The organism is Frankia nepalensis, assembly GCF_016786325.1.
In the GTDB taxonomy this organism is placed as follows: domain Bacteria; phylum Actinomycetota; class Actinomycetes; order Frankiales; family Frankiaceae; genus Pseudofrankia; species Pseudofrankia nepalensis.
Window position 1 is genome coordinate 90,684 of the sequence record NZ_JADWYU010000097.1, and the last position, 57,671, is coordinate 148,354.

At 73.1% G+C, this 57,671-nt stretch carries 38 protein-coding genes (1 of these 38 only partly in view); 19 read left to right on the top strand and 19 right to left on the bottom strand.

Features of this window, described 5'->3' with window-relative positions; translation table 11 throughout:
- Positions 1 to 49 precede the first annotated feature (49 nt).
- The 4 genes from I6A81_RS09295 to I6A81_RS09310 form a co-directional block, all read right to left on the bottom strand.
- Positions 50 to 976, bottom strand: coding sequence for a FadR/GntR family transcriptional regulator (locus I6A81_RS09295; protein WP_203002419.1), 927 nt, complete (start codon positions 974 to 976; stop codon positions 50 to 52).
- A gap of 247 nt (positions 977 to 1,223) precedes the next feature.
- A complete protein-coding gene (locus tag I6A81_RS09300; RefSeq protein WP_203010151.1) occupies positions 1,224 to 2,612 on the bottom strand; it encodes a PaaI family thioesterase in 1,389 nt (462 codons plus the stop codon).
- Between the two features lie 381 nt (positions 2,613 to 2,993).
- Positions 2,994 to 3,533, bottom strand: coding sequence for a carboxymuconolactone decarboxylase family protein (locus I6A81_RS09305; RefSeq protein WP_203002417.1), 540 nt, complete (start codon positions 3,531 to 3,533; stop codon positions 2,994 to 2,996).
- Positions 3,533 to 4,108 (bottom strand): peroxiredoxin, encoded by a 576-nt coding sequence (locus I6A81_RS09310; RefSeq protein ID WP_203002416.1) that lies wholly within the window; start codon positions 4,106 to 4,108, stop codon positions 3,533 to 3,535. Before I6A81_RS09310 ends, I6A81_RS09305 begins: the two co-directional genes overlap by 1 nt.
- A gap of 346 nt (positions 4,109 to 4,454) precedes the next feature.
- On the opposite strand from I6A81_RS09310, the gene I6A81_RS09315 reads away from it, so the two are divergent.
- The 3 genes from I6A81_RS09315 to I6A81_RS09325 all read left to right on the top strand — a co-directional run bounded on the left by I6A81_RS09315 (position 4,455) and on the right by I6A81_RS09325 (position 16,508).
- Positions 4,455 to 5,390 (top strand): hydrogen peroxide-inducible genes activator, encoded by a 936-nt coding sequence (locus I6A81_RS09315; RefSeq protein ID WP_203002415.1) that lies wholly within the window; start codon positions 4,455 to 4,457, stop codon positions 5,388 to 5,390.
- A 796-nt stretch (positions 5,391 to 6,186) separates the two neighbouring features.
- Positions 6,187 to 16,044 carry a DNRLRE domain-containing protein gene (locus tag I6A81_RS09320; protein ID WP_203002414.1) on the top strand — a complete coding sequence of 3,286 codons (9,858 nt, stop codon included), beginning with the start codon at positions 6,187 to 6,189 and terminating at the stop codon, positions 16,042 to 16,044.
- An 11-nt stretch (positions 16,045 to 16,055) separates the two neighbouring features.
- Positions 16,056 to 16,508 (top strand): DUF4240 domain-containing protein, encoded by a 453-nt coding sequence (locus I6A81_RS09325; protein WP_203002413.1) that lies wholly within the window; start codon positions 16,056 to 16,058, stop codon positions 16,506 to 16,508.
- A 594-nt stretch (positions 16,509 to 17,102) separates the two neighbouring features.
- Here I6A81_RS09325 and I6A81_RS09330 read toward each other — a convergent pair.
- Together I6A81_RS09330 and I6A81_RS09335 are read right to left on the bottom strand one after the other, a co-directional pair.
- A complete protein-coding gene (locus I6A81_RS09330; RefSeq protein WP_203002412.1) occupies positions 17,103 to 17,984 on the bottom strand; it encodes a hypothetical protein in 882 nt (293 codons plus the stop codon).
- A gap of 87 nt (positions 17,985 to 18,071) precedes the next feature.
- On the bottom strand, positions 18,072 to 19,235 hold the full coding sequence (locus tag I6A81_RS09335) for a cation diffusion facilitator family transporter (RefSeq protein ID WP_238428854.1): 1,164 nt from the start codon (positions 19,233 to 19,235) through the stop codon (positions 18,072 to 18,074).
- 547 nt (positions 19,236 to 19,782) lie between these two features.
- On the opposite strand from I6A81_RS09335, the gene I6A81_RS09340 reads away from it, so the two are divergent.
- The 9 genes from I6A81_RS09340 (at position 19,783) to I6A81_RS09380 (ending at position 33,752) form a co-directional block, all read left to right on the top strand.
- Positions 19,783 to 22,521 carry a carboxylate--amine ligase/circularly permuted type 2 ATP-grasp protein gene (locus tag I6A81_RS09340; protein WP_203002411.1) on the top strand — a complete coding sequence of 913 codons (2,739 nt, stop codon included), beginning with the start codon at positions 19,783 to 19,785 and terminating at the stop codon, positions 22,519 to 22,521.
- A gap of 153 nt (positions 22,522 to 22,674) precedes the next feature.
- Positions 22,675 to 24,456 (top strand): N-acetylglutaminylglutamine amidotransferase, encoded by a 1,782-nt coding sequence (locus tag I6A81_RS09345; protein ID WP_203002410.1) that lies wholly within the window; start codon positions 22,675 to 22,677, stop codon positions 24,454 to 24,456.
- 3 nt (positions 24,457 to 24,459) lie between these two features.
- Positions 24,460 to 26,748, top strand: coding sequence for a S9 family peptidase (locus I6A81_RS09350; protein ID WP_203002409.1), 2,289 nt, complete (start codon positions 24,460 to 24,462; stop codon positions 26,746 to 26,748).
- Between the two features lie 30 nt (positions 26,749 to 26,778).
- Entirely contained in the window at positions 26,779 to 27,204 is a 426-nt protein-coding gene (locus tag I6A81_RS09355; RefSeq protein WP_203002408.1) for a GNAT family N-acetyltransferase, read from the top strand.
- Between the two features lie 409 nt (positions 27,205 to 27,613).
- Positions 27,614 to 29,023 carry an ABC transporter substrate-binding protein gene (locus I6A81_RS09360; protein WP_203002407.1) on the top strand — a complete coding sequence of 470 codons (1,410 nt, stop codon included), beginning with the start codon at positions 27,614 to 27,616 and terminating at the stop codon, positions 29,021 to 29,023.
- Between the two features lie 295 nt (positions 29,024 to 29,318).
- A complete protein-coding gene (locus tag I6A81_RS09365; RefSeq protein ID WP_203002406.1) occupies positions 29,319 to 31,679 on the top strand; it encodes a branched-chain amino acid ABC transporter permease in 2,361 nt (786 codons plus the stop codon).
- A gap of 21 nt (positions 31,680 to 31,700) precedes the next feature.
- Positions 31,701 to 32,483 (top strand): ABC transporter ATP-binding protein, encoded by a 783-nt coding sequence (locus I6A81_RS09370; protein WP_203002405.1) that lies wholly within the window; start codon positions 31,701 to 31,703, stop codon positions 32,481 to 32,483.
- 8 nt (positions 32,484 to 32,491) lie between these two features.
- Positions 32,492 to 33,301: an ABC transporter ATP-binding protein gene (locus I6A81_RS09375; RefSeq protein WP_203002422.1), complete on the top strand. Its 810-nt coding sequence runs from the start codon at positions 32,492 to 32,494 to the stop codon at positions 33,299 to 33,301.
- Positions 33,302 to 33,308: 7 nt separating this feature from the next.
- Positions 33,309 to 33,752, top strand: a complete 444-nt coding sequence (locus I6A81_RS09380) for a hypothetical protein (RefSeq protein WP_238428853.1) — start codon at positions 33,309 to 33,311, stop codon at positions 33,750 to 33,752.
- A 193-nt stretch (positions 33,753 to 33,945) separates the two neighbouring features.
- On the opposite strand, the gene I6A81_RS09385 is transcribed toward I6A81_RS09380, so the two are convergent.
- The 4 genes from I6A81_RS09385 to I6A81_RS09400 form a co-directional block, all read right to left on the bottom strand.
- Positions 33,946 to 35,130, bottom strand: coding sequence for an amidohydrolase family protein (locus tag I6A81_RS09385; RefSeq protein ID WP_203002404.1), 1,185 nt, complete (start codon positions 35,128 to 35,130; stop codon positions 33,946 to 33,948).
- A gap of 160 nt (positions 35,131 to 35,290) precedes the next feature.
- A complete protein-coding gene (locus I6A81_RS09390) occupies positions 35,291 to 35,803 on the bottom strand; it encodes a hypothetical protein (protein WP_203002403.1) in 513 nt (170 codons plus the stop codon).
- A gap of 158 nt (positions 35,804 to 35,961) precedes the next feature.
- Positions 35,962 to 36,777, bottom strand: coding sequence for a crotonase/enoyl-CoA hydratase family protein (locus I6A81_RS09395; RefSeq protein WP_307874554.1), 816 nt, complete (start codon positions 36,775 to 36,777; stop codon positions 35,962 to 35,964).
- Positions 36,778 to 36,926: 149 nt separating this feature from the next.
- A complete protein-coding gene (locus tag I6A81_RS09400; RefSeq protein ID WP_203002401.1) occupies positions 36,927 to 37,250 on the bottom strand; it encodes a protein-tyrosine phosphatase family protein in 324 nt (107 codons plus the stop codon).
- A 641-nt stretch (positions 37,251 to 37,891) separates the two neighbouring features.
- Between I6A81_RS09400 and I6A81_RS09405 the strand changes: the two genes are divergently transcribed.
- Entirely contained in the window at positions 37,892 to 38,899 is a 1,008-nt protein-coding gene (locus I6A81_RS09405; protein ID WP_203002400.1) for an aldo/keto reductase, read from the top strand.
- 42 nt (positions 38,900 to 38,941) lie between these two features.
- Here I6A81_RS09405 and I6A81_RS09410 read toward each other — a convergent pair whose 3' ends face one another.
- Positions 38,942 to 39,496 (bottom strand): Ntn hydrolase family protein, encoded by a 555-nt coding sequence (locus I6A81_RS09410; RefSeq protein ID WP_203002399.1) that lies wholly within the window; start codon positions 39,494 to 39,496, stop codon positions 38,942 to 38,944.
- Between the two features lie 19 nt (positions 39,497 to 39,515).
- Positions 39,516 to 40,505, bottom strand: coding sequence for a formate dehydrogenase accessory sulfurtransferase FdhD (gene fdhD, locus I6A81_RS09415; RefSeq protein WP_238428851.1), 990 nt, complete (start codon positions 40,503 to 40,505; stop codon positions 39,516 to 39,518).
- 226 nt (positions 40,506 to 40,731) lie between these two features.
- On the opposite strand from fdhD, the gene I6A81_RS09420 reads away from it, so the two are divergent.
- Both I6A81_RS09420 and I6A81_RS09425 read left to right on the top strand, forming a co-directional pair.
- Positions 40,732 to 42,216 (top strand): hypothetical protein, encoded by a 1,485-nt coding sequence (locus I6A81_RS09420; RefSeq protein ID WP_203010152.1) that lies wholly within the window; start codon positions 40,732 to 40,734, stop codon positions 42,214 to 42,216.
- 210 nt (positions 42,217 to 42,426) lie between these two features.
- Positions 42,427 to 43,206 (top strand): sporulation protein, encoded by a 780-nt coding sequence (locus I6A81_RS09425; protein WP_203006952.1) that lies wholly within the window; start codon positions 42,427 to 42,429, stop codon positions 43,204 to 43,206.
- A 9-nt stretch (positions 43,207 to 43,215) separates the two neighbouring features.
- Here I6A81_RS09425 and I6A81_RS09430 read toward each other — a convergent pair whose 3' ends face one another.
- From I6A81_RS09430 to I6A81_RS09440, 3 genes are all read right to left on the bottom strand, one after another.
- A complete protein-coding gene (locus tag I6A81_RS09430) occupies positions 43,216 to 43,914 on the bottom strand; it encodes a hypothetical protein (RefSeq protein ID WP_203006951.1) in 699 nt (232 codons plus the stop codon).
- Between the two features lie 272 nt (positions 43,915 to 44,186).
- Positions 44,187 to 45,179 carry a DUF4097 family beta strand repeat-containing protein gene (locus I6A81_RS09435; protein ID WP_238438131.1) on the bottom strand — a complete coding sequence of 331 codons (993 nt, stop codon included), beginning with the start codon at positions 45,177 to 45,179 and terminating at the stop codon, positions 44,187 to 44,189.
- Positions 45,167 to 46,495 carry a sensor histidine kinase gene (locus I6A81_RS09440; RefSeq protein ID WP_203006950.1) on the bottom strand — a complete coding sequence of 443 codons (1,329 nt, stop codon included), beginning with the start codon at positions 46,493 to 46,495 and terminating at the stop codon, positions 45,167 to 45,169. The genes I6A81_RS09435 and I6A81_RS09440 overlap by 13 nt, the downstream gene beginning before the upstream one ends.
- A gap of 454 nt (positions 46,496 to 46,949) precedes the next feature.
- Here I6A81_RS09440 and I6A81_RS09445 point away from each other — a divergent pair, with 454 nt between their 5' ends.
- Positions 46,950 to 49,376: a CoA transferase gene (locus tag I6A81_RS09445; protein WP_203006949.1), complete on the top strand. Its 2,427-nt coding sequence runs from the start codon at positions 46,950 to 46,952 to the stop codon at positions 49,374 to 49,376.
- Positions 49,377 to 49,444: 68 nt separating this feature from the next.
- Here I6A81_RS09445 and I6A81_RS09450 read toward each other — a convergent pair whose 3' ends face one another.
- Positions 49,445 to 49,801, bottom strand: a complete 357-nt coding sequence (locus I6A81_RS09450) for a VOC family protein (RefSeq protein ID WP_238430775.1) — start codon at positions 49,799 to 49,801, stop codon at positions 49,445 to 49,447.
- 289 nt (positions 49,802 to 50,090) lie between these two features.
- Complete coding sequence (locus I6A81_RS09455; protein WP_203006947.1) at positions 50,091 to 50,807, bottom strand: helix-turn-helix domain-containing protein; 717 nt, start codon at positions 50,805 to 50,807, stop codon at positions 50,091 to 50,093.
- A 318-nt stretch (positions 50,808 to 51,125) separates the two neighbouring features.
- Here I6A81_RS09455 and I6A81_RS09460 point away from each other — a divergent pair, with 318 nt between their 5' ends.
- The 3 genes from I6A81_RS09460 (at position 51,126) to I6A81_RS45470 (ending at position 55,311) form a co-directional block, all read left to right on the top strand.
- The gene (locus I6A81_RS09460; protein ID WP_203006946.1) at positions 51,126 to 52,187 is read left to right on the top strand and encodes an isopenicillin N synthase family dioxygenase; all 1,062 of its coding nucleotides are present in this window, start codon (positions 51,126 to 51,128) and stop codon (positions 52,185 to 52,187) included.
- A 282-nt stretch (positions 52,188 to 52,469) separates the two neighbouring features.
- Entirely contained in the window at positions 52,470 to 53,453 is a 984-nt protein-coding gene (locus I6A81_RS09465) for an alpha/beta hydrolase (RefSeq protein WP_203006945.1), read from the top strand.
- Positions 53,454 to 53,565: 112 nt separating this feature from the next.
- Positions 53,566 to 55,311, top strand: a complete 1,746-nt coding sequence (locus I6A81_RS45470) for a LuxR C-terminal-related transcriptional regulator (RefSeq protein ID WP_307874555.1) — start codon at positions 53,566 to 53,568, stop codon at positions 55,309 to 55,311.
- Positions 55,312 to 55,366: 55 nt separating this feature from the next.
- Here I6A81_RS45470 and I6A81_RS09475 read toward each other — a convergent pair whose 3' ends face one another.
- Both I6A81_RS09475 and I6A81_RS09480 read right to left on the bottom strand, forming a co-directional pair.
- Positions 55,367 to 56,089, bottom strand: coding sequence for an oxygen-binding di-iron domain-containing protein (locus I6A81_RS09475; protein ID WP_203002984.1), 723 nt, complete (start codon positions 56,087 to 56,089; stop codon positions 55,367 to 55,369).
- Between the two features lie 268 nt (positions 56,090 to 56,357).
- On the bottom strand, positions 56,358 to 57,671 hold the 3' portion of the coding sequence (locus I6A81_RS09480) for a methyltransferase domain-containing protein (protein WP_203002985.1). The gene runs 330 nt beyond the window's last position; 1,314 of the gene's 1,644 nt are visible here — the last part of the coding sequence; its start codon lies beyond the right edge, outside the window; the stop codon is at positions 56,358 to 56,360.

Consider the following 57,671-nt stretch of genomic DNA (forward strand, 5'->3'; position numbering starts at 1 on the left):
GCCGGACTCAGGTCCGGCGGCCGGCCGACCCGTGGGCCGAGCCTGGCGGTCAGCCGCCGAGCAGGTCGAGGACGACGTTGGACGACGACCTGTCCGTGGACTCGGCCAGGTGCCGGCGCCAGAGGGCCTCGGCGGCGTCCGGGTCGCCCCCTTCGATCAGTTCGACCAGGTGCCGGTGGACGTCCTGGTGCTCGGCCAGCGATCCATGCCCGTCCGCGCTGACGGGCGACCAAGGGGTGTCGGGGCGCCCCTCGGCGGTCGGCTGGTGGTTGGCCGCGGTGTGCAGGATGTGGCGGAGCATGTTGTCGATCACCGTGAGCGTCTGGTTTCCGGCCAGCTCGACGAGCAGGTGGTGGAAACCGCTCAGCGACGCGCGCGGGTCCGTCGCCGCGCCCTCCTGGATCGCGCCGCGGCCGTCGATCGCCGTCGCGGACTCGGCCAGCGCCGCACGCAGCCGGCCCAGGACCGGCTGCGCCGGCGACTCGGCCAGCATGCGCACCGCCGGCGTCTCCAGCGCCGCCCGCGCGTGCTGGACATCGCCGACCGTGGTGTGCCGGTGCTCGAGGACGAGGCCGGCGTAGCGGGCGGCGACGTGGCCGTCCGGACGGTGCACCCGGGCGCCGCCGTGGGCGCCGCGGCGCACCGAGATGAGCGCCTCGGACTCCAGCACCCGGAACGCCTCGCGCAGCGTCGGCCGGGACACGCCGAACTGCTCCATGAGCACGGCCTCCGGCGGCAGCGCGTCGCCTTCGACCAGCTCGCCCCGCACGATCTGTCGGCGCAGGTGGGCCGCGACGAGCTCGGCGGTCTTGGGCACCCGGACATGCCGCCCGACGCGCCCGTCGTCGAGGAGGGCCGACGGCGCGGGGCGGACCGGGCTGCCGGCGCCCATCGGGCCGCCCACCCGGGTCATGCGGACCGAATGGGCGGTCCGCCGGGCCGTATCGAGGTTCGTGGCCGACTGCAGTAACGCCATGACGTCGTCTCCCTGTGGGTGGCGGCGGCCTGCCGCCAGGCCGCTGGAGGTCGCTGTCGCGACCGCGCCGAGTCTTACAGGGTGTTCTGTAGCCGCTTGATTACGGGTGGAGGAATACCACGGTGTGATACGAAGAATGTAACACACTGTGAAGATGCCTGATTACTATCCGCATGGATAGCTGGCGTACGGATGATCGTTGCGCACGGGCTCGGCGGTCGGCGCGCGGCGCTGGTGACCTGCGGTTTTAGGGCAGCGGCCGGCGCTGGGTGGTTCGGGCGACGGTCCCCCGCGCGAGCACGCTCGGTGGCGCGTCGACCTGGCCGAGCTCCACGTCGACCACGGCCAGTCGTCGCCCGACATGTCGGACCGAGGCGACGACCGTCATGTCCTCGTCGAGCGGCAGTGAGCGCACGACCGACAGGTCCAGCGTCTGCAGGTGCGCGGTGTTGCCGGTCGGCAGCCGGCGGGTGAGCGCGACGCTGATCGCCGCGTCGACGAGCGCGCAGCTGGCCGCGGCGTGTACCCGCCCGAGCCGGTTCGCCAGCCACGCCGGCGGCGGCATCCGCAGCACCAGTCGGTCATCGTCGTGCTCGGCGGCGGCCGCCAGCGCGCCCAGCAGGGGGTGCGGCGGCGGCGCGTGGTTGACCAGCCCGTCCGGCATCTCGTCGACCGGTTCGCCCGCCGTGTCCCGTGGCGGCTCACCGACGGCGCCGACGGTGTAGTCGAGGCCGACGGCGTCGCTGGGCATGGCCGCCGGGGAGAAGACCGCGCAGACGGCCGAGGCGACCGCCAGCCTGCGCCCGTCGTCGGTGCTGATCGTCGCGGTCGCGCGCCGCAGGCCCGTGTCGGGCTCCTCCGCGTCGGCGTCGTAGGCCTGGGCCTCGGCCCGCAGCCGGACGGGCGGCCGCCGCCCCCGGGCGGCGGCCCGGTCGGGGCTGAACATCGACAGCGGCCCGAGTGGGCCTCGCTTGACGTCCGGGTCGGCCCAGCCGCCGGTGGGGCCGTGGGTGCGCAGCTGCAGGGCGGCCGTCACGGTCAGGTCGCCGGAACGCGGGCTGGTACTGGTGGCGGCGCCGAGCGCGATCTCGGCGAGCGCGACGACCGCCGCCGTGCCCAGCCGTGGGCCGGGGGCGGGGCCGGTGAGCCAGGCCGGGACGGTCATCGTGACGGTGGCGAGCCCTTCGGCCGCCGTCCGCACCCGGGCGCCCACCGCGTCCGCGAACGGGCTGCCCACCGGCGTGCCGCCCTCGTCTTCGGGGGAAGGGCCGGGCTCGGAGTCGAAATCGGGCTGGCCGGCCGCGGCATCGGGCTGGCTGGCCGCGGCCACCGCGGCGCGCCTGGGCCTGGTGGCCGCGGCTGGGGCGCCCGTGTCGTTCGCGGGCGCGGCGTCGTTCGCGGGCGCGGCGCTCCCGCCCGGCGGGCTGGCCGGCGGCTTGGGGAAGCTGCGCGGCCAGGCGCTCAGCCGCCGCAGGCCCTCCAGCCGCGCGGCGCCACCGGCGAGGGTGAGGTCGGGCGGGGTGTCGTCGGCGGGTTTCGTGGCATCCTCGGGCCCGGCCGGGCGCTCCGCCTCAGCGGTGGCCGGCGGCTTGGGCGCCTCGTCCTCGGGCAGGATGTCCACCTCGTCCCCGATCATGCGCTTCTGTCTAGCAGGATCCGGGGAATTGCTGTGCATCTGCCCAGATCCGTGACGTGGATCACGCTGGACATTCCGGAGTTCGTGCTCCGGATGACCGTCTCGGGCCTTATAGAGCGAAATGCCACAAATGCGGGTTCGGGCTGCCGAACGCGCGGAGCCGGCGCCCTGAGGCAGGGCGCCGGCTCCGTTCCGTAACGCTCCTGTCACGTTTCGGCCGTGGCCGCGGGAAGCGGCCGGCTCGCGCCGACCGGGATGCCGAGCGTCCCGCCGTGACCGGGCGACCGTCGGCCGGTCCGGACGGCCGTCCCGGACGGGCACGCCGGCCAGGCCGGCTGGTGCCGGCCAGGCTGGCTGATCCAGGACGACCGCTCACGGGCCTCAGACCGTGGCCGGGATGAGCTCCTCGGACTCGAGGGTGACGGCGACGGCGTGCACGACCGAGGCGATCCGGATCGCGTCCTGGATGACCTCGCGGGACACCTCCCGGCCGCGCAGCTCGTGCTCGTGCGCCTGCAGGCAGCGGCCGCAGCCGTTGACGGCGGACGCCGCGAGCGACCACAGCTCGAAGTCGACCTTCTCGACGCCCGGGTTGGCGATCGCGTTCATCCGCAGCCCGGCGCGCATCCGGTCGTACTCCGCGTCCTCCAGCAGGTGCAGGGAGCGGTAGTAGATGTTGTTCATCGCCATCAGCGCCGCGGCGGTCTTGGCCGCGCGGTAGGCCTGCGCCGACAGGTGCGCGCGGGCCTCGGGCTCCAGCTCGGCGATCGCCGCGCGGCCGCGGCTGGCCAGCGCCGCGGTGAGGACGGTGCCCCACAGCTGCTGCTCGGTCAGGTGGGACTGGCTCGTCACCGAACCCAGGTTCAGCCGCAGGTCCTTGGCGTACTCGGGCAGCGCGGCCCGCAACGCCTCGACGGACATCAGACGCCCACCTCCACCTTCTCCTGCGAGACGATCTTGCCGCCGACGCTGAGGGTGCCCTGGCCCTTCTGCCAGTTGCAGGGGCACAGCTCGTCGGTCTGCAGCGCGTCGAGCACCCGCAGGACCTCGTTCGGGTTCCGGCCGACGCTGCCGGCGGTGACCATCGTGAACTGGATCACGCCGTCCGGGTCGATGATGAAGGTGGCCCGCTGCGCGACGCCGTCGTCGCCGAGGACGCCGGCGGCGGCGGTGAGCTCCTTCTTGATGTCGGCGATCATCGGGAACGGCAGGTCCCGCAGGTCCTCGTGGTTCTGGCGCCACGCGAGGTGCACGAACTCGCTGTCGGTGGAGACGCCGAGTACCTGGGCGTCGCGGTCGGCGAACTCGTCGTTGAGCCGGCCGAAGGCGGCGATCTCGGTGGGGCAGACGAAGGTGAAGTCCTTCGGCCAGAAGAAGACGACGCGCCACTGGCCCGGGCGGCTGGCGGAGGTCTCCTGGACGAACGCCGTGTCGGGGTTGTTGCCCACGACGGCGGTCAGGTCGTAGGTGGGGAAGGCGTCACCAACGGTAAGCACGGTGGCTGTTGTCCTCTCGTCCTGTCACGGTGATCTCGGGGCGCCGCGTGCTCGCCCGGCGCGTCGCGGAGCCGGTCCGGGACGCCGGCTCCGCGACGCGGGGCTGCCTGCTCGACGCGCTGTGGTGCTCGACGCGCTGCGGTGCTGGGTGCGCTGGGGTGCTCGAAACGCTGGTGTGCTCGAAACGCCGTGGTGCTCGGACGGCTGGGCGCGGCCCCGGTCGGCCGGTTGGGGTCCGCGCCCGGGTGGGCTGTCGATCCAGCCGACCGGGGCCGTGCGCCCACTGTGCCGTGCACGGACTCAAAAGAGAAATCGAAAGATTCCGCAGGATTGATAGAGTCTTGCTATGGCTATGCCGCAGCCCACGCTGGCCCAGCTGCGCGCCCTCGTGGGTGTCGCCGAGCACGGCCACTTCGGCCGCGCCGCCGCGGCGCTGCACGTCAGCCAGCCGACGCTGTCGAGCGCGGTCGCCGCCCTGGAGAAGACGATGGGCGTCCAGCTCGTCGAGCGGACCACGCGGCGGGTCCTGCTCACCCCGCTTGGCGACGAGATCGCCCGGCGGGCCCGCGGCGTGCTCACCGCCGTCGACGACCTCGTGACGGTCGCGCTACGCGCCCAGGTCCCGCTCACCGGCGACATCACGCTGGGCGTCATCCCGACCATCGCGCCCTACCTGTTGCCCCGGCTGATGCCGAAGCTACGCGTCCGGCGGCCGGACCTGCGGGTGGCGCTGCGGGAGGACCAGACGGCCGACCTGCTCGCCGACCTGCGCGCCGGCGCGGTCGACGTGGCGCTGCTGGCGCTGCCGACCGACGAGCCGGGGCTCGCCGAGATCCCGGTCTACGACGAGGACTTCGTGCTGGTCATCCCGGACAGCCACCCGCTGTCCGGGGGCGCCTCCGTCCCGGTCGCCGCGCTCGGCGGCCAGGAGGTGCTGCTGCTCGAGGACGGCCACTGCTTCCGGACGCAGGCGCTGGACGTCTGCCGGGAGGCGGGCGCCCGGGAACGCTCCGCGCTGCGGGCCGCGAGCCTGTCCACGCTGGTACAGATGGTCGCCAACGAGCTCGGCGTCACGCTGCTGCCCGCCTCCGCGGTGGCCGTCGAGGTGGGGGAGGGGCGCGGGCTCGGCGTGGCCACCTTCCGCGCTCCGCCACCCCGCCGCCGCGTCGGCCTCGTCTACCGCGAGACCTCGGCCCGCGCCCGTGACTGGGCCCTGCTGGCCGCCGACATCCGCGGTTCGCTGCCCGAGACGGGACTGCGCCTCACCCCGGCCGCCGGCTGACGACGCCCGCGGCGCCCGGAACGGCGTGGCGACGGACCACAGTCACCGCGCTGGGACAGCTGGTCGCCCGTCGCCCGTCGTCGGACCGGCAGGTGGCGGCCTGCGGGTTGGCCGGCCTGGCGCCGGTACCGGTGCCGGTCGGGGCATGCTCCACGAGCCGCGACGCGGGCGGTCTATCCGGGCGGACCGTCCCGCCAGGCCGGGTGACCCGCGCTGGCCACCACCGGGCCGGGCGGCGGAGTGGAGTTCTGCCAGGTCACCGGCCCGGCCGTCCGCGCCACGCCAGTTTCGTTGCTGCGAAGAAATACGCGCCACAATGACGGTCCGGGCGGCGGTCGTGTGGCTGGTTGTGCTCCCCGAGGCCCGTCTCGTGACTGACGGTTGTGGTGGCGCTTGCTACCGCCGATTCGCTGCGTGAGTGGACTGACCGTCAGCTGACCGTCGGCGGCCTTTGCCCCTCTGCCGCGCGCGAACCGCTTGACGGGCGGTTGTCCGTACGCCATATTTGGCTCCGCTGTAGATACTCTCGCCATCCGTTGGGCATGCCTAGGTCGTGTTGACCAGGCCCTGGGTGGCTTCACCGGGCACGCCGACGTGTCCGGGGCGCAGTCTCCTCTCCTTTGGGAAGTCCTCTTTCCTCCACCGCCCTCTCGACGCGTGAGGCTTTAGCCTCGCGCGCTCTGAGGGCGGTTCTGGCTGGTTTGGGACCTCCTTTTTTCACCGACGTCGCGGCGTGCCGCTATTGGCGCGCCGGTTCTGGTCCTGTGTTTTCCTTTGACCTGCGCGGAGCCACAACATGACTCGCCGGTTCCTGCCCGTGCGCCGTTCCCTGTCCTTTGGCCGGAAGATGTGGCGGCGCCATGCCCGGGTGCGTCGGGTGGCGTTGCTGCTGGTGCCGGCGTTGCTGGTGTCAGGCGTCGTGGTGCTGGTGGTGGACCGGGTGACCGATCCGGATCTGGTGCCGATCTCGGAGCAGAACCCGTTTCGGGACGTGAAGCTGCCGGAGTCCTCGAACGGGACGGCTGAGGGCTTGGAGCAGCTGGTGCCGGCGGAGGTGACGTCACGGGACGCGGCGCCGGATGTGGCGGAGGTGATGGCACGGGTTCCCGCGATGGAGGGGGCGGTGCCGGCGTCGCCGGAGGAGAAGCCGCGGGAGGTGGTGTATCCGACGGGTGCGGACGCTCCGGTGGGGGAGGTGATCCTGCCGGAGGTGCCGGCGGGTGCGGAGTTGCCGTTGGAGGAGGACCTGGCGGCGGGGGTGCGGGAGCCGGATGGGGTGCAGCCGGGCCGGGTGGAGGTTCAGGCGGCACGGACGGACAACGCGTCGGTGTTCCGGAACCCGGACGGCACGTATTCGACGGAGGTGTCGACGGAGCCGGTGCGGTTTCAGGACGAGCAGGGCCGGTGGGTGGAGGTGGACACCGGGCTCGAGGAACAGAGCGGCGGCGGGTTCGAGGCGAAGTCGGTGGCGGCGCCGGTGGAGATCGCCGCGGCGGCGGACGACGCGGAGTTGGCCCGGATCGAGCTGGGCGATGGGCTGTCGGCCGGGTTCGCGTTGGAGGGTGCGGCGGCGTCGGACGGTGTGGCCGACGGGGAGTCGGTGACGTTCGCCGAGGTACGGGAGCAGGCGGATCTGGAGCTGTCGGCGTCGGCGTCGGGACTCAAGGAGGTCATCGTTCTGCAGTCGGCGGATGCGCCGACGAGCTGGACGTTCCCGCTGGCCCTTGAGGGGTTGACGGCGGGTCTGGACCGGCAGGGGCGGGTGGTGCTGTCGGATGGTTCGGGTGCGGTGGTCGCGGTGGTTCCGCGGGGGTGGATGGAGGATTCGTCGCCGGGCCGGGCGACGTCGGAGGGTGTGACGTACAGCCTGGTGGAGGCTGAGGGCACGGGTCAGCCGGCGTTGCGGGTGGATCTCGACGCGGAGTGGTTGGGGGCGCCGGAGCGGGTGTTTCCGGTGCGGGTGGACCCGACGGTGACGCCGGTGGCGGCGGGTGCTGATGACACGTGGGTGTCGTCGGCGACGCCGGGTACTGCGCAGGGGTCGGATGGGTCGTTGCGGGTGGGGCTGCAGGGCACGGGGGATGAGAACCGGGCCTATGTCCACTTCCCGAACAACTCGGCGTTGCAGAACGCGAACATTCTGTCGGCGCAGGTGTCGTTGTACAACACGGCGTCGCATGACGCGTGCACGGCGCATCCGGTGTCGCTGTATCAGGTGACGCAGCAGTGGAACGGCACCACGCTGACCTGGCCTGGCGCGTCGATCAGTGGTGAGGTCGCGCAGAGCACGTTCTCCCATCAGAGCGGCAACGGGGGCTGCCCGGCCGGGTGGGAGACGTTCAGTGACTCGCGATTGACGGAGCTGGTGGAGGACTGGAACGACGGTACGGCGGCCAATCATGGTCTGTCGGTGCGGGCGTCGTCGTGGGACGCGACGCATTACAAGGAGTTCGCGTCGCAGAACTGTGCCTGCACGGCGCCGGGGACGGCGGGGGACTACCGGCCGAAGATGAACATCACCTGGTCGCCGTATGACGCCGTCTACTCGTGGCCGACGGGCTCGCCGGTGTGGGAACAGGCGTTGACCGCGACGCAGCCAGGAAAGATCAAGGTTCGGATCACGAACCGCGGCAAGTTCACGTGGCCGGCGAACGGTAGTTACAAGTTGTCGTATCACGTGTATGACGCCACCGGGACCACTGAACTCGTCGCGCAGGGGTTTCAGACGAACCTGCCCGTGGCGGTGGGCCGTGGGCAGTCGGTGGATGTTCTCGCGACGGTGACGCCGCCGCCGGCGGGTAGTTACATCGTGAAGTTCGACATGCAGGACACCGCGGCGGGCGGGGCGTTCTTCTCGACGCACGGCATCTCGATGCTGCCGGTGGCGCTGGTCGCGCCGCCGGCGGGCGGGGTGCAGGTGACGACGTCGACGCCGGCGGACGCGGAGCGGGTCGAGACCCTGCGCCCGGTGCTGTCGCTGACCGGGAACCAGTCCGGTCTGACGTACGAGTTCCAGATCTGCTCGAACCCGGACGCGGCGAGTGGCTTCTGCAAGTCGTCGGGCGGCTTCATCTCCAGCTCGTCGTGGCAGGTGCCGGCGGATGAGATGAGCTGGGGGTATCCGTACTACTGGCGTGGCCGGGTGAAGTCCGGCGGCACGACGAGCGCTTGGACCCCACCGTCGAAGATCTATGCGCAGGTCCCCTCACCGCCGACGAGCGCGCATTTCGGCGGCGACCCGTATGTACCGGCGGAGGACTCGGTGTCGCCGCTGATCAGGAACTATGCGTCGTCGACGACGGATATCTCGGTGGCCGGGGTGGGGCCGGCGCTGGGGCTGACCCGGACCTACAACAGCCTCAACTCGTCGGTGGGGATGTTTGGTACTGGGTGGTCGTCGCAGTGGGACATGGGCGTCCGGGTCGACGATGCCGGTGAGGGCAACCTGGTGGTGCGGTATCCGGACGGGCGGGACAGCCGGTTCGGGCGGAACTGGGACGGCACGTTCACGCCGCAGGACGGCTACTACTCGCTGATGCAGGCGCCGAGCCCGCAGGTCGCGTCGTTCACCGGGGCGAACCACACGTCGTCGCTCGGCACCGCGGATACGGGTGAGTCGTGGCAGGTGCTGGCCGGGACGTGGGGAATCAACGGGAACAACGCCTACCTGGTCTCGGGCTCATCGGCGTCGGCGGTGATGCCGGCGCCGTCGGACGGGCTGATCCGGTTCACGGCGCCGGTGGCGCAGGACTATCTCGGGGTCGCGTTCCGGGTGCAGGACGCGAACAACATGTGGATCCTGCATGTCCAGCCCTCAAGCAACTCGCTGATCCTGGCCAAGCGGGTCGGCGGCGTCGGGACCCAGATCGCGACGTTCAGCGGCGCGTGCTGCGCGGCGACCGACACCTACGCGGTGCGGATGGCCGGTTCCGACCTGACGGTCTATCGCAATGACCGGGTGGTCGGGTCGGTGACGGACGCGCAGTTCTCGACCGCGACGAAGGCGGGCCTGTTCGCGCTGAGCACGGGTTCGGGGCGGATCGGGTCGGTCACGATTCTCGACGACCAGCACCGCGACAGCTTCACCCGCGCCGACTCGTCCACCCTTCTCGGGGCGACGGACACCGGCGAGAAGTGGCAGACGCAGCCGCTGCCGGGGCTGGGCAACGGGACCTGGGGCATCTCCGGTAACGCGGCCTACCTGGCGACCGCGTCCGGGAACCGCAACATGGCCACGGTGTCGGCCGCCGCCGACGGCCAGTTCTCGTTCAAGATGCCGGTGGCACAGGCCGGTCTGGGGCTGGTGTTCCGGTATGCGGACCCGAACAACTACTGGCGGGTGGTGGCCCAGCCGTCGGCGGGGACGTGGCAGCTGGTCAAGCGGGTCGGCGGGGTCGAGACCGTGGTGGCCACGTCGAGCGGCGGGCTGTGCTGCACGGCGTCGGACACGATGACGGTCGTCACCAACGGGCCGAACATCTACGTCCAGCGCAATGGTTCCCAGATCCTGTCGACGAACGACCCGGCGGTGTTCTACGGGAGCCGGGCGGGCCCGTTCGCGGAGGCGACCGGCTCGGGGAGGATCGACGACTTCACCGCCACCGCCGCGGTGACGCTGACGGAGAAGTCCGGGGACGCGTACACCTTCCGGTCCGACGGCCGGCTCGCGAAGATCACCGACCCTGCCGGCCTGCAGTTGGAGCTGAACCACAACAGCAACGCGCAGCTGACGTCGGTGGTGAACCTGACGACGCTGCGGACGCTGTCGTTCACCTGGACCGGCACCCACGTCACGAGCGTGTCCACGCAGAGCGTCGCCGCCCATTCCGGCCCGCTGACGTGGACCTACGCCTACGACGGCGACAAGATCACCTCGGTTGCCGGCCCGCACACGACCAGCCCGACGGAATATGACTACGCGTTCAACGGCAAGCTCGGGGCAATCACGCTGCCCGAGGGCAACGTCGACACGATCATCGGCTACAACCTCGATGGCACCGTGCAGTGGCGCGAGGACGGGCTTGGCAACCGCACCGAGTACGAGGTGCTGGCGACCAGCCCGAACACGATCGTCCGGGTGACCGACCCGCGCGACCACGAGACCGAGCACGAGTACCGCGACGGCCAGCTGGTCGCGCAGCGGGACAACATCGGAAGCCGGCAGTTCGTCTACAACGACCGCGGCTTCCCGTACCAGGTCATCGACGAGAACGGCAACATCGTCCAGACCGAGACCGACACCCGCGGCAACGTGATCGCCCGTTCGCAGGCCCGCGCCTATTACGGCGGCACGCTGTTCGTCAACACCGAGTACTACAACTACTACCTCGGCGCACCCGGCGACCCGCGCAACGACCTGGTCACGGTCCACCGGGACGCCCGCTCCGCGTCGCCGTCGGACAACACCTACGCGACCTTCTACGGCTACAACAGCTTCGGGCACATGACGGCGCGGACGAGCCCGGCCGTCGCCGGCTTCCCCGGTGGCCGGACCGAGACATGGATCTACTCCACCGGCGCCGAGGCGGCGGTGGCCGGCGGCGGCACGATCCCGCGTGGCCTGGAGATCTCGCACACCGACACCCGCGGCAAGACGGACACCTCCGGCTACGACGCCAAGGGCGACCTGCGCCGGGACCAGGACCCGGCCGGCCTGGTGCACGAGTACACCTATGACGAGATCGGCCGCGAGGTCACGTCGAAGGAGATCTCCGACACCTTCCCCGCCGGGCTGACCACCACTACCGCGTACACCAAGCTCGGCCTGGCCGCGCAGGTCACCGAGCCGGGCGTCACCAACCTGGTCACGTCGGTGGTGCACACCCCGGTCACCACCAACACCTACGACGCCAACGGCAACCTGACCCAGGTCACCGTGTCGGACGCCACCGGCGGGGACACCGCCCGCACGACGTCCTACACCTATGACGACGCCGACCGGGAGACCTACAAGACCGTCGGCGCTGGCAGCTTCCCCTGGGCGACCTACGCGACGACCTACGACCCGAACGGCAACGTAGCGACGACGACCGACCCGAACGGCACGGTCACCTCGTACACATATACGGCGCACAACCAGCTGGCGACCACGACGCTCGAGGACTTCGTCGACGACCCGGTCGCCGGCAGCAGCCCTCGGGACGTGGTGCTGGAGTCACGGGCCTACGACCCGGCCGACCGGCTCGCGTCGGTCACCGATGCCGAGGGACGCGCCGTCCGCTACCAGTACTGGCTGGACGGCCTGGTGTTCCGGGAGATCCATGAGGGCTACCGGCCCCCGGACCTCGTCAACGGGGTCCTGTCCGGCCCCGCCGCCCGCGACATCATCCTCGCCGAGCACGTCTACGACGGCGCCGGCAACGAGATCACCGAGATCACCGACGGCGGGCTGCTCAAGACCTCGACCGAGTACGACGCCGCCGGCCGGCCGACCGCCACCATCGTCGACCCGCAGGGCGTCGCCCGCCGGACCGACCTCACCTACGACGGCGGCGACAACGTCACCGCCACCGAGCTGTCCGCCGCCGGCACGACGACGACCGAACGCGTCGAGTACACCTTCGACGACGTCTCCCGGCCGACGTCGACCACCGTGTTCGGCAACGGGGTCGAACGGTTCACCGAGGCGATGACCTACGACCAGCGCGGCGAGATGACCAGCAGGGTCGACCCCCGCGGCTATGTGTCGGGCGGGCCGCCCAACTCGGCCTACGTGACCGACCACGTCAGCGACGCGGCCGGCAACCCGGCCCAGGCGATCCGCCCGTCGGTGCTGGTCGAGGAGAACGGCGCCGCGGCGACGTCGGACCGGCCGTCGGAGGAGGTCGGTTACAACACGTTCGGCGAGGTCACCCATGTGCGGGACGCCCGCAACCAGGTGACGGTCACCGCCTACGACCACCTGGGCCGGGTCACGCAGAAGACCTACCCGTCGTACACGCCGCCCGGCGGCGGCAGCGCGATCGTGCCCACCGAGTCGTGGAACTACGACGACAACGGCAACCCGACCACTCACGTCGACACGCGCGGCAAGACGACCACCACCGTCTACGACAAGCGTGACCGGGTCGTCGCCGTCACCGACCCCCAGCTGGCCGGCGCGCCGGCGGCGGGTGTCACCCGGAAGGTCTACGACGACGTGGACAACCTGGTCTCGGAGGTCGACCAGGAGGACGGCTGGACGTTCTACGCCTACGACGACCTCGACCGGGTCTGGGCGACGACCGTCACCGAGCAGTGGCTGACCCAGACCTTCACGACCTACACCGTCTACAACGACGCCGACGACATCGTCCGGGTCCTCCTGCCCGCCAACGTCGCCACCGGCGCGTCGACGACGTCGACCTACAACGGCGCCGGTGACCGGATCGCCGTCCAGGACGAGCTCGGCAAGACCACCACCTACACCTACGACCTCGCAGGCCGGGTCACGTCGGTCACCGACCCGCTGGGCCGGGAGACCCGCACCACCTACGACCGCGCCGGGCGCAAGACCACCGTCGCCGAGTACTCACCCACCGACGTCCTGCTGCGCAGTACGTCGACCGGCTACGACGCGGCCGGCAACGTCGTCTCCGAGACCGACGCGAACGGCCACGCCGCGAGCGCGACCTTCGACGCCCTCAACCAGCGGCGCACGATCGTCATCCCGATCGCGTCGGGCACGAGCGTCACCACGTCGGTCGGCTACGACCTGGCGGGCAACGCGACCCGGGTCACCGACGGCCGGGGCAACGCGACCATCACGACCTACAACTCGCTGAGCCTGGTCGAGAAGATCATCGAGCCGTCCACGACCGCCCACCCGAACCTGGCGGACCGGACCTGGACCACCACATACGACGCTGGCAGCCTGCCCGTCTCCGTCGTCGCCCCTGGCGGCGTCACCCGCACCTCCACCTATGACGCCCTCGGCCGGCTGACCGCCGAGTCTGGCAGCGGGGTGAGCACCCCCTCGGCGTCGCGGACGCTGGCCTACGACCTGGTCGGCCAGCTCGTCGCAGCTGACTTCCCGGGCGGGACGCAGTCGTTCACCTACAACGACCGCGGCCTGATCACCGGCGCCTCCGGCCCCGGCGGGACGAGCAGCTTCACCTACGACTCCACCGGCCGGATGAGCGGGCGCACCGACCCGGGCAGCTCGTCGACGTTCACCTACACGCCGCGCGGCGAACTGGCGACGGTGACCGGCACGGTCACCGGCGGTACTCGCACCCTCGGCTACGACGACGCCGGCCAGATCACCTCCGTCACCTACTCCGGCGCGACCCGGACGTTCGGCTACGACGACCTCGGCCGCACCATCTCCGACACCCTCACCGGCCCCGGCGGCACCGTGCTGCGCGGCCAGTCCTACACCTACGACAACAACGACAACCGCCTGTCCACCACCCTCGGCCCCCTCGGGGTCGCCGGAGCCGGCACCCAGACCTACACCTACGACTGGGCCGACCGCCTCACCTCCTGGACCGACCAGGCCAACGTCACCACCACCTACGGCTGGGACGCGGCCGGCAACCGCACCTCCGAGAACGCGGCCGTCTCGACCTTCGACCAGCGCAACCGGCTGCTCTCGGACGGCACGTCGACCTACACCTACACGGCGCGCGGCACGCTGGCCACCACGACCGAGGGCTCCACGGTCACCACCACCAGCTTCGACGCCTTCGGCCGGCTGCTCGGCGACAACGAGGGTGGCACCCTCCAGACCTACACCTATGACGGGCTCGACCGGCTCGCCACCCGCGACAGCGCCCCCTTCACCTACGCCGGCCTCGAGAAGGAACCCGCCACCGACTGGAATTCGGCGTTCTCCCGCGACCCCGACGGCGACCTGGTCGCCATCGGCACGTCGTCCGGGAACTGGGCCACCGTCACCGATACCCACGGCGACCTCGTCGCGGCCTTCACCACCGCGGGTGTCCTCACCGACAGCCGCAGCTACACCCCCTTCGGCGAGCCCGTCGTCGCCGGGAACCCGAACCTGCACATCGGCTACCAGGGCAGCTGGACCGACCCCGACACCGACAAGGTCAACGCCCAGGCCCGCTGGTACACCCCCGACACCGGCACCTTCATCAGCCGCGACCCCGCGAACCTGCCCATCACCGGCACCGCCGCGTCCAACCGCTACACCTACGCCGCCGCCAACCCCCTCGCCTACAACGACCCCACCGGCTTCTGGTCCATCATCTCGGCCGTAAAAAAGGCCACCAAGGCGGTGACGCAGCGGTCCGCGGAGGTGGCCAGGGCCAGAAACGCCGGGCTGAGCCTGGAGGCGCAGCGGCAGATCGCCCAGATGGGCGAGGCCAGGTTCTGGGCCGGGGTCAGGGCGTCCCTCGCCGGGGTCAAGCCGGCCCCCCCGCCCCGCCCGGACCTGAGCGGCGCGGCGAACCGGCAGATCGCCCAGATGGGGCAGAAGAACTTCTGGGACGGCGTGCGCGCGGCCCTCGCCTTCCAGGCAGCGGCCAAGAAGGCCGCGGCGGACAAGGCCGCCCGCGACAAGGCTGCGCGCGACAAGGCTGCCCGGGAGAAGGCTGCCCGTGAGAAGGCCGCCGCGGAGAAGGCAGCGGCCGAGAAGGCGAAGAAGAAATGCGGGCGGTTCGACTTCGGGTGCAAGGCGAAACAAGCCGTCAGCTCGGTGAAGGACAAGGCAAAGCAAGCCGTCACTTCCGTCAAGAAGAATGTTCAGACCGCGGGTAACTGGGTCGCGAAGAACAAGCTCGTGTCACTGTGCGCGAACTTCGCGCCCGGTTCGGTCGGCGCGGCCTGCGGCGGTGCCCAGGCTCTTGGCCACCTGGTCAACGGCCGTTACAAGGAAGCCGCCCTGTCCGCGGGCGGAGCCGTACTCGCCGGCGTCGGGGGAGGCGCCGCCAGAGGCGCTGTCGGCGGCGGCCTCTCCAAACTCGTCGCCAAGGGCTGTAAGAACAGCTTCACACCGGACACACCGGTCCTCCTCGCCGACGGCACATCCAAACCCATCGCCGACATCGACGTCGGCGATCGGGTCCTGGCCACCGACCCGGTGACCGGTCGCACCGAGCCCCACACCGTCACCAACCTCATCATCGGCCGCGGCGCCAAGATCCTCATCGACCTTGAGATCCAGACCGACCGAGGCCCCGCGACCCTCACCGCGACTCACAATCATCCCTTCTGGGAAGCCGACGACCAGACCTGGACCGATGCCGAAGACCTAGATGCCGGCGACACCCTCCGCCAGCCCGACGGCACCACGGTCACGATCACTGGTACCGTCACCAGACACCAGACACAGGCCGTCTATAACCTCACCGTCGCCGACCTCCACACCTACTACGTCCTCGTTGGCAAAAACCCTGTACTCGTCCACAACTGTAAAAAGAATCAAGGGGTTTACGAGTTCGCCGATCAGTGGAATCCGGGAAGCACTTATGTCGGAAAAACGAGCGATTTTGACAAGCGACTCCAGCATCATATCGACACTGGAAGACTCCGGAGCCGGGCGGATGCCAAGTGTACTCACGTGTGCGGAAACGATGATGATCTGTTTGTCGCCGAGCACCTTCGGATCCAAGAACTGCGCGGCCAGGGCGTTCAACTTTCAAACCAGAGGGCTTCGCCCGGAAAGAAGATTTTGGAGCAAAGAGGCTTCCAGCAGTTGCGGCTCTGGTAGGGAGAATTTTTGTGGTCAATTTCTGGCGGATAGTTGGATCGAGTGAGCTTCGAGACGCGAGTGATGTCGATAGTGCGTTGGAGAAGCTCTCGGGGCGGCTCGCTGTGCTTGGCCCAGAAGAGCTAGTTCGGTTTTCGGAGAAGTTGCGTGAGGCGCTGTATCGCCTGGATAGAAGGGGGTTGGCGGAGATACCCGTCAATGTCCGAGGGATGACATTCCCTCAGACGGACGACCAGTTTTTGTATGCGCGGTGTGCCTGCATTCTTGCGGGTGAGGATGTTTACGATGCGACGCTGCGATTCAATGATGAATTTGCGCGGTTCGCGACCCCGTTCGTCCAGAGGGCTGAGAGGCTTCTTTATCTACCGTCAGAGGCCTACGAGAAGATAGTTGGGAGAAAAATGGAGTCCGGGAGCGGGTTTCCGATCGACTCCGGGTCGAACGTGCAAGGTTGGCTCGACTAAGATCCGCGAGAGCCATTTCGATCGGCTTTGTGGCAGCCGTGTCTTCTGTCTGCCAGCAGGCTGGACCTACCAAAATTGACCAGTTGACTGTGGGTGGGAACACTGTCGCGGGGACACGCTATCTCGAACAGGTCATCGCCGACCTGAAGATACAGTGTTCTGCATCTGCCCAATGGCTGGTACTGGTGAAATTTCGCTGCCCTTTTTGACGCCGCGCGCACCCGCTGGGGCACGGGCGGCCACGAGCGGCGAGCTTGAGACGTTGCGCTGATCAGAGATCGCGTGGGAGCTGGCAGACAAAGCGGGACCGATCACATAAAGACTGTCGAAACGACTTGTGGGTCGAGGTTCAGAGCTCAGTGCTGCCGGGATACTTCTTGTCCGGTTCGGCTAAGGGCATCGGTTCGCTAGGTCGAGGCGGACGCGACCGGCGCCGCCTATCGGTCTGTTAGCCGATTTGCAGAGGTGATCGTTTCTTCGTAGGCTTGTGAAACCAGAGAGTTCTTCGGGGAACCTGGGGGCCTCCATTCGATTCTTGCCGTGAACGAAAGGCCAGGTCTTGCGGTAAGTTTTGCGGTTAAATCGGCCGTGGACCTATCGGAGGAGGTCCTCGACGTCTTCGGTGGTGGTGGCGGTGCTGGCGTGGCGTAGCCAGTGGCTGAGCTGGTCGAGGTCGGTGCAGGCCATGATTCTCTCGCGGAGTGTGTCGGTCACGGGCAGGCCGCGTGCCTCCAGGACTGTCAGCACCGCTCTCGCCTCGCCCCGGGCCTCGCCTCGGGCTTCGGCGCGGGCGTCGATCTCGTTGTATCGCTCGTTGTGGTACCGCCGGCCGAGAGCCGTGGTCATCAGGAACGCCTCCCATCGTGCCCGGGCGGCCGCGGGCAGGCTGCCCGCGGTCTCATCATCGTAAAAGATCTTCACATCTGGTTCCAGCGCGTTCAGTGCGGCCAGCAGCGCTGGGAACATCGCGTCGATGGCGGCGTCGTCGAGATGGCACATGGCCGAGAGCAGCACCCGCGCGGGCCGGGTCACCGCCAGCCGCTCGTCGACGATCAGCGGCACGTCCGCGGGGGTGAAGAACCAGGGCCGCAGCCACGCGCCGCTGCGGGTGTCGAGGGCGATCTGCTCGCGGTACCACTTGGCCACCGTCGCGTCGGGGACGAAGACCACCAGCGAGGCCTTGACCCGGAACTCGGACTCCATCTGGCCGATGTACAGCTTCCAGGTGCCCAGCTTGTCCGGATCCCGGCGGCGCTGGTTCTCGTAGACGGTGGCGCGGGTGGGCTTGTCGTCCGGCCCGCACAGCAGCACCATCGCGTCGGCCTGGTAGGTGCGCGTGCGGACGTTCGGGTCGTGGAGCCTGGCGTGCTCGAAGGCCGGCGCGTCGTCGCCGAGCAACTCGGTCTGGACCCAGTCGGGCAGGGACGGATCGAGCCGGATCAGCTCGATCGGCGTCTCGTGGGCACTGGAGGGCATGCCCGAGATGATGCCTGTCGGGTCCGACAGTCCTAATTCGGGCGATTCGCCCCCCGGTCTCCTGCCAGCTTGACAGCCGTCGGCTGATCAGACCGGATGTCGCCGGCCTTCGCCACTGGGCGGCGGGGCGGTGACGGAGCACTGCCAGCGGGGGCCGAGGGTGACCGTGAAGGCGGTGGGCTCGGCGTGGTCGACCTGGAGGGTGACGTGGTCGATGTGCCAGCGGTCGCGCAGCAGCAGGCGGGCGGTGTCCTGGACGCGGTGGCAGTCGCCGGCCTCGTCGACCAGCAGATGCGCCGACAGGGCGGGCATGCCGGAGGTGACCTCCCAGACGTGCAGGTCGTGCACGTCGGTGACCTCGTCGATGGCGGCGAGCGCCTGGCCGATCTCGGCGGGGTCGATGCCGACCGGGGCCGCCTCCATGATGACCCGGCCGGTGTCGCGGATCAGGCCGACGCCGGCGCGGATCATCAGGGCGGCCACGACCAGCGCGGCCAGCGGGTCGGCGCGGGTGAAGCCGGTGAGCAGGATGACGGCGCCGGCGAGCGCCGTCGCGATGAACGCGAACAGGTCCGTGAGCACATGCTGGAAGGCGCCCTCGACGTTCAGGCTGCGCCGGTCGGCGCGGGCGAGCAGCGCCGTCGCGGCGATGTTGACGACGATGCCGGCGAGCGCCGTGACCAGCACCGGGAAGCCGGCCACCTCGGGCGGGTGGGCAAGTCGCTGGCCGGCCTCGATGGCGAGCACCACGGCGAACGCCAGCAGCGTGAAGCCGTTCGCCTGGGCCGAGAGGATCTCGACCCGGCGCCAGCCGTAGGTCAGCCGCCCGCCGGCCGGCCGGGCGGCCAGCCGCATCGCGACCAGCGCCAGCGCGAGCGCGGCGGCGTCGGTGAGCATGTGCGCGGCGTCCGACAGCAGCGCGACCGAGCCGACCAGCAGGCCGATGACGACCTCGACGACCATGAAGCCGCCGATCAGCGCCAGCGCCGCCCACAGCAGCCGGGCGTCCGCTGACGCCGACGGCCGGTGCTGGTGCCCGCCGTGCCCGTGCCTGTGCACATGCCCATGTCCGCCGGTCCCGTGCTCGTCGTGCTGAGGCACATGGTCGCCGGCGTGGCCGTGCTCATCGGTATGGCCGTGCTCATCGGCATGGTCATGCCCATCGGCATGGCTGTGCACGTCCGCCGTGCCGGGCCGCGGCGCGTGGCCGACGTGGGCGCGCGCCGCCGCCTGGGCGCCGCGGCCGGGCATCCGGTTGTGATCGACGGCCGCGGACGTGGACTCGCCTGGCGCGCAAGCGTCGTCCGGCCGCCTGCCGCCGCCTCCAGCGGGGCCGCCTCCGTCGGCGTCGTGGCCCATGCCTGTCGCCTGATCTCTGACGCCGCTCACCGAGGCGCCGACCCGGCTGGGCCGCGGCCCGTCGACGGGTAAACCGTGATTCCCGCAACACCCGGACGAATTGAAGCCGCAGCGGTTTCCGAAATCATTTCCAGTGCATTCGGGCCGATATTCGCGGGCATGGTTGTCACAGTACGCCGGGCCCGGCCGTCGGTCGGGTGTTCGGATCGCCCGTCGCTCATCGTGATGTCGCGTCCGGGGAGGTGGAGGAAGCCGGCTGGCGTACCCCTCCGGCGGGCGAATCATGCCTGGAACGTAAGCGTAGCGTCGCGATCACGGGTGGTGAGTTGTGGTGCAGTCACCGGGTGTCATCGGCGATCTGGCCGATGAGGAGCTGAATGGGCGGTTCGCCGCGGTCAGGACATGCCGTCGTAACGGCGGCGACGTAGCGTCGGTGGCCATGAGCGGCCCGCTGATTCCCGCAGTCGGCGTCGAGGAGGAGTTTCACATCCTCGATCTGGCGACGCGCCAGCTTGTGCCTCGGGCCGAGGAGATCCTTGAGGTGCTGCCAGCCGGCGACCGCTTCACCGGGGAGCTGCTGAAGTCCGTCGTCGAGACCAACAGCGCCCCCACCCGTGACCTTGCCGCGCTGCGCGCCGACCTCGTCGACTCGCGCCGGCAGCTGGCCGCCGCCGCCGAATCGCTCGGCCTGGGACCGGTGGCCGCCGGCACGGTGCCGATCGTCGACCCGGCGACGCTCGAGATCAGCCGCGACCCGCGTTACCTGCAGATGACCGAGGAGTACCAGATCCTCGCCCGCGAACAGGTGATCTGCGGGGCGCACGTGCACGTCGACGTCGCCGACCGCGACGCCGCGATGGCGGTTATCGGGTACATCTCGCCCTGGCTGCCGCTCATGCTGGCGCTCTCGGCGAGCTCGCCGTACTGGATGGGCGCCGACAGCGGCTACGCCAGCATGCGCACCATGGTCTGGCAGCGCTGGCCCACCGCGGGCGTCGCCGCCGCGTTTCCGACCGCCTCCGAGTACGACCAGCTGGTCACGGACCTGGTCAAGTCAGGAGTCATCAGCGACCCGGGCATGGTCTACTTCGACATCCGCCCGTCGGCGCACCTGCCCACCGTCGAGCTGCGGGTCTGCGACGCCTGCCCGGACGTCGACACGGTGGTCCTCATCGCGGGCCTGTTCCGCGGCCTGGTCGGCCACGCCGTCGACCAGATCGATGCCGGCCGGCAGGCGCCCGTCCCACGGCCCGAGCTGCTGCGCGCCGCGACCTGGCGGGCGGCCCGCTCCGGCCTGGAGGGCGACCTGGTAGAGCTGACCGGCGGCGGCGCCGGCCCGGTGCCCGCCGACGAGCTGCTCGACCGGCTGCTCACCGAGATCCGGCCGTGGCTGGAGAAGGCAGGGGACTGGGAGCTGCTGTCCGGGCTGGCCGAGCAGGCCGTCCGCCGGGGCAGCGCCGCCGCCGCCGAGCGGCGTGCGTTCCGCCGGCGCGGCCTGCTCACCGACGTCGCGGATCTACTGCTCGCGCGCACCCGGGTCGCCGACCCCGGCTCCGACGCGGCGCCGTCCGCCGGGGCGACGGTGGAGGCACCGGCGGACTCGGCGGGGCTCGCCAGGGCGGACCGGATCGCGCCGACGCTGCTCGCCGGTTACCAGGCCAGCGCCGACTTCCGGCCGGACGGTTTCGACGAGGTCCTCGACGGGCGGGGCGCGGTCCGCGCGCCCTACCGGGCGATGCTGCGGACCCTGGAACGGCTCGGCCCGGACGTGCTGGCCGAGCAGGCCGCCGCGCGCCGCGCCGAGCAGGTCGCCGCCGGGATGGTGTTCCGGGTGACCGGCGAGACCGAGAGCCGGCCCATGCCGTTCGACCTGGTCCCCCGGATCGTGGCGGCGGCCGACTGGGCGACGATCGGCGAGGGGCTCTCGCAGCGCACGCGGGCCCTGGAGGCGTTCCTGCGCGATGTCTACTCCGACCGGTACGCCATCGCCGACAAGATCGTGCCCGAGTGGGCCGTCGCCGAGTCGCCCGGGCTGCGCCACTGGGGGCGCGTGGTGCCCGCCGGCGCGATCCGGGCCACCGTCTGCGGCATCGACCTGGTCCGGGACCGCGACGGCCGGTGGCTGGTGCTCGAGGACAACCTGCGCGTCCCGTCGGGGGCGGGCTACGCGGTCGCCGCCCGGCGGCTCACCCGTTCCGCCCTGCCCGAGCTCGCGCCACCGCCAGGCATCCTCGGCCTCGACGGCGTGCCGGCGCTGCTACGCTCCGCGCTGGTCGCGGCCGCGCCGCCGGCCGCCCACGACCGCCGGGGCGGGCCGGCCCTGGCCCTGCTGACCAGCGGGCCCATCGACTCGGCCTACTTCGAGCACGAGCTGCTCGCCAGCCAGATGGGCGTCCCGCTGCTGGAGCCGGGCCAGCTTGTCGTCGACGGCGACGCCGTCGCGTACCTCGACCCGGCCGGCGGCGGGCCGCGCCGCATCGACGTGCTGTACCGGCGGATCGACGACGACGACCTGTTCGCCGCCACCGGCGCCGATGGCGGCCCGCTCGGCCCTGCCCTGTTCGGCGCGCTGGCCGCCGGCACCGTCAGCCTCGCCAACGCCCCCGGCAACGGCGTCGCCGACGACAAAGTGATCTACGCCTACGTCAACCGGATGATCACCTACTACCTGGGCGAGCAGCCGCTGCTCGAGGACGTCCCCACCTACATCTGCGGCGACCCGGAGCAGCTCGACCACGTGCTGCGCCACCTCGACCAGCTGGTGCTCAAGCCGATCGACGGCTACGGCGGCGCCGACGTGCTCATCGGCCCCTACGCCGAGCCGCATGAGCTGACGGGTGCCCGTGAGCGGCTGCTCGCCGAGCCGCGTCGCTGGATCGGCCAGGAGATGGTCGCCCTGTCCACCCATCCGACCTGGGCGGGCGACCCCGAGGACCCGGACGGCGGCCCGGCCACGCCGGTGTCCGCGAACGGGGGGATGAACGGCGCTGGGCCGGCGGGAGGCGCTGGGCCGAGCCGCCTGGAGCCGCGGGCCGTCGACCTGCGGGCGTTCGTCTACCAGGGGGAGCGCACGGTCGTCGCGCCGGCGGCGCTGTCCCGGGTCGCGCCGGCCGGCAGCCTCGTCGTCAACTCCTCGCGCGGCGGCGGCTGCAAGGACACCTGGCTGCTGCGCGGATGACCGGGCCCTCGCCGCCGGCCGTTTCACCATTAGTCCGGAGTTTTCAGATCACGGGGGCGATGGAAAAGGCTCAGTGAGCCAGTGCGCAACCACCCCGCGGCGGGATCACCAGCCGCGGCCTGCCTGGCCCAGCCCGAGGCGATGGGAGCGGACATGTGCGGGTTGAGCGGAGAACTACGGCTCGACGGGCGGCCGGCCGACGTCGCGGCGGTCGCCCGGATGACCGCCGCGATGGAGCGGCGCGGGCCGGACGGCGTCGGCGTCCTCGCGGCCGGGCCGGTCGCGCTCGGCCACCGCCGCCTGAAGATCATCGATCTGTCGGAGCGGGCGGCGCAGCCGATGGCCGACGCCGAGCTCGGCCTGACCGTCGTGTTCAACGGCTGCATCTACAACTACCGCGAGCTGCGCGACGAGCTCACCGCCGCCGGCTACCGCTTCTTCTCGACGTCTGACACCGAGGTCGTGCTCAAGGCGTTCCACCGCTGGGGTCCTCGCTGCGTCGACCACTTCGCGGGCATGTTCGCGTTCGCGGTCCACGAGCGCGACACCGGCCGGCTGGTGCTCGCCCGCGACCGGCTCGGCATCAAGCCGCTCTACGTCACCGCCGACGCCCACCGGATCCGGTTCGCCTCCACCTTGCCGGCGCTGCTCGCCGGCGGAGGGGTGGACACCGACATCGACCCGGTCGCGTTCCACCACTACCTGTCATTCCACGCGGTCGTGCCGCCGCCGCACACGATCCTGCGCGGCGTGCGCAAGCTCCCGCAGGCCACCATCCGGGTGATCGACCCGGACGGCACCAGCAGGGACGAGGTCTACTGGCGGCCCGCGTTCACCCGTGGCCCGGAGCACGCCGGCTGGACGGCGGCCGACTGGCGCGACGCCGTCGCCGAGCGGCTGCGCGTCGCCGTGCGCCGGCGGATGGTCGCCGACGTGCCGGTCGGCGTGCTGCTGTCCGGCGGGCTCGACTCGAGCATGATCGTGGCGCTGCTCGCCGAGGCCGGCCAGGCGGACCTGGCGACCTTCAGCGTCGGGTTCGAGGCGGCGGGCGGCGAGTCCGGCGACGAGTTCCACTACTCCGACATCGTCGCCAAGCAGTTCGCCACCGACCACCACCAGATCCTGATTCCCAGCGACGCGCTGCCGCGGGCCGTCGACGCGGCCGTCGCGGCGATGAGCGAGCCGATGGTCAGCCACGACTGCGTCGCGTTCTACCTGCTCTCCCAGGAGGTCAGCCGGCACGTCAAGGTCGTGCAGTCCGGCCAGGGCGCCGACGAGGTGTTCGCCGGCTACTCCTGGTACCCGCCGCTCGCCGGCACGCGCCGGGACCAGGCCGTCGACGCGTACCTGCGGGTGTTCGCCGACCGTTCCCACACCGACCTCGCCGCGATCGTCGCCCCCAGCCACCTGATCGAGGCGGACGCGAGCCGCCACCTGGTCGCCGAGCACTTCGGCGCGCCCGGGGCCGAGACGGCCGTCGACGCGGCGCTGCGGATCGACTCCCTGATCATGCTGGTCGACGACCCGGTGAAGCGGGTCGACAACATGACGATGGCCGCCGGGCTGGAGGCACGCACCCCGTTCCTCGACCATGAGCTGGTGGAGCTCGCCGCCGCCTGCCCGCCCGAGCTCAAGCTCGCCGCCGGTGGCAAGGGCGTGCTCAAGGACATCAGTCGCGCGCTGCTGCCCGCCGAGGTCATCGACCGGCCGAAGGGCTACTTCCCGGTGCCGGCCATCCGCCACCTGTCCGGCCCGCTCCTCGACCGGGTCGCGTCCGCCCTCACGGACCCGGCGGCGCGCGCCCGGGGGCTGTTCCGTGCACAGTGGGTTGAGGCGATGCTCGCGGCTCCGAACGACAACCGGACCAACCTCGGCGCGAACGCCCTGTGGCAGGCGGCATTGCTGGAGATGTGGCTGCAGGCGCAGGGAGTGTGAGGGTTGCAGGACGACCTGTTCCCGCCGTCGGTGCCCGTTCAGGCGGGCCCGGTGGACGCCGGCCTGGTCGGCGACGAGCCGGCCCGGCCGATGTGGGGCCGCGCCGAGGCGGCCGGACTTCGGACCGCCGGGGCCGAGACGGCCCGCGGCGCGCCGCCGTGGACGGGGCCGGGAGACGACCCGTTCGTCGTGCCGGGCGTGTGGGCGCCGAGCCTCGGTCCCGGCGGGTCGCTGGCCTTCGTCAGCGACCGTGACGGCGCTCCCGCGCCCTGGGCGTGGGAACCCGCCGGACAGGCCGGCCGGGGCTGGGTCCAGGAGCGCGTCGACGCCGGGCCGGGCTTCGCGCGCGCCGTCTCCTGGTCGCCGGACGGAGCCTGGCTCGCGGTCGAGGTCGCCCCCGGCGGCGGCGAGCTGCACGAGGTGCGGGTGGTCCGCCGTGGCCGGCCGGGCTGGCGCCGCCTCGCCGGCGGACCCGCCGGCGCCGCGTCCGCCGTGTCCGCTGAGGCCGGGTCCGCCGAGGTAGCGACCGCTGGGACGGAGGCCGTTCGGACAGAAGCCTCTGGGACGGAGGCGTCCGGGGCCGCCGGCCTGGCCGGGCGGCGCGCGGGCACGTCCGCGGCGCTCGGGCCGTGGACACCCGGCGGTGACCGGCTGGTGGTCTGCGAGTCGCTCGCCTCCGGGCACACCGAGGCGCTGCTCGTCGACCCCGCGACCGGCGGCCGCGAGCGGGTGGCGACCGGCGTCGCGCTCGTCGTGTGCGACGCGCGCGCCCGGCGGGACGGCGCCGGGTACCTGCTCCTCGTGCGCACGGGCTCCCGCGGCCGCCGCCGCCTGCTGCTCGTCGACACGGCGGCGAGCACCTCGGTGCCGGTCCTCGCCGGCGAGGCGACCGTCGCGGCCGGGCGCTTCGGTCCCGGGGGGACGTCCCTGCTCGTGACGACGAACGCCGGCCGGGATCGGGTGGCGCTGTTCCGGCTGCCGCTCGCCGAGCCCGCGCGGGCCGGCGACCCCATCGTGCCGCGCACCCGCCAGGAACCAGTGCCGCTCGTCGGTCGGGAGTTGGTGCCGCTCGCCGGCCGTGACGACGCCGACCTCGAGTTCTGCGCGGTGATGCCGGGAAAAAGATCGGCCGTGCTCGGCTGGAACGCGGCCGGGCGCACCGAGCTCTCGCTGCTCGACCTGGACAGCGGCTTCGCCTCGCCGCTGCCGGCGCCGCCGCGCCCGGTGGCGACCGCCCTGCTGGTCGTCCCGTCCGGGGAGATCCTGCTCGCCCTGGCGGGCCCCGGGGTTCGTGGCGAGCTGTGGACCCTGGATCCGGCGGCCCCCGACGGCTACCGGCTGGTCGTCGCCGCGTCGCCGCGGCCCGGCGCCGTCCCGCCCGCGCCGCCGCGGCCCGGCGCCGTCCTGCCCGCGCAGCGGGCTACCACGGAAGGGGCCGCCGCGGTCCTCGGGGCGCCCGCGGCGGTGACCTTCCCGGGGCACGGCGGGCTGGAGCTGTCCGGCTGGCTGCACCTGCCGGCGGGCCGGACCGGTCCCGGGCCGGCGTTCATCTATCTGCATGGCGGGCCCGAGTCGCAGGAGCGGCCCGGTTACCAGCCGCTGCTGGCGGCGCTCGCCGCCCGCGGGGTCGCGGTGCTCGCCCCGAACGTGCGCGGTTCCACCGGCTACGGGCAGGCCTTCGAGCGGGCCGACGACCTGGCCGGCCGGTTCGACGCGATCGCCGACGTGGCCGCCTGCCACGCCTTCCTCGTCGCGGCCGGGGTGGCGGACCCGGCGCGGGTGGGCGTCGGCGGCCGTTCCTACGGCGGCTATCTCACGCTCGCCGCCCTGGTCACCTACCCAGAGCTGTTCGGCGCCGGCGTCGACATCTGCGGGATGGCCGACCTGGAGACGTTCTACGCCGACACCGAGCCGTGGATCGCCGCGTCGGCGGTCAGCAAGTACGGTCATCCGGCCACCGACCGTGCCCTGCTGCGGGACCTGTCGCCCCTGCACCGGACGGATGCGCTGGCGGCGCCGCTGCTCGTCGTCCACGGCGCGAACGACACCAACGTGGGTGTCCGCGAGGCGGTCCAGGTCGTCGCGGCGGCCCGCGCCCGCGGAGTCGAGTGCCGGTTCCTGCTGTTCGAGGGCGAGGGCCACGAACTGGCTGTCGATGCCAACGTCGCCCGCTTCGTCCGCGAGACCGCCGACTGGCTGGCGGGGCGGCTGGTCCTCGCCGACGCGCCCGCGGCCGTCGAGGGGGCGTCGTCTGGCGGGGAGGCCGACATCGCCGGGCTCCGGATCGGGTAATCACGCCCCGCGACTGACACAATACGACTTGTGAAAATCGCGGAACTGGGCGCGGATGGGACCGAGCAGGCGTACGACGCCATGCGTCAGCTGCGCCCGCACCTGACCTCGGCCGGATTCGTCAGACTCGTCAACGAGGTGCAGCGCCCGCAGGGCTACCGGCTCGTCGCCTCCTGGGACGCCCTGTCCGGGCGGGTGGTCGCCGCGGCCGGCTTCAGGGTGCAGCACATGCTGGCGCACGGCCCGGTGCTCCAGGTCGACGACCTGTCCACCATCCCCGCGGCCCGCGGCCAAGGCCATGCCTCCCGCCTGCTTGCCTGGCTCGAGCGGGAGGCCCGCTTCCTGGGCTGCGCCCAGCTCCACCTGACCGCCGGCACCCATCGCTACGACGCTCATCGCCTCTACCTGCGTCATGGCTTCGCCATCCGCTCGTTCCAGCTGTCCCGGCAGCTGTGAGCCGGCCGCGCCGGGGCGGGCGGCCGGAATCCGATGGCCCGCCCGGGTCAAACGCGGCCCGGTCGGCCGGGCCTGGGCCGACAATGCGAGGGACGGTGGCGGCCTACTCCCGGACGGCGGAGCCGGACGGCCCGCGACGCGGGCGACGCGGCAGGCGGCTAGGCCGCCTGAACTGACGTCGCATCAGATGATCATTGTCCTCGTGGGACTCCAGTTCCGGGCTAACAGTAGGTCCCCGGAATCATGCGCCGTTCCGTTCCCTGATTGACCATCAGATTCAGCGCGGATACCTTCCCGACCACAGGGCTCGCGGGTGGGCTCCGGTGGGCGGCGGACTCGCTTCGCCGACCCGTCGGTGACGGTCCGGCCGCGCCGCGGTACCGGTGTTCCACCTCATGAAGGACGTGTCATGGACAGATCATCCCGATTACGGCGGCTCGGTGTCCTCGCCGTGGTGGCCGTCCTGGCCGCCGCCTGTGGCTCGGGCGACCGCGGCGCGAATCCTGACGGGGGAGGCGGCGGCCAGGCGACCACCTCCGCGCCGGCCGCGGCGGCCTTCGGGGACCTGCCGAGCCCGTGCGGCGGCGGTGACGCCAAGGGCGCCACGGACCAGGGGGTCACCGACACCAGCATCACCATCGCCTACGGGGACGACCGCGGCTTCACCGGCAGCCCCGGCCTCTCGCACGAGATCGGCGACGCGGTCAAGGCGATGATCGGTTGGTGCAACGAACAGGGTGGGATCAACGGTCGCGAGATCGTCGGTGACTTCTACGACGCCAAGATCACCGAGACCAACAACGTGATGACCGAGGCCTGCGGATCCGCCTTCATGCTGGTCGGCCAGGGGTGGGCGTTCGACTCGACCGGCGAGCAGACCCGGGTGGCCTGCAATCTGGTGTCGGTCCAGACCTACTCGGTGAGCCCGGAGTTCGCCAACGGCCCGATGCAGTACCAGGCCGTGCCCAACCCGGCGGACGAGACCGTCGGCGCGTTCTTCGCCCAGTTCGCCAAGCTGCATCCCGACAAGATCAAAAAGGCCGCCCAGTACACCACCACGCTCGCCACCGAGAACTACTCGACCAGGCGTGGCGTGGAGGCCGCCAGGCCGTTCGGCTGGGAATGGCTGCCCTGTACGCAGACCGTCAACTACTTCGGCGAGCCGGACTACAAGCCGTTCATGCAGAAGCTGAAGGACTGCGGGGCGGAGGTGGTCTGGTTCACCCTCTCGGCCGGCCCGCAGCTGTACAACGCGCTGCAGGCCGCCAACCAGGTCGACTTCCATCCGATCTGGCTGACGGAGACCAACAACTACGTCAGGGGCTTCGCCGAGTTCAACTCCAACGGCCTCGCGGACAACGTCTACGTCCGCACGGCCTATGTCCCGATGGAGCAGGCCGACCGGGTCCCGGCGGTGAAGCAGTACATCGAGATCGTCGAGGCCGACGGTGGCGACACCAGCCAGCTGGGGATGCAGGCGACCTCGTCGTTCCTGCTGTGGGCGACGGCAGCGAAGAAGTGCGGGTCGACGCTGACGCGGCAGTGCATGGTCAACGAGCTGTCGAAGGTCACGGAGTGGACGGGCGGCGGCCTGCACGCGGCGACCAACCCCGGGGAGAACCATGGCCCGGAATGCGGCATGCTGCTGCGCATGAAGGGAACCGAGTACGTCCAGGAGTTCCCGGAGAAGGTTGGCGAGTTCGACTGCTCGCCGAGCTACACCGTGAAGCTTCCGGATGACTTCGTGACCGTGGAGCTGACCGCCGACCGGATTTCCACGAACTACCTGACGGACAAGGTCATCAAGCCGCAGGCCTAGGCACGGTTGTCACCCGGCCTCCCGGACCGCCGGCCCGCCTTTTCGGCGAAGCCGATGTGACGAAATCCGTCGCCGGTCCGGGAGGAGCCCGTCCACCGCCCCCTCTGACCCACGGCGCGGCGGACGGGCTGGACCCGGACCCGCGCGGCCGGTGGGTTTCACCAGGCCCGCACCCAGGATCCGCGCGATCAGGCAGGCCACCACTGGGCCTTTTCCAGCGCGCGAGGGCCGAGCCCTCGTACCCCCGGCGCGGGGGCGACGGAGAAGGACCACTCGAGAACGGGTTGGCTCCGCAGTGGACCAGTTTCTGCAGTACACGATTCTCGGCCTGGTGCTGGGCGGGATCTACGGAATCGCCGCCTCGGGCCTGGTCCTGACGTGCACCACGTCCGGTGTCTTCAACTTCGGCCATGGCTCGATCGCGATGCTGTCGGCGTTCCTCTACTGGCAGGTCCGGTTCGACTGGAACTGGCCCACCCCGGTCGCGCTCGTGGCTGTGCTCGGCGTGTTCGCGCCCGCCTTCGGCGCGCTGCTGCACATCACGATCATGCGAGGCCTCCGGGAGACCACGGAGATCACCAGAATCACGGTGACCGTCGCGCTGACCGTCGGCGCGCTCGCCCTGGCGAACTGGATCTGGGACCCGACCGTCCCCCGCCGGTTCGACTACTTCTTCGGCGGCACCAACCAGGTCAAGATCTTCGGCAGCCGGATCACCTATCACGAGCTGCTCGCGCTCGCCGCGGCGGTGCTGATCGCGGTCGGGCTGCGCTTCTTCTTCTACCGGACCCGCACCGGCGTCGGCATGCGCGCGGTCGTCGACGACCCGCCGCTGCTGCAGCTCACCGGCGGCCGCCCGGAGCGGCTGGCCACGCTGTCCTGGGCGCTCGGCGCGATGCTCGCGGCGCTCGCCGGCATCCTCATCACGCCGATCCTGGGCGGCGCGCTCGACCCGAACGCGCTGACGCTGCTCGTCATCGACGCGTTCGCCGCCGCCGTGTTCGGCCGGCTGCGCAGCGTGCCGCTGACGTTCCTCGGCGCGGTCGTGCTCGGGCTGGCGAACAACTACGTGCTCGCGTACTTCCCGAGCGAGCGGTGGACGTGGACGTCGAACTTCCGGATCTCGCTGCCGATGATCCTGCTCTTCGTCGTGCTGCTGGTGCTGCCGCAGGACCGGCTGCGCGGCGGCACGATCACCAGGGCCAGGGAGCGGTTCCGGGTGCCGACGATGCGCTCGGCCGTGGTCTGGGCGGTCATCCTGGTCGTCGGGATGTTCCTCCTGCGGGAGATCATGGCGCCGGCGGTCGTCAACACGATGGTCATCGGGATGACCTTCGCGGTCATCGCGCTGTCGCTCGTCCCGTTGACCGGCTACGCGGGGGAGATCAACCTGGCCCCGGTGTCCTTCGGCGCGATCGGCACGATCATCGCTTACCACTACGGCGTCACCGGCAGCGGCGTGGACACCCGGATGACGGTCTGGGGCCTGCTGCTCGCCGCCGCGGTGTGCGCGGTGGTGGGCGCGCTCGTCGCGCTTCCGGCGCTGCGCCTGCGCGGCCTCTACCTGGCCCTGGCCACCATGGCGTTCGGCGTGTTCGTCTCGACGATGGTCGTGGCCGACACCGTCCCCCGGGTGCTGCCACTGCTGCACGTCGAGTTCTCGATCTTCCCGAACGGAACGCTCAACGTCCCGCGGCCCAGGCTGGGCCCGATCGACCTCGCCGACGGCGGCACGTTCCTGATGGTCATCACCGTCCTGTTCGCCGTGCTCGGCGTGCTGATGGTCGCGCTGCGGCGCAGCGGCTACGGGCACCGACTGGTCGCGCTGAAGGACAGCCCCGCGGCCTGCGCCACGCTGGGGCAGAACCCGGTCCGCCTCAAGCTGTCGGTGTTCATGCTCTCGGCCGCGATCGCGGGTCTCGGCGGCGCGCTGATGTCGGCCGCGATGGTGTCCGTCAACCCCGACCGCTTCGTCATCTTCGTCAGCCTCGGGCTGGTCATGACGGTGGTCGTCGCCGGCATCGGCTACGTCAGCGGGGCGTTCGCCGGCGGCCTGCTCGCCGGAGTGGGCTTCGTGGCCCTGCAGAACATGTTCGACAAGGTTGGCACCGACCATGCCAGCCTGAGTTCCCTGTTCTCGTTCCTCAGCCAGTTCTCGACCGTGCTGCCCGCGTTGATCGGTATCGGGCTGGCCCGCAACCCGACCGGCTTCGTCGACGACATCATCAGGGCCTTCGAGGTGTTCCGGCGCGCCCGGGTCATGCTGGCCGCCGGGCTGGCCCTGCAGGCCGCCATCTACCTGCTCGCCTACACCGACACGTTCAGCAACTGGTGGTTCGTCGCGCTCACCGTGCTGTTGTGGGGGATCTGGCCGCGTATCACCCCGCTGGTGTCGGACCGGTTGGCCCCGGCGGTCAGGGCCCGGCGCGCCGGCGCGGGCGCCCTTCCGGCCGGCCCGGCAGACGGCCCGGCCGAGGTGCCCCTCGAGCTCGTCGGCGTGGACGTCCCCCTCACGGACGAGCACCGGAGGGTGCTCGACCGCGCGCTGGGCCTGCCCGAGACCGCGGCTTTGCCCGGCGACCTGGCCGCTGTGCCCGGAAGGGTGACCCCGTCGGCCGGGATCCCGCCGGCCGGGACGCTGGTACCCGCGCCATGACTCCCACCCTGGAGGCACGCCATGGCCTTGCTTGAAACCGACTCCATCGCGGTCAGGTTCGGCGGCAACGTCGCTCTCGACGACGTGTCCATCTCCGTCGCGGCCGGCCGGGTGACCGGGCTGATAGGCCCGAACGGCGCCGGCAAGACCACCCTCTTCAACATTGTCACCGGCCTGCTGGCCCCGACCCGAGGGCGGGTACTCGTGGACGGTGCGGACATAACCCGCCTGCCGCCCTACAAACGGGCGCACCGCGGGCTCGCCCGCACGTTCCAGCGCCTCGAACCGTTCGTGTCGCTCTCCGTCCGCGACAACGTCCGGGTCGCGGGCCAGATCCGCGACACGTGGCGCCGCCGAGGCTCCCTGGGGATCGGCAAGGCCGACCCCAGGGGCCGTGGTCGCCTCGACCTCGACCGGGAGACGGACCGGGTCCTCGAGCTGGTCGGCCTCACCGACGTCGCCGACCGGGACGTCGCCGAGCTGCCGACGGGCCAGGCACGCCTGGTCGAGCTGGGCCGGGCGCTGATGACCAGGCCCGGGGTGCTGTTGCTGGACGAGCCGGCCTCAGGCCAGACCGAGCAGGAGACCGAGGCGTTCGGGCGGCTGCTGCGCCGGCTCGCCCAGGAGGACGGCATCGCGGTCTGCCTCGTCGAGCACGACGTCGGCCTGGTCATGGACGTGTGCGCCATGATCTATGTGCTCGACTACGGCAGGGTCATCGCGGCGGGGCCGCCCGACGTGATCCGGGCCGATCCGGCCGTCATCGACGCCTATCTGGGCTCCGCCGAAGAGGGCGCCGCGTGAGCACCGACATGGCCGCCACCGCGGCTGCCGGCCCGGTACCCGGCAAAGGCGCCGGCATCGAGCCGCCGCTGCTGGAACTGGCCGGCGTCCGCGCCGGGTACGGCCCGATCGAGGTCCTGCACGGGGTCGACCTCGCGGTGCCGGCCGGTTCCGTCGTCGCCCTGCTTGGCCCGAACGGCGCCGGCAAGACCACCACGCTGAACGTCTGCTGCGGCCTGCAGCGGCCGTCGAGCGGCGAGCTCCGGCTCGCCGGCCGGTCCGTCACCGGGGCCTCGGCGGAGACGCTGGCGCGGCTCGGAGTGTGCACGATCCCGGAGCGGCGGGGCATCTTCCCGAACCTCACCGTCCGCGAGAACCTGTGGATGATGACTCAGGCCCGTTCCTGGCCACGGGGTAAACAGGCCCGTTCCTGGTCACGGGGTGCACAGGCCCAGCCTGGCGTCTCCCTGCGGGACGTCGAGGAAATCGCGTACGCGCGCTTCCCGGTGCTCGGTGAGCGGCGTGGGCAGCTGGCCGGCACCCTGTCCGGTGGCCAGCAGCAGATGCTGGCGCTGACCAGGGCCCTCGGAACCGACCCGGCGGTGCTGCTGCTGGACGAGCTGTCGATGGGGCTCGCCCCGCGGGTCGTCCGCGAGCTGTACGAGATCGTCGGCCGGCTGGCGGCCGAGGGCATGTCGATTCTCATCGTGGAGCAGTTCGCCCGCACGGTTCTGCCGATCGCCGACCAGGTGGCCCTCATGCTCCATGGCCGGATCGTGAACGTGGGTGCACCGTCGGAGGTGGAGGAGCATCTCTCCGCCGCGTATCTGGGAGCGTGACAGCGCAATGGAACAAGGCCGGGTCGACCAGTTCAAGGCAGAGGTGTCCAGCCTGAAGATACGGACTCAGGACGCGCGGCGGGACGGCGTCCTGCAGATCGTGGGCATCGTGCTCATGGTCTTAGGCATCGTCGTCGTGCTGGTGACCTACGAGTCCTCCCGCAACATGAGCGATCCCCGGGACATCCAGTCACAGATCATCCTGGCCATCGGGTTCCTCGCGGTCACGGGTGCCGGTGGAGCGCTTTTCCTGTATGCGTCCCTGGCGAAGTTCCTGCGGTTCTGGCTGCTGCGGCAGGTCTACGAGTCGCGCAGCCAGGTCGACCAGGTGGTGGCCGCGTTCCAGCCGCGGCCGGAGCCGGAGCCCGCGCCCGCCGCGCCCGCTTCGGCGGCGGTGGAGCCGGCGGCCGGGGCACAGCCGCAGGTCGGCGCCTCCGCCGGCCTCGGCTGAGCCCGGCCGGCTGCCCCCGTCCTCGTCCGGCGGCGCGCATGCCGGCCGCCGGGCGTCGAGCCGGTGAGCCGGGGCGGCGGGTGGCCGCCCGGGCTCGCGCCGGGCCGGGTCCCGCTTCTCGCGGGCGGCTGGCGCCCGGTCCCGCGGCCGGGGCCCCGCCTTCCGGCCGCCGGCCGGGTCTCGGCGCCGCGGCTCAGGCCGGGCGGGGAGTGGCCAGGGAACGGGCGTTGTCGCGCAGGACGAGGCGGCGGTCGGCGGGAGACAGCGGCTTGGCCTCGGGCAGGTAGTCGAGCGGCTGGGGCAGGGCCTCGATGTGCGGCCAGTCCGAGCCGAAGATCACCCGGTCGGCGCCGACCCACTCGACGACGGCGGTCAGGTCGTCCTCCCAGAACGGGTTGATCCAGACGTGCCGCCGGAAGATCTCGACCGGGTCCTCCCTGAACCAGCCGGGCAGCTTGCGGGCCTGCGAGCGCAGCTTGCGGAAAAGGTCGGGGAGGAACTCCGCGCCGTTCTCGACCGAGGCGACCCGCAGGTTCGGGTACTTCGCGAAATGGTTCGCGAGCACCATCGACAGCAGGTAGTCGTGCACCGCCTTCTCGATCGCGAAGCTCTTGATGGTCGGCCCGTAGCTCGCGCCGGAGAAGCTGAAGCTGTGGCCGTCGTCGGCGTACCCGTCGGAGGAGGCCCCGCTGTCGCCGGCGTGCACGACCAGCGCCAGGCCGGACTCGTTCAGCCGGGCCCAGAACGGGGCGAACATCGGGTCGAACGGGTTGCGCCGGCCGAGCACCGTCGTGGGCGCCCCGGCGCGCATGACGATCATGCGCGCGCCCGCGTCGATCGCCCACTCCAGCTCCTCGACCGCCCAGTCGACGTCGGCGAGCGACAGGTAGGGCGCCGAGATGATCCGGTCCTGGTAGTCGAGGGTCCAGTCCTCCGCCAGCCAGCGGTTGAACGCCCGGAAGGTCTTGCACACCGCCACCGGGTCGTGCCTGAGCGGCTCCTCGTAGATCATCCCGAGCGTCGGGAACAGGAAGCAGCCCTCGAGCCCCTGCTCGTCGAGGACCCGCAGGCGGGCCGCTGGGTCGTGATACTCGGGGCGGATCGGCTCGCTGTCGCGGATCAGGTCGAGCGGGTTGACCTTGTCGGGGTTGCCGCGGAAATACGAGGCCAGGCAGCCGGGCTTGGAAATCGGGTCGAACGTCGCGTTGGATACCGCCCGGCTGACGCGCCCGCCTAATACGTGGTACTGCCGGCCGTTGATCGTCGCCCACTGCACACAGCGCGGCCCGTCCCGCGGGTCGAGATGCCGGGTGAAGGCGTCGACCGCCTCGTAGTAGTGGTTGTCCGCGTCCCACACCGGGTGCTCAAGCTCGTCCACACCCAAATCGTAGAACGTGTTCTAGTAGTGGTGCTTGCCTTCTCCGTGCCCGAACCCGCTCGACGCGCTGGCCGGTGGTCCTGGACCGCGGTTCGACGAACCATGCGGCCGGTTCCGCTCGAATCCCGGCGCGCCGCCGTCGGTCAAGCCCCGGCGGCGGTCAGGTGCCACGGGTGCGGGTGAGGGCGAGTTCGCCGGCGCGGACCCGATCGAGGTTGGTGCCGACCGCCTCGACGACATACGGCAGCGAGGCGGTCAGCTCGGCGGCGGACTCCTCGTAGTCGGCCAGACCGGGGACGCCCGCGGCGGCGAGCAGCGCCAGCGGGTCGGCGAGCCGCTCGCGCAGCCAGCCGAGCGGCTCCGCGACGATGGCTTCGTCGAAGACCCGGTCGCCGGGCTCGTTGTCGGCCATGGTCGGGTGGTGGTGCATCCGGTCCTTGCTGCCCGGCCCGCGCTCGATCGACTCGAACAGGTCGACACGCAGCAGCGCGGTGTCGACGACGAGCTTCTGGGCCGCGTAGATCGAGCCGCGCCACGGCTGCGGCTCGACGAGCCGCAGTTCGACGCGCACCCCCCGCTCGGCCCCCTCCTGCCCCGGGATCGGATCCGGGTCGATGAAGTACATGTCCCGGACGGTCACCGCCAGCCGGTCGAAACAGAAGACGCTGAGCATCGGTCACCCTTCCGACGTTCGCCCGACGACCGCGCGCCGCGCGCCGGGGACCGGGCTCCGTGGCCCGCGCCCGTGCCGCGGGGCGTCGCTCCCTCAGCGTCGCCCGTCCGCCGGCCAAAGTCGACCGGCTGCGCCGATCCGGCCCGCGCCGCGCCAGGTCAGGTCCCGGTGAAGACGGGCTCGCGCTTCTCCAGGAAGGCCACCGGGCCCTCGACCGCGTCCCCGGAGCGCATGACGGCGTTGCCGTACCGCTCCTCGATCGGCCAGGCCTCCGCCTCGGGCAGGCACTCGGTGTCGCGCAGCGTCGCGAGGATGGCCTTCACCGCCAGCGGGCCGTTGCGGGCGATCCGGTCGGCGATCTCGCGAGCCTTCGCCAGTGCCTGCCCGTCCGGCACCACGTGGTTGACCAGTCCCAGCTCGTGGGCGCGGCGCGCGGGCAGGTCCTCGCCGGTCAGCAGCATCTCGGCGGCGACCGCGTAGCCGATCTGCCGGCGCAGCCGCACCGCCGACCCGGCCAGCGGGAACAGCCCACGCTGCACCTCGGTCACGCCGAACACGGCGCTCTCCCCGGCGACCCGGATGTCGGTGCCCTGCAGGATCTCGGTGCCGCCGGCGCGGGCGAACCCCTCCGCGGCCAGGATGATCGGCTTGGCCGGTCGGCGCTTCTTCAGGAACGCCTTCAGCGTGATGCTCGGGTCGTCCTGCAGTCGGCTGATCCACTCGTTGTCGCGCACGCCGGCGCGCAGCCGGCCGATCTCGGCCAGGTCCATCCCGGCGCAGAACGTCGGGCCCTTCCCGGTCAGGATGCCGACCCGCAGCGAGTCGTCCTCGTCGAGGCGGCCCCAGGCGTCGTAGAGGCGGCAGAGCACCTCCGCGTTCGTCGCGTTGCGCTTCTCGGGCCGGTTCAGTGTCACGGTCAGCACCGGCCCGTCGGCCTCGACCAGCACCAACGGCTCCGCCCCGGACTCGCCCACGCGCCCTCCTCCAGCCATCACCCAACTAGAACGTGTTCCACCGGCTGGTTCCGGACGATATGCCACCCCTGCCCCGCCCACAAGTCGCCCCGGCCATGGCCGCGCCAGGGCGGGAGGGCTGCCAGACAGGGAGGGTGGGGACCGCCCGATCAGGCAACGGGTGGCTGGGCGGCGGTGTGGTCGGCGTCGGTGTGGTCGACGGTGGCGAACCAGCGGACCCAGCGGCGCTGGCCGGGGGTTTCGACGGCGCGGGGGCGGTAGTGGCGGCGGGTCCAGGCAACCGCGTCGTCGGCCGGGTGGCCGGCGAGGATCGCCATGCAGGCGATGACCGTGCCGGTGCGGCCGTTGCCGCCGCCGCAGGCGACCTCGACGCGCCGCCCGGCCCGGGCGAGCTCATAGGTCTGTGTGATGGCCTTCGCCGCCGTCTGGGCGTCACGAGGGGTGCGGAAGTCCGGCCAGTCGAGCCACAGCATGTCCCAGCGGACCTCCTGGATCGGCAGCCGGCCTCCCGCCGGATCCAGGGTGCCCGCCCGATCGGCGGCAGGGTCCCCTCCGGACCGGCGGAGCCCTGGGTTCCAGCCGGATCGGCGGAGCCCGGGGTCCCTGTCGGATCGGCGAAGCCGATCTGGGAGATCTGCTGGAAGCTCTGCGGGGAGGTCTGCTGGAAGGTCGGCGATCGCGGAAGTCGGGACGCCGATCTGGGAGGTCGGCGATCCAGGAGGAACTCCCGGCTCCGCCGTGCCGCGCCGCGCGGCACCGCGCCGCGGCAGCCCGCGTGACCTGCCAAGATAGAGCCCGAACTCCGGTGTCGAACCGTCTGGCAGCCCCTCCCGTCGCCCGCGCCCTCGAACCAGGGTCCCATCAGGCAGCTGGATCGCTCCGCTCAGTGGTGCACTCACACTCGTAGTGTGCACGGTCACCACCGACCGCCATCGCTCGGCCGGTAAGTCTTGAGATAACCGCAAAACTGTCGCCTCATGTAATTAATTGATTTCGTCGGGCGGCTTGGGGGAGCGGCCGGCGGATGGCCCTACCGCGTGCGTCGCGGCGGCCAGGCGCGCGCGCATTGGAGGGTCGGGGCGCGCGGGGCGGCGTGTTGGCGTTGACTAAGAGCATGCGGTATGTGACCGGGCCGGTGGCCGAGCTCGCGGGTGGGAAGAAGATCTCGAAGATCGGGCTGGGGACCTGGCAGTTCGGCTCGAAGGAGTGGGGATACGGCCAGGACTACGCCGAGAAGGAGGCTCCCCGGCTGGTCGGGCGGGCGCTCGAGCTCGGGATCACGCTGATCGACACGGCCGAGATCTACGCCTTCGGGCGCAGCGAGCGGATCGTCGGGGAGGCGCTGCGCGCGGCCGGGCCGGCCGCCGAGGGCGCGTTCGTCGCGACGAAGATCCTCCCTGTCCTGCCGGTGGCGCCCATGGTGGAGCAGCGCGGCGTGGCCAGCGCGCGTCGGCTCGGCGTCCGGCGGATCGACCTGTACCAGGTTCACCAGCCCAACCCGCTGATCAAGGACGGCACGACGATGGCCGGCATGCGCGGGCTGCGCGAGGTCGGGCTGGTCGAGGCGGTCGGCGTCTCGAACTACTCGCTCGCCCGCTGGCAGGACGCGGAGGCGGCGCTCGGCGCGCCGGTGCTGTCCAACCAGGTCGAGTACAGCCTGCTGCGCCGTTCGCCCGACGAGGCGCTGATCCCGTACGCGGAGCGCGCCGCCAGGCTGGTGATCGCCTACAGCCCGCTCGCCCAGGGACTGCTCTCCGGCCGCTACGACGTGACGAACCGGCCGGAGGCCGGGATCGTCCGGACGAGAAGCCCGCTGTTCCTGACCGAAAACCTGGCCCGGCTCACGCCGCTGCTGGACGTGCTGCGCGAGGTGGCCGCGGCGCACGACGCGACCTGCGCGCAGATCGCGCTCGCCTGGGCGATCCACCGGCCATGCGTCGTCGCGATCCCCGGGGCGTCCAGCGTCGCCCAGCTGGAGGCGAACGCGGCCGCCGCCGAGATCGACCTCACCGACGACCAGTACACCGCGCTGACCGACGCGGCCACGAAGTTCGTCCCGCTGACCGGCGCGTCCGCCTGGGCCGCCGTCGCCGCCGAGCGGCTCCCGTTCCGGATCCGCTGACCCGGGCGGGCGTTCGGGATCCGCTGACCCGGCCGGGCCAGGTCAGCCGGACTGCTCGGGCTCCTCAGGGTCCCAGACCAGGTGGAAGGGCGGCCGGACGCCGGTGGAGTGGTGCACGGCGGCTTCCAGGGCCTTGCGGACCCGCTCCTGCGGAGGGAGGTCGCCGCTGCCGTGCAGCGAGCCGCAGGCGAAGTCCTCGCCTGAGCCCACCGCCAGGTAGTCGTCGACGCTGCGGCCGATCTGGAAGTCCGAGTCGATCTGGTAGAGGTGGCCCTGGATGCCGACCAGGAAGCACCCGCCGCTCTCGTTGCCGGACTCGTTGCGGGCGTAGCCGCCGTCGCGCAGGCAGTCGCGGACCGCGGCGACGAAGTCCGTCGCCATGAACCGGTCGAGGTCCCAGGTGTGCGGCACCGGCGGCAGAAGGCTGTAGCGCAGTAACTGGCCCATCCGGAACGAACTGGTGAACCCCATGATGTACGGGCCGTTACGGAAGACCTTGGTGTCGGCCCGGACGGTGATGGCCCATCCCGCCACGCCCGCGCTGTCGCCGCCGATCACGACCCGCCCGTTCTGCTCCACCCCGACGATGCAGGTCACGGAGGCGGACTCTATCGGCTCACGTCGCCGGATGTCCTGGCATTTCGGCGCCCCCGGCGACCCCACGCGCGGCGTCGCCAGGCGCCGTGTCGTCGCCAGGCGCGGTGTCGTCGGGAGACGCTGTGTCGCCAGGCGACGCCGGGCCGGCGCCCTCGGCGCCGGCGGCCGGGCCGCCGGTGTCGACGAGCACCCGGTGGGCGCCGGTGTAGACGTTCATCGAGTCGCCTCGCAGGAAGCCGACCAGCGTCATCCCGCTGTCCGCCGCCAGCTCGACGGCCAGCGCCGATGGCGCCGACACGGCGGCGAGCATCGGGATGCCGGCGAGCAGCGCCTTCTGGACCAGCTCGAACGACGCCCGGCCGCTGACCAGCAGCACCCGGCCGCGCAGCGGCAGCAGGCCGTCGCGGGCCGCGGCGCCGACGACCTTGTCGACGGCGTTGTGCCGGCCGACGTCCTCCCGGACGAGCTCGATCCGCCCGGCGGCGTCGGCGAGCGCGGCGGCGTGCAGCCCGCCGGTGGTAGCGAACAGCCGCTGGGCACGGCGCAGCGCGGTCGGCAGCCTGGCGAGCACCGCCGCCGGGACCCGCAGGGGGTCGTCGGAGACCCGGTAGCGGGCACGCATCGTGATCGCGTCGATGCTCGTCTTGCCGCACAGGCCGCACGAGCTGGTCGTGTAGAACGACCGGGCCGCCGCGGCCAGGTCCGGCTCCGGCACCGCCGCGTCCAGCGCCAGGTCGAGCACGTTGTAGGTCTGGCGGCCCTCGTCGTCGGTCCCGGCGCAGTACCGCATCGACCGGACGTCGCCGGACGCGCCGATCAGCCCCTCGCCGACGAGGAAGCCGACCGCGAGGTCCATGTCGTCGCCCGGGGTGCGCATGGTGACCGCGAGCGGCCGGCCGTGTACCCGGATCTCCAGCGGCTCCTCGCCGACGACGGTGTCCACCTGGACGGCGGGCGGCGCGCCTACCGTCACCCGCACCACCCGCCGCCGCGTGCTCGCTCGTCCCATGCCCCCCACTGTCCACCAGCCCTCGACGGGAGCCCAGGGGCCGGCACGGGCGGATCCCCACCGACCGCCCCGCCCCCACGGCGGCCCGCTGAGCCGGCCCGGGCCGGACAGCCGCCGAGGCCGACAACGGACCGACGCGCCGGGGTCATGTGGCCTGGGCGGGTCCGATCGTGAGCATCGCGATTGCGCGGCGATCGGGACGCCGCCGCGTGCGACACTGCGCAGCGTGGCCATCACCGGCTCCCGACGCCCCGAGCTCCCGGCGGATCCGCCGGTGGGGCTCGGCGCGGGCCACGCCTCGCTGCGCCACCGGCTCGTGGCCGGCGACCCGACGGCGCTCGCCGACGGCTACGCCCGCTTCGGCGACCGACTGCTCTCGATCGCCGCCGTCACCCACGCCCCGGCCGCCGCGGCCGCGATCGTGCGGGCGGTGCTGGTCGGGCTGTGGGAGCACCCGCTGCGTTACCCGGCCGACGACGGCGAGCTCGCCGAGTCGCTGGCCGCCGTGACCAGTCGGCTCGCCGCCGAACCGCCGCCGTCGGTGGCCGGCCCCACGACCGACCCGCGTCATCGGGCCCGCCCCACCGGCCCGCTCGCGAGCCCCACCGGTGGCGAACCCGCCGACCCGCGGGCCGCGCTGCTGTCGGTCGCGCTCGCCCATCGCCCGGCCGTCGCCGCCGCGCCGCCGTGCGCCACCGGGTTCGCCGCGTGGACGGCCGCCGTCGACCGGGTGCTCGCCGAGCTGACCGCCGCGGGCTGGGACCGGCCCACCGGCCGGGACGGGCGCTGCGCGCGCGAGGTGGTCGCCCGCCTGGCGGGGCTGGACGCGGCGGTCGCCACCGCGATCGGGATCCCGGTCGCGGCCAGCCTGGCGCGCGCCGTCTCCGACACGCCGGCCCAGGGCATCGTCCGCGCGGCCGCCCGCCGCGCGGACGGCGCGGTCGGGGCACCCGAGACCGGCCGGGACACCGGGGCGGTGCCGGGCGGCCGCGCCGCGCGGCCGGGCGCCCCGGCGCCGGACCGGCCGGCGGCGTACTGGCCGGCCGTGTTCTGGCCGCCGGTCTTCTGGCCGCCCGTGCTGCTCTGGCGCACCTGGCACGAGGGCGCGCGCGGGCTGTGCGCCTGGCTCGCGGGGCGGGAGCCGGAGAGCGCGCGCCTCCCGGTCGACGCGCTCGGCTGGACGGCGCCGGTCGAGGACCATCTCACCAGCCGGATGCTCGGCACCTGGCTGGACGGCGGCGCGCTCGCGGACGTGGCCGGGGTTCGGCTGCCCGCGCTCGAGCCGGCCGAGCTGCGGGCGGTGACGGGGCTGGCGCTGGGCCGGGTACGCGCGGCCGCCGGCGTGACCGGTGGCGTGCTCGCGCTGACGTTGACCAGCGCCATCGCCCGGGACGGCGCCGGCCCGCCGGGCGGCGCGCTGGACCGCGGCCTGGCGCCGGGCACCGCGGCCCTCGGCCAGCGGGCGCCGAGCGGCGACGCCGTCGTGGCCCGCTGGCTGGTCGGCCCCGGCCGGGAGCCAGCGGCCGCGCCCGACCGGGCCGCGGACCCGCCGGTGGTGGCCGAGGTGTGCCTCGACGTGGTCGACTTCTGCCTGCTGGCCGCCGGTCGGCGCACTCCGGCCGAGACCGCCGCGCTCGCCGTCACCGTCGCCGGCGACCCGGCGGCGAGCCGCGCGCTGATCGCCGGCGCCGCTGGCGTCCTGCCGGCCTGATGGCACGTGCCGGGCCGGCAGGGGGCAGACTTGGTGTCGGTAACCGCCGGCGCGAGGCTGGCCTCGTGACCTGGCCACCGGCCGCGCGGCGTCGCCGCCGGCGGGCCGGCGGCCTTGTCGGCTGACTGACCCCGGCTGGCGACACGGTCGCCCGGAACGGTAAGAACCCTGATCAGTGACGTACGCGGTTCGGTGGGAAGGGCATTCGCTATGGGTATGAAGCGGTTCATGTCTCGGCTCGGCGTGGGAGGCGCCGAGGTGGAGACCGTCCTGGACCGCGACCAGACGTGGCCGGGTGCCGTCGTCACCGGTACGACGACGGTGACCGGCGGCAAGGTCGAGCAGCAGATCGAGAAGATCCTGGTAGCGCTCGAGGCGACGGTCGAGGTCGAGTACGACGACTCCACCTACTACGAGAAGGTCGCCTTCGGCACCCAGGAGATCGGCGGCAACCTGCTCGTCCACCCGGGCCAGCAGGTCAGCGGTCGCTTCGAGCTGCCCGTGCCGTGGCAGACCCCGGTCACCGACGTCGGCGGCTGGCACCTCAAGGGCATGCAGGTCGGCGTGCGCACCACGCTGTCCATCCCCGGCGCCCTCGACCCGGGCGATCTGGACCCGATCTCGGTGCACCCGCTGCCGATCCAGGAGGCGGTGCTCGCGGCGCTCGGCGACCTCGGCTTCCGTTTCATCTCGGCCGACGTCGAGAAGGGCCACGTCGGTGGCTCGAACCTGCCCTTCTACCAGGAGATCGAGCTGAAGGCGTCCGGCGAGTACGCCAGCCGGATCAACCAGCTGGAGGTCACCTACCTGGTCGACGACCGCGGCATGGACGTCGTCCTCGAGGCCGACCGCCGCGGCGGGCTGCTGCACTCCGGCGGCGACGCGCTCAGCCGCTTCCGCGTCGGGTTCGACGACACCGACCGTGGCCATCTGGCCCGTCTGCTCCACGAGCAGCTGCAGGCGCTCGGCGCCCGCCGCGGCTGGTTCTAGACCTCCCCGTCAGCCCTCGTCGCGGCCGGCGGCGAGGGCGGCGGCGTCCAGCTCCCCGCCGGCGACCGGCATCGCGACCGCCCGGACGACAGCATCGGCCGGCCGCGGCCGGCGGTCCCCGCGCGCCCGGTAGATCTCGGCGGGCACCATCGGCCGGGCGGCGGCCGCGTCGGCGAGCTCCCGCCAGCCCGGCTCGTCCCCCGAGTAGGCGAGCTCCGCCAGCCGGCACACCCGCAGCGCGTAGGTCAGCGGCTCGACCCGCGACACCGCGTCGGCGACCCCGTAGTGCGCGGCGTAAAGGGCGTTCCAGGCGCGCTGGGCGTGTTCCTCGCGCCGGCCGTCGTCACCCAGCCAGCCAAGCCCCCGCGCTTCCAGCACGGCCTGTACGCGCCGGCTGGCCGCCGGGCCGAGCTCCGTGGCCGGCTCCCCGGCGAGCAACTGGGCGAGCGGGCCGTGCGCGGCCGAGACGTCGGCGAGCACCGCCAGGTCGAGCGCCGCGTACCAGCGGGTGGCGCTCGCCGGGTCGGCGAGCCGGCCACCGATCTCGGTGAGCCTGGCCCGCCCGGGCGAGGTCCGCGCCCTGGAGTCGGCGAGGAAGAACCGTCGGCCCACGGCGGGGCGCTCCGGCGGGCGCGCCTCGTCGGACGGGGACGCGCCGTTCCTATGCTCGGGGTCTTCCTGACGCGCGCAACCGCGATCGTCGGGCATGCGACCACCTATGTGTCCCAGGGGCGGCACCCGGCGGCCCCTGCCCAGCGGGTGTTCCGGTCTCGCGTCCGTCCACCGGCGCTCGTGCCCTGGCCTCGATCCCGCCGGCCCGGCCGGTACGGGAGATCGTAGTGCTCGCCCGTGACCAGCCAGGACATCCCGTGCTGTCCGCTGCCCGACAGCTCCGGCCGTACCGCGCGAACCGGGCGGTGCCGCCGGCTCGGCACGGTCATGACCATCACGTCTCGCCTCCGGGCTGTTCGGCGGCTCGGCTATTCGGCCGGGCTGTAGCGGACCGTGACGTCACCCGAGCTGGAGCGGGCCACGATCCGGTGGGCCGACGTCGGGTCGGTGCGGACTTCGATCGAGTCCTCGCCCGACGAGGTGTGGGCCGTCACGTTGTAGGCGGTCGGGCCGTCGGGGACACCGACGCGCACGTTGCCGGAGGACGTCGTCGCCTCCACGTCGTCGGGCACCACCAGCAGGCTCACGTTCACGTCGCCGGACGACGAGTGCGCGTACACCGACGCCGCGTCGACCCGGGAGGCCCGCACGTTCCCCGACGAGGTCGTCAGCCGGACCGAGCCGGTGCCGCCGGAGCTCGACACGTCACCGGACGAGGTGTGCAGGTCCAGCGGGCCGCGCACGTCGTTCGCGCGGATGTCGCCGGAGCTGGAGCGCGCGACGACCGTCACGCCCGGCGGGACGGACAGGCGCAGCGTCGACTCGCAGGCGAGCAGGAAGGCCCAGTCACAGTCGGCGCGGACCCGGGCCGTGGTGCCGTCGACCCGCAGCTGAAGCCTCGGCGGCTCGATGGTCCCGGACAGCCGCGCGTCCACGACCGCCGGGCCCGTGGCGACGCCGCTCACGTAGAGGTCGCCGTTCGACGTGATCAGCTCCACCCGGGTGACCGACGCCGGCAGGGCGACGCGCTGGTCGCCCCGCTCCTGGCCGGTGGTCAGCTTGAGGGCCTGCGTGCCGGCGACGGCGGCGAGCCCCAGGGCGAGCAGCGCGCCGAGGGCGAGCAGCGCGCCGCGGGCGCCGCGGTGCCCGCCCGCGGGTGGCCGTCCGGCCGGCGGGCCGCCGCCGGGCGGGCCGTCGGCCGCCACCGCGGTGGGCGGCGGCTGCGTGGCCGTCGCGGCGAGGCGCTCGCTCATCGCGTGGTCTCCCTCGGCGGGCTCGGCGGACTCGGCGGGCTCGGCGGGGTTGGCGGGCTCGGCGGGGTTGGCCGCGGGACGGCCGGGAGACGGCGTCAGTTCTGGCATGGCAGGTCCATTCGCAGCGTCGTGCCCGTGCCTGGGGCGGAGCGCACCGAGAAGGCGCCGTCGACGGCGAGCGCCCGGTCGCGCAGCCCGGTGAGCCCGGAACCCGTGTCCTCGGCCGCGCCGCCGCGGCCGTCGTCGCTGACCTCCACCTCCAGCCGGTCGCCGGACCGGCGCGCGACGATCCGCGCCGCGGTGGCGTCGGCGTGCCGGGCGACGTTGGTCAGCGCCTCGGCGACGAAGAAGTACGCGACCGCCTCGACCTCCGCCGTCGGCCGCGGCGTCACCTCCACCTGGAGGGTCACCGGCACGGGGCAGCGGGCGGCGAGCCCGGCGAGCGCCGCGTCCAGGCCCCGGTCGGTGAGCACCGCGGGGTGCAGGCCGCGAGCGAGGTCGCGCAGCTCGACGAGGGCTCGCTTGGTCTCGGCGTGTGCCTCGGCGACCAGGTCGCGGGCCCCTCCCGGGTCGTCGGCGAACCGCTCCTGGGCGCGGCCGAGCGTCATCGCCACGCCCACCAGCCGCTGTTGGGCGCCGTCGTGCAGGTCACGCTCGATCCGGCGGCGTTCCGCGGCGGCCGCGGTGACCATGCCGGCGCGGCTGGTCTCCAGCGCCGCCACCCGCTGGGTGAGCGCCGCGGTGGGGCTGGGGGACAGCAGCTTGCGGGCGGTGGCGAGCTGCAGGGCGGCCAGGCCCCTGGCGACCCACGGCGCGGCGAGCAGCGCCGCCACCCCGACGACGGCGTGCGTGGCGACGGAGCCGCCGTAGCCGAGGTCGAGCCCGACCAGCCGGTCGGCACGGCCCAGCGCCGGCGCGTAGGCCGGGAACAGGACGAACGCCAGCCCGCCGCCCCACAGCGTGGCGACGATCCACCCACCGATCCAGCCGACCAGCGGCAGCACGAACAGGGCGTACACACCCTCCAGCCAGCTGCCGCCGGACCGCAGCCGGGCCCACATCCTGGCCCAGGCCCGCCCGAGGCGGCCGCTGCCCAGGTGCCCGGGCACCGGCACCGGGCGCAGCCGCAGCTCGTCACCCAGGAAGGCGGCGAACCGCCAGGACTCGAACTGGGCGTACCTGCGGGCGAGCGTGAGCCCCACCCACAGCAGCGGCAGGCTGACCGGGATGAAGAACAGCGACGCCCCGCCGCCGACCGCGAACGCGAACACCGTCGCGAAGCTCACGGTGCCGAGCACCGTCGTCTGCGCCGCGAACACGGTCGCGAGCCAGGACCGCCGCGAATAGGTCGCCCGCAGCCCCGCCCAGAGCGCCCGCGCGGCGCGCGCCTTCAGAGCGAGGCCGCCGGGTGCCAGGCTGGTCATCGAGACCACCGGCCGGGCCCGGCCGGCCCCTCCGGCCGCGGGTCCTCGTGCGCGCGTCGCGGCGCCCGCCGGAGCGGCCGCCGCGTCGTCCCGCCGTCCCGTCTCGTCGAGTCCCGCCGAGTCACCACGTCCCGCCGCCTCACCGTGTGTCACCGTCTCGCCGTGTGTCGCCGACGCGCCTCGGCGCGCCGCCCGCCCCGCTGTCCGGGACGTCGTCACGACCGTAGATCAGCGACCGGCGACGCACGACCGCGCAGACCCGCCATTGCGACCTGGGGAAAACCTCACCCCCGTTCCGGCGGCGCGCCGCAGGGACGGCCGGGGGCGGGCCGCCGGACGGGATCGGCTGCCGGTGGGGCCGGGCGCTGGTACGAACGAGGAAGGATCGCGAGGGTGGAGGGCGCGTCATGGCTGTCGGCGTCGGTCGGGCGGGTAGCGGCGGCGGAGCCGGCGCATGAGTGACGGACGGGCCGCGTTAGCCGGCGTGCGGGTGCTCGAGGCGTCGGCGACCAGGGCGGGCCGGGTCGCCGGGATGCTGCTGGCTGACCTGGGGGCGGACGTGGCGCGGGCCGTGCTGCCCGCGTCTGGCGACGGGGCGGACGCCTCGACCCTGGCCGAGGAGCCGGACGAGGCCGGCCTGCCCGGCGCGCTGTGGTCGGACCGGGGCAAGCGCGTCGCGCGGATGAGCCGCGACGACGTGGCGCGGCTCGCGGGCGGCGCGGACGTCCTGCTCGTCGACCAGACTCCCGCCCGGCTGGCCGCGCTCGGCCTGGACGCCGCGAGCCTGGCCCATCCGGGGCTGTGCCACGTCTGGCTGCCGCCCTACGGCGAGCACGGGCCGTGGCGCGAGGTCGCCGAGGATCCGCTGCTGCTCGCCGGCCTCGGCGGGGTCGCCGCGCGCAATCCGGCGACCTGGGACTGCCCGGTCGCGCCGGTCACCGCGACGACCACCCACCTGCACGGCGCGCTCGGCGCCGCGGCGGCCGTCGCCGCGCTCGTCGGGCGCCGCCGCGACGGCGGGCGCGGCCACGCCGTCACGGTCAGCGGCCTGCACGCCGCGGCCGCCCAGCTCGGCATGATGACCCAGGTCGGCCACGACCAGCCGGTGATCAGGGGATCCCGGACCGGGAAGGGCGTGCCGTTCTGGCGGATCTACCAGACGGGCGACGGCCGCTGGCTCTACCTCGCGGCGCTCGTCCCGGAGATCTTCTTCCGCGCGCTCGACGCGATGGACCGGATGGACGTCCTGGTGCTGCCCGGCGTCGACGGCGACTGGAACAAGATCCAGGTCTACGACGTGGGCGGGCGGCTCGTGGCCGACGAGCTGGAGATCGAGTTCCGCAAGCGGCCGCTGGCCGAGTGGCTGGACCTGTTCGCCGCCGCCGACGTGCCGTGCGCGCCGATCGCGACCCGCGCCGAGTGGGCCGTCCGCGACATCGTCGAGGCCAACCGGGCGCTCGTGCGCCGCGACCACCCGACGCTCGGCCCGGTCACCATGCCCGGCTTCCCGGTCCATCTGACCCGCGCTCCCGCCGCCCCGGGTGGCTTCCCGGTGGCCGAGGACCTCCCGCCAGGCGGGGAGATCTGGCCCGACACCCCGGCGCGGGCCGTCGTCCCGCCCGCCGCCCGGCAGGACGGCGGCCGGTCGCTGCCGCTCACCGGCCTGCGCGTCGTCGACCTGTCGTCCTACCTGGCCGGGCCGCTGATCGGCGAGCTGCTCGCCGACTGGGGCGCCGACGTCGTCAAGGTCGAGCCGCCGGACGGCGACCCGTTCCGGGTCTTCCCGATGTCGGTGCTGGTCGCGAGCCAGCACAAGCGCGCCCTCGCGCTCGACGTCGCCGCGCCCGGCGGCGCCGACGTGCTGCTGCGGCTGCTGCGGGACGCGGACCTGTTCGTCGAGAACATGCGCCCCGGCCGGATGGAGAAGCTGGGCCTGGCCGCCGAGCGGGTGCTGGCGGCGAACCCGGACCTGGTGCGCTGCAGCGTCTCCGCCTACGGGCACGCCAGCGAGTACGCCGACGCTCCCGGCTTCGACCCGGTCTTCCAGGCGCTGTCGGGGCTCGCCGACGCGCAGGGCGGCGCCGGCGACCCGGTGCTCACCCCGATCCCGCTCAACGACACCGGGACCGGCGTGCTGGGGGCGTTGGCGGCGTTGGCGGCGCTGTATGCCCGCGACCGGGACGGTGCTGGCGACCGGCTCTACCTGTCACTCGCCAACACGGCGACCTACCTGCAGTCGCCCGAGTTCACCGAGTACGCGGGGCGGCCGCGGCCGCCCTGCGGGGGCACGGACCATCCGGGCCCGAGCGCCGGACATCGCTACTACCGCTGCGCCGACGGCTGGCTCGGCGTGGCCGCGGTGACCGAGTCACGGGTCGCCGACCTGCTCGCCGCCCTGGGGCTGGACCCGCCGGCCACCGCCCCGCCGGCTGACACCGCCCCGCCGGCCGACACCGCGGCCGACCCGGTGGCCGACGCCGTCGCGGCGGCGCTGGCCGGGCGCGCGGTGCGCGACGCCGCGGCGGCGCTCGCGGCCCGGGGGATTCCCGCCGTCCCAGCCATCCTGGGTGACGACCATGTCACCGACCCGCACCTGGTCGCCAACGGCTTCACCCATGTCATCGCGGACCCGCGCTACGGCCGCTTCGACGTCGTCCACCGCTACGGCGCCTGGCGGCACGGCGCCGGCCGGCCGCCCGCCCGGGTCGTGCTCGTCGGCCATGACACCCGCCAGGTCCTCGCCGAGGCGGGCTACCCGGCCGACGAGGTCGAGGCGCTGCTGACCGCCAGGGTCGTCACGGACATCGACCTGCGGGACGTCCCGGACGGGACTCCCTACGGCCCGCCCGCCCCGCCGGCGGCCCGCCGCGCCGGTGGCTGACCGGCCGGGGAGCGGGGCCGTGGCCGCGAACCATCGGCCGCGCGCCGCCGCCGCGCCACGGAAAGGTCCTAGGCCGCCGGGTCCGGGGCGATGAACTCGATCCGGTTCCCGACCGGGTCGGCCACGTAGAAATGCCGGTGACCAGGGAAGTCATGCGCCCAGGTCACCGCCGTCCCGGCGGCCGTGAGACGGGCGGCCAGGGCGTCCGGATCGTCCACGAGGACCGCCGGGTGCGCCTTGGTCGCCGGGACGAAGTCGGCCGTGACTCCGACGTGGATCTCGATCCCGGCGCCGCGGAACCAGGCTCCGCCGCGGGCGGCCAGCGGCGCCGGCTTGGGCACCTCGGTCAGGCCGAGCAGGCCCACCCAGAACGCCCGGCAGGCGTCCTCTGTCTCCGGTGGGATCGCCAGCTGCAGGTGGTGCAGCCCGACGACGAGGGAGTGCCCAGGCGCGGCGGCGGCGTTGTCGGCGGCGGCACTGTCGCTGGCGGCGTTGTCGCTGGTCGTCACGACAGGAGCCTAGAGCCCATCCGACAGCTCGACCCCCGCCCTGTCGCTGCCCCGGGCGCGCGAGCCTCCGCTTCCGCCGGTCGTCTATTGCTACATGCAATAACCGTCGCGGACTGAAGCGCTGACAGGCCGCCCAGCGCGATTTCCTCCGATCGTCGCGGCGCCGACTCGGCCGGCACCCGGAACACGCGCGGGGAGCCGGCGGTCAGTGCGGGCGGCCCCGGGGGACGGCGGCGGACATGACCAGGATCCGGGCCGTCTCGGCGCCGACCGAGCGCCACCGGTGCGGCGTCGTCGCCGGGTACCACATGCTGTCGCCCACGGAGAGCCGCTCGCCGCGCCCGCCGTCGAGCTCGACGGCGACCTCACCGGCCAGCAGGTAGACGAACTCCTCGCCGTCGTGCTCGAAGAAGTCGCCGAGGAAGGCGCCGGGCTCGGCGGTGACCTCCTGCGCCTGGATGATCTTTCCGGGCGCGCCGACCAGGACCCGCGCGACGGCGGCGTCGGGGCGGTCCTCGATCCCGGTGCCCGCCGCCGCGCCCGCCCGGGTGATGACGACGTCGGACTGGTCGGAGGGCAGCAGGTCCTGCGGCGAGAGCTCGAGCGCGTTCGCGATCCGGTACAGCGTCTGGATGCTGGGGTTGTTGCGGCCGTTCTCCAGCTGGCTCAGGTACGGCTGGCTCACGCCCGCCTTCTCGGCCAGCGCGGTCATCGGCATCCCGGCGCGACGCCGGGCCGCGCGGATCGCGACGCCGATCGCGCGCAGCGCCGGGCCCGCGGCCGGCTGGCCCGCGCCGGACGGCGCGCCGCCGGCGGCCGGCTGCCCGGCGGCCGGCGCTTCGGCCGATGGCGCCTCGGTGACGCGGGCCGGCGGCCTCGGGCCCGGGGGAGCGGGGTGTCGGGGGCTGGGGTGCGGCGGCATGGCACGCCTCCTCCCGCTAGTACCGATGATCTCGCGGCGTCGGTGGCCCGCGCCGGTCGGCATCCCGGCCGTCACCGGCAGGAGCACCGCGATCGTGTCATGGCGCCGCCTCGCCGGGGCTCCGTTCCGGCGGGTCGCCGGCCACGCGAGGGCGTTCGTCGGAGCCGGCCTCGGTGGCCCCGACCCGCTCGCCTCCCGGGCGACCGTCCGCGCTGCCCGGTGTGCGACCGCTCACGTCTCGGGACGACGGATATCGCCCCTGCCTATATTCGTCGTGGTCGACGCGCGACGTCCACCGGACGAGGGGAGGCGGGCCGAATGCCCGAACTGGTCCCGAGAGTGGATGTCTCCGGCTGGCGGGACGGCGGCGCCGCCCGCCGCCGGGAGGTCGCGGCGGCCATCGACGACGGCTGCCGGCGGGTCGGCTTTCTCGAGATCGTCGGTCACGGCGTCGACCGGGCCGCCCTGGACGCGGCGCTCGTGGCCCTGGACGCCTTCTGGGCGCTGCCCGCCGACGTCAAGCTGCGCCAGGCCCCCGCCGACCTCATGACCAACCGGGGGTACAGCCCGCCGCGCGCGGAGTCGCTGGCCTACAGCCTCGGCGTCGACGCCGGCCCGGACACCTTCGAGGCGTTCAACATCGGCCCGCAGGACTGGCCGGCCGGCGACCCGGTCTACGAGCGTGAGCGCCACGGCGTGTTCGCCGCGAACCTGTGGCCGGCGGAGGTCCCGGCGCTGCGGCCGGCACTGACCGCCTACTTCGCCGCCGCGGCGGCGCTCGCCCGGCGGCTCACCGAGATCTTCGCGGCCGCGCTCGGCCTGCCCGAGGGCTACTTCGCCCCCTTCACCGACCACTCCACCGACACCATGCGCTGCCTGAACTACCACGCGGCGGCCCGGCCCGACGGCGCGGCGGGGGAACCGGCCCGGATGGGCGCGCACACCGACTACGGCATCCTCACCGTCCTCTACGGCGACCGGACGCCGGGCCTGGAGATCGTCGGTCCGGACGGCGCCTGGCACCCGGTGGTGCCGGGTCCCGGCGGGCTGCTGGTCAACCTCGGTGACCTGCTGGCCCAGTGGACCAACGACCGCTGGCGCTCGACCGTGCACCGGGTGGTGCTGCCGGCGGCGGAGTCCGGCCGGGCGGCCCGCCGCCGCTCGATCGCGTTCTTCCACGACGGCAACTACGACGCCGTAGTCGAATGCCTTCCCACCTGCGCGAGCGCGGACGACCCGCCCCGCTACCCGCCGGTCGTCGCCGGGCAGCATCTCGCCGCCAAGCTCGCCGCGCCGCGGCTGCTCAGGCCGACCACCGCGGCCTCGACCCTCGGTGACCGCGCGGCCGCGGTCACCGGCCGTCTCGACCAGTTCGACTAACACCCGCCAGCGGGCCTCCTGAGCAGGGCAACGGTCGGACGGAGGGGCAACGCCAAGGCACGGGGCCTGGGCAGGGGAAGGAGGTCGGGTGGGGCGCGCCCGGGCCGCGCCGGGCCGCTCAGCCGCGCCGGCTGACCGCGGAAAGTAGCCGGTCCCCGTAATGGGCGGTGGTGGCGGCGGGAATCGTCGTTCTTCTCGTGGCGGTTCGGGATCCTCGTAGCTAGTGTCCCGGATCACACGAGATGCCCGGCCCTGCCGGCGGCGCATCTGAGGAGGATCCGCATGACCACTGTGGACAGTCGTCCGACGGTTCACTTACCAGCCCGGGACATCCCGGTTCCCTCGTCCCTGAGCCCCGAGGCTCAGGCCATGCTGGCCATGCCCCGCCTGGAGATCTCCGGGTACCCGCCGCTGGCGGACAAGGACGCGTGGCGCGACCAGATCGCCCAGCGGAACGAGGCGCTGCTGGCGATGATGAGCGGTCGGCCGCCCGCCGCCGGCACCGAGGTCGACGAGATCGAGGCCGACGGCGTCCGGGTCTACGTGATCACGCCGCCCGGCGTGCCCGACGACGGCCGGGTCTACCTGGACATCCACGGCGGCGCCCTGATCCTCGGCGGGGGCGAGGTCTGCCGGGCCATGGGGACTGGCACCGCGGCCCGGGTCGGCGCGCGCACCTGGGCCGTCGACTACCGGATGCCGCCCGACCACCCGTACCCGGCCCCGCTGGACGACTGCGTCACCGCCTACCGGGCGCTGCTGCGCGACCACGCCCCCGAGCAGATCATCGTGGGCGGCGCGTCCGCCGGCGGCAACCTGGCCGCGGCGCTCCTGCTGCGGGCGCGCGACGAGGGGCTGCCGCTGCCGGCCGCCGCCGTGCTCGCCACGCCCGAGGCCGACCTCACCGAGTCCGGTGACACCTTCCAGACCAACCTCGGCCTCGACCCGGTGCTCAGGGACAGCCTGATGCCGGCGAACCTGCTCTACGCCGCGGGCCACGACCTGGCCGACCCGTACGTGTCCCCGCTGTTCGGGGACTTCACCAAGGGCTTTCCGCCCACCATCCTCACCACCGGCACGCGCGACCTGTTCCTGTCCAACACGGTCCGGCTGCACCGCGCCCTGCGCGCGGCCGGCGTCCCCGCCGAGCTGCATGTCCTGGAGGCCGCCGGCCACGGTGGCTTCTTCGGCATGGCACCCGAGGACCGCGACCTCGACCGCGAGATCCGCCGCTTCGTGACCCTCCACTGGTCGGCCGCGGCCTGACCAGCCTGACCAGGCTGACCGCCGGTCCGGCTGGTGCCCCGTCGCGGTCCGAGCGGGCCTGGGCGGGGCGAGGGCATGGCGCGGAAGCCGGGTAGGTCCCTACGATCGCGGCGTGGCTGAGGTTGCCGGGGCGTGGGGAGCCGCCGAGGCCATGGGGGCGGCCGAGCTGGTGGACGCAGCGCGCGCCGCGATCGGCCGCGGCCAGTTCGCCGCGGCCGAGGAGGCCCTGCGGGGGTCGCTCCAACGGGCGGACGGCCCCGAGCCGCATCTGTTGCTGGGCCAGCTCGCCTACGCCGACGACCGGTTGGACGAGGCGCGGCGCGCCTGGGAGGCCGCCTTTCACGCCCTGCGGGCGGCGGGGGAGCTGACGGCGGCGGCCCGGGTCGCGATCGAGCTCGTGGACCTGTACGCGGGGATGCTCGGTCAGCGGGCCGTCGGGAACGGCTGGGCGGCGCGAGCGCGGCGGGTTCTGGAACAGGTGGGCCCGGCCGTGGAGTGGGGCTACCTGGAGCTCGCGCGCATGGCCTGCGACCGGCCCGACACCGACGAGCTGCTCCGTAGCACCGAGCGCGCGCTGGCGATCGCGGCCGAGTTCGCCGACCAGGACCTGGAGGCGCGAGCGCTGGCGGACAGCGGGCTGGCGCTGGTCAGCCGCGGGCGGGCGCGGGAGGGGTTCGCGCGGCTGGACGAGGCGCTCGCGGCCATCACCGCCGGCGAGGTGCGGGACGTGGCCGTGATCGGGCGCAGCTTCTGCGCGCTGCTGGCGAGCTGCGACCGGGCCGGAGACGTCGCCCGGGCCGAGGAATGGATCCAGTTGATCCGGGCGACCATCCTGGACCGGACCGGCGGACGGCCGCGGGTGCTGCACACCCACTGCCGCGCCGCCTATGGCTCCGTGCTGTGCGGCGCCGGCCGCTGGGCTGAGGCCGAGGCCGCGATGCTGGAGGTGCTCAGGCCCGGCGGGGCGGGCAGCCACGGCCATCGGTCGGACACGGCGGCGGCGCTGGCGACGATGCGGGTCGCCCAGGGGAGGGTCGACGAGGCCGCGGCGCTGATCGCCCCCTGCCTCGACCGGGTCAGTGCCCGCGCCCCGGCCGCGGCCGTTCACCTCGCCCGCGACGAGGCCGACCTCGCGGCGGCCGTCGCCCGGCGTGGGCTGCGGGAACTGGTCGGCGACCGGGTACGCGGCGGCGAGCTGCTCGCCCTCCTGGTGGTGGCCGAGCTGCGCCGAGGCGACATGGTCGCCGCGGGCGACGCGGCCCGCCGGCTGGCCGAGGCAGCCGACGCCTCGGACAGCGAGGTGCTCGCCGCGCAGGCCGGGCTCGCCCGGGGCCGGGTGCTCGCGGCCGAGGGCGAGTTCGACGCGGCCGTCGCGGCGTTCGAGGCGGCCCAGGCCTGCCTGCGCGACCATGGCCGCCCGCTGGTCGCGGCGACCGCGAGCCTGGAGAGCGCGCTCGCGCACGCCGCCGCTGGGCGAAGGGTCGACGCCGCCGCCGACGCGGGGCTCGCGCTCGCCGTGTTCGAACGGCTCGGCGCCGCGCCGAGCCGGGACCGCGCGCTCGCGCTGCTGCGCGAGCTTGGTGTCGCCGGTCAGGCCGGCCGGCGCGCCGCGGCGGGGCCGGGCCGCGAGCCGGACGCCCTGCTCGGCGCCCTGACCGCGCGCGAACGCGAGGTGCTGGAGCTCGTCCGCCAGGGCCTGAGCAACACCGAGATCGGCGCTCGGCTGTTCATCGCGCCGAAGACCGTCGAGCACCACGTCGGCCGGATCCTCGGCAAGCTCGGCCTGCGCGGCCGAGCCGAGGCGGCCGCCTTCGCCACGGCCGCGCGCCACAGGTCTTCCGCCGATCCCCCCGCCTAGGACGGCGGTGGCTCCCGCGCCTGCGGCGCGGCCATCGGCCATCGGCCATCGGCCGTCAGCCGAGGGCGAGGGCCTGTTCGTAGGCGGCGGCGAGTGCGCGCAGCTCGGCGCCGCCGTCGCCGTGGAACGACGAGCCGTGCATCAGGGCCAGGGTGGTGGGCTCGAGGTCGGCGAGCCCGCGCAGGGTCGGCACCAGCGTGGGCCCGCCGGACGTGCCCCTGAAGATCTTCTCGGCCGCCACTGCCGGGTCGACGACGCTGTCCTCGACCAGCGCCGGGCCTGCCCCGATGTGGGTGAACAGGTCGCCGGCGAGCAGCGTGCCGGTGGTCTCGTCGTACCAGAGCCCGGCCTCCCAGTTGTGCGGCACGTGCGGCGTGGGCAGGAAACGCAGCCGGTGGCTGCCGGTGACGAGCACCTCGCCGGCGGCGAAGGCGCGCGGGGGCCGGTCCGCCAGGTCGTTGACGGAGAGCATGCAGGCCAGCTCACCGTGCGCGGCCTGGGCGTTCGGCGCCGCGGCCAGCCAGTGGTTGAGCGCGCCGCACTCGTCGGCCTCCACGTGGCCGAACCCCACCCAGCGCAGGCTGGCCGGCGCGACGAGCTTCCCGACGGCGGCCGACACCAGCGGGAACAGGCCCCGCATGCCCGTGTGGAACAGGAACGGCTCCTCGTCGCGGATCAGGAACTGGTTGAACGTGAACCCGGCCGGCGGCGCGACCTCGCCGATCCACGTCGAGAGGCGGAAGATGTCCGGCGCGATTTCGTCGATCTTCGTTTCCACGGCGTGAGACTCCTTTGTCTCCTGAGGGTGTCTCCTGAGGGCTGTCTCCAAGCGGCGTCCGCTGGCTCGCCGCCCGCGGGCCCCGGCGGCACCGGCGGCACGCCATGCACGCGGGGTGGAACCACTGTCACACCCGCGGGACCCCAATGACGTCGGGGAGATCCCCCATTCACGCCCCCAGGGTCGGCGCTGGCGGTCGGGCACACGACAGGTGGCGGGCGGGCGCGGTGTGGCCGTGCTGGTGGCGGGGACCGCGGCGGCGAGGCCGTCAGGCGGCGGCGCGTGCCCTGACCGGGAGCGGGCGGTGGCCGGCGACCTGGTACAGGCGGGTGGGCTGGCCGACCTCCGCCAGGTCCGCCTCGGACAGGGTGCCCAGCTCCCGGCGCAGCCGGTCCAACTGGGCGGGAGTGGCCACGCCCGCCTCGGCCGCGGCGGCTCGGGCCGCGTCCAGCATCTCCAGCAGGGAGACGCCCAACGGCAGCACCGAACCGGGAACAGACCAGGGGTCGACCGTGATGTCGACCAGCCCGGCGGCGGCGAGCAGGGCCGGCAACCGTGGGCCGATCATCGGATCGCCGCCGTGGACCCGGATCGTCATGGAGAGGACGTCGGCGAGTTCGGCGAGGGCGGGTACCGGCGCCAGCGTGGCGAGGGTGCTGAGGGTGAAGTAGCCGTCCTCGACGGCCACGGTCCCGCCGGGCCGGACCGCGGCCGCCATCGCGCGCAGCGCCGCCAGCGGATCGGTGAGGTGGCCGAGCAGGAAGCGGCAGTAGGCCAGGTCGAACTTCCCCCGGCCGGCCGGCAGCCCGCCGGCGTCCGCGCTCAGGAAGCCGATCGCGGCGCCGACGTCGGCCGCGTTGCGCCGGGCGACCCGAAGGGACGCCGGGTCGCCGTCGACGGCGACGACCCGGCCACCCGGGCGGATCCGGCTGGCCAGCAGGAGGCTGACCTGCCCGTGGCCGCAGCCCACGTCCAGGCAGCGCCAGCCGGGCCGGATCCCGAGCCGGGTCAGGAACGCGTCCGTGCTCGGTTCCAGTATCCGAGCCATCGTCGCCAGCCGGTGCGCGTCCGCCTGCCCGCCGTGCAGCGCGTAGCCCACGGCCGGGCGCACCTGCCTGGCCGCCCCGGCCCGCGCGGCCTCGGGGTGTCCGGTCTCCGTAGGTCCGGCGCCGGCGTGCCCGGCGCCGGTATGCCCAGCGCCGACGGCCTCGGCGCGCGCGGCCTCCTCCGGGTCCCGCGCGGGTGTGGGCGCCGTGCCCGGTTCCGCGGCCGGTGCCTCGCTGGTGGCCGCCCGCGCCCGCGGGCCTGGCGGGGGACCGGGTGAAGCGGGCGCGGGCGGCGTCTGGGGAGCCGTCCCGGTGCCAGGCGCCGGCTCCTGGACGGTCGGCTGGACGGTCGGCGGCGAGAAGCGGTCGACGGTGATCGTGTCGACGTGCCCGAGGTCGACGTGGCGGCCGTGCCCACCGCCGGCCGAGGTGAGCCGGGATCGGGCCGAAGCCGGCGCGCTCTCGGCGCGCGGCGCCGTGCCGTCGCCCGGCCTGGCCCCGCCCGGGGCGGGCGGGCGCTGGGCCGGCTCGTGCGA

What these genes read in the sequence shown, in the direction of transcription:
- I6A81_RS09295 (WP_203002419.1), bottom strand. Translation starts at nt 976, where the DNA reads ATGGCGTTACTGCAGTCGGCCACGAACCTCGATACGGCCCGGCGGACC.
- I6A81_RS09300 (WP_203010151.1), bottom strand. Translation starts at nt 2,612, where the DNA reads ATGATCGGGGACGAGGTGGACATCCTGCCCGAGGACGAGGCGCCCAAG.
- I6A81_RS09305 (WP_203002417.1), bottom strand. Translation starts at nt 3,533, where the DNA reads ATGTCCGTCGAGGCGTTGCGGGCCGCGCTGCCCGAGTACGCCAAGGAC.
- I6A81_RS09315 (WP_203002415.1), top strand. Translation starts at nt 4,455, where the DNA reads ATGGCTATGCCGCAGCCCACGCTGGCCCAGCTGCGCGCCCTCGTGGGT.
- I6A81_RS09320 (WP_203002414.1), top strand. Translation starts at nt 6,187, where the DNA reads ATGACTCGCCGGTTCCTGCCCGTGCGCCGTTCCCTGTCCTTTGGCCGG.
- I6A81_RS09330 (WP_203002412.1), bottom strand. Translation starts at nt 17,984, where the DNA reads ATGCCCTCCAGTGCCCACGAGACGCCGATCGAGCTGATCCGGCTCGAT.
- I6A81_RS09335 (WP_238428854.1), bottom strand. Translation starts at nt 19,235, where the DNA reads ATGCCCGGCCGCGGCGCCCAGGCGGCGGCGCGCGCCCACGTCGGCCAC.
- I6A81_RS09340 (WP_203002411.1), top strand. Translation starts at nt 19,783, where the DNA reads ATGAGCGGCCCGCTGATTCCCGCAGTCGGCGTCGAGGAGGAGTTTCAC.
- I6A81_RS09345 (WP_203002410.1), top strand. Translation starts at nt 22,675, where the DNA reads ATGTGCGGGTTGAGCGGAGAACTACGGCTCGACGGGCGGCCGGCCGAC.
- I6A81_RS09360 (WP_203002407.1), top strand. Translation starts at nt 27,614, where the DNA reads ATGGACAGATCATCCCGATTACGGCGGCTCGGTGTCCTCGCCGTGGTG.
- I6A81_RS09370 (WP_203002405.1), top strand. Translation starts at nt 31,701, where the DNA reads ATGGCCTTGCTTGAAACCGACTCCATCGCGGTCAGGTTCGGCGGCAAC.
- I6A81_RS09375 (WP_203002422.1), top strand. Translation starts at nt 32,492, where the DNA reads ATGGCCGCCACCGCGGCTGCCGGCCCGGTACCCGGCAAAGGCGCCGGC.
- I6A81_RS09380 (WP_238428853.1), top strand. Translation starts at nt 33,309, where the DNA reads ATGGAACAAGGCCGGGTCGACCAGTTCAAGGCAGAGGTGTCCAGCCTG.
- I6A81_RS09390 (WP_203002403.1), bottom strand. Translation starts at nt 35,803, where the DNA reads ATGCTCAGCGTCTTCTGTTTCGACCGGCTGGCGGTGACCGTCCGGGAC.
- I6A81_RS09400 (WP_203002401.1), bottom strand. Translation starts at nt 37,250, where the DNA reads ATGCTGTGGCTCGACTGGCCGGACTTCCGCACCCCTCGTGACGCCCAG.
- I6A81_RS09405 (WP_203002400.1), top strand. Translation starts at nt 37,892, where the DNA reads ATGCGGTATGTGACCGGGCCGGTGGCCGAGCTCGCGGGTGGGAAGAAG.
- fdhD (WP_238428851.1), bottom strand. Translation starts at nt 40,505, where the DNA reads ATGGGACGAGCGAGCACGCGGCGGCGGGTGGTGCGGGTGACGGTAGGC.
- I6A81_RS09425 (WP_203006952.1), top strand. Translation starts at nt 42,427, where the DNA reads ATGGGTATGAAGCGGTTCATGTCTCGGCTCGGCGTGGGAGGCGCCGAG.
- I6A81_RS09430 (WP_203006951.1), bottom strand. Translation starts at nt 43,914, where the DNA reads ATGCCCGACGATCGCGGTTGCGCGCGTCAGGAAGACCCCGAGCATAGG.
- I6A81_RS09435 (WP_238438131.1), bottom strand. Translation starts at nt 45,179, where the DNA reads ATGCCAGAACTGACGCCGTCTCCCGGCCGTCCCGCGGCCAACCCCGCC.
- I6A81_RS09440 (WP_203006950.1), bottom strand. Translation starts at nt 46,495, where the DNA reads ATGACCAGCCTGGCACCCGGCGGCCTCGCTCTGAAGGCGCGCGCCGCG.
- I6A81_RS09445 (WP_203006949.1), top strand. Translation starts at nt 46,950, where the DNA reads ATGAGTGACGGACGGGCCGCGTTAGCCGGCGTGCGGGTGCTCGAGGCG.
- I6A81_RS09455 (WP_203006947.1), bottom strand. Translation starts at nt 50,807, where the DNA reads ATGCCGCCGCACCCCAGCCCCCGACACCCCGCTCCCCCGGGCCCGAGG.
- I6A81_RS09460 (WP_203006946.1), top strand. Translation starts at nt 51,126, where the DNA reads ATGCCCGAACTGGTCCCGAGAGTGGATGTCTCCGGCTGGCGGGACGGC.
- I6A81_RS09465 (WP_203006945.1), top strand. Translation starts at nt 52,470, where the DNA reads ATGACCACTGTGGACAGTCGTCCGACGGTTCACTTACCAGCCCGGGAC.